This window comes from Turneriella parva DSM 21527 (assembly GCF_000266885.1).
Taxonomy (GTDB): Bacteria; Spirochaetota; Leptospiria; order Turneriellales; family Turneriellaceae; genus Turneriella; species Turneriella parva.
Genome location: NC_018020.1, coordinates 1,942,958 through 2,000,628, shown reverse-complemented (window position 1 = coordinate 2,000,628; position 57,671 = coordinate 1,942,958). Strand labels below are relative to the sequence as shown.

43 protein-coding genes, 1 tRNA gene and 1 pseudogene (2 of these 45 running past the window's edge) are annotated in these 57,671 nt (G+C 53.8%); 14 read left to right on the top strand and 31 right to left on the bottom strand.

Going from position 1 to position 57,671, the window contains the following annotated elements; genetic code table 11:
* Positions 1 to 330, top strand: partial view of a phosphorylase family protein gene (locus tag TURPA_RS09660; protein ID WP_014803116.1) — the 3' portion only. It extends 252 nt beyond the left edge of the window; 330 of the gene's 582 nt are visible here — the last part of the coding sequence; its start codon lies beyond the left edge, outside the window; its stop codon occupies positions 328 to 330.
* A gap of 4 nt (positions 331 to 334) precedes the next feature.
* Here the strand turns inward: TURPA_RS09660 and TURPA_RS09655 are convergent, their stop codons facing one another.
* Positions 335 to 2,278, bottom strand: a complete 1,944-nt coding sequence (locus tag TURPA_RS09655; protein WP_014803115.1) for a CHAT domain-containing protein — start codon at positions 2,276 to 2,278, stop codon at positions 335 to 337.
* Positions 2,279 to 2,286: 8 nt separating this feature from the next.
* A complete protein-coding gene (locus TURPA_RS09650; protein WP_014803114.1) occupies positions 2,287 to 4,224 on the bottom strand; it encodes an AMP-dependent synthetase/ligase in 1,938 nt (645 codons plus the stop codon).
* Between the two features lie 229 nt (positions 4,225 to 4,453).
* On the opposite strand from TURPA_RS09650, the gene TURPA_RS09645 reads away from it, so the two are divergent.
* The 7 genes from TURPA_RS09645 to TURPA_RS09615 all read left to right on the top strand — a co-directional run bounded on the left by TURPA_RS09645 (position 4,454) and on the right by TURPA_RS09615 (position 10,008).
* Entirely contained in the window at positions 4,454 to 5,230 is a 777-nt protein-coding gene (locus TURPA_RS09645; protein ID WP_014803113.1) for a hypothetical protein, read from the top strand.
* 5 nt (positions 5,231 to 5,235) lie between these two features.
* Positions 5,236 to 6,069, top strand: a complete 834-nt coding sequence (locus TURPA_RS09640) for an MBL fold metallo-hydrolase (RefSeq protein WP_014803112.1) — start codon at positions 5,236 to 5,238, stop codon at positions 6,067 to 6,069.
* On the top strand, positions 6,059 to 6,865 hold the full coding sequence (locus TURPA_RS21705; protein ID WP_014803111.1) for a M48 family metallopeptidase: 807 nt from the start codon (positions 6,059 to 6,061) through the stop codon (positions 6,863 to 6,865). Before TURPA_RS09640 ends, TURPA_RS21705 begins: the two co-directional genes overlap by 11 nt.
* Entirely contained in the window at positions 6,862 to 7,632 is a 771-nt protein-coding gene (locus tag TURPA_RS21700; RefSeq protein WP_014803110.1) for a non-canonical purine NTP pyrophosphatase, read from the top strand. Before TURPA_RS21705 ends, TURPA_RS21700 begins: the two co-directional genes overlap by 4 nt.
* Before the next feature lie 21 nt (positions 7,633 to 7,653).
* Positions 7,654 to 7,726 (top strand) — tRNA-Arg (locus TURPA_RS09625).
* A gap of 54 nt (positions 7,727 to 7,780) precedes the next feature.
* Positions 7,781 to 8,884, top strand: coding sequence for a peptide chain release factor 1 (gene prfA, locus TURPA_RS09620; protein WP_157210456.1), 1,104 nt, complete (start codon positions 7,781 to 7,783; stop codon positions 8,882 to 8,884).
* Positions 8,881 to 10,008 (top strand): FtsW/RodA/SpoVE family cell cycle protein, encoded by a 1,128-nt coding sequence (locus TURPA_RS09615; protein WP_014803108.1) that lies wholly within the window; start codon positions 8,881 to 8,883, stop codon positions 10,006 to 10,008. The genes prfA and TURPA_RS09615 overlap by 4 nt, the downstream gene beginning before the upstream one ends.
* Before the next feature lie 32 nt (positions 10,009 to 10,040).
* Here TURPA_RS09615 and TURPA_RS09610 read toward each other — a convergent pair whose 3' ends face one another.
* Both TURPA_RS09610 and TURPA_RS09605 read right to left on the bottom strand, forming a co-directional pair.
* Complete coding sequence (locus tag TURPA_RS09610) at positions 10,041 to 10,274, bottom strand: type II toxin-antitoxin system HicB family antitoxin (protein WP_014803107.1); 234 nt, start codon at positions 10,272 to 10,274, stop codon at positions 10,041 to 10,043.
* Between the two features lie 93 nt (positions 10,275 to 10,367).
* Positions 10,368 to 11,138, bottom strand: coding sequence for an SDR family NAD(P)-dependent oxidoreductase (locus TURPA_RS09605; RefSeq protein WP_014803106.1), 771 nt, complete (start codon positions 11,136 to 11,138; stop codon positions 10,368 to 10,370).
* Between the two features lie 77 nt (positions 11,139 to 11,215).
* Between TURPA_RS09605 and TURPA_RS09600 the strand changes: the two genes are divergently transcribed.
* Complete coding sequence (locus TURPA_RS09600; RefSeq protein WP_014803105.1) at positions 11,216 to 12,307, top strand: acyltransferase; 1,092 nt, start codon at positions 11,216 to 11,218, stop codon at positions 12,305 to 12,307.
* Positions 12,308 to 12,329: 22 nt separating this feature from the next.
* On the opposite strand, the gene TURPA_RS09595 is transcribed toward TURPA_RS09600, so the two are convergent.
* From TURPA_RS09595 to TURPA_RS09575, 5 genes are all read right to left on the bottom strand, one after another.
* Positions 12,330 to 12,680: a Zn-ribbon domain-containing OB-fold protein gene (locus TURPA_RS09595; RefSeq protein WP_014803104.1), complete on the bottom strand. Its 351-nt coding sequence runs from the start codon at positions 12,678 to 12,680 to the stop codon at positions 12,330 to 12,332.
* Positions 12,677 to 13,858, bottom strand: coding sequence for a thiolase C-terminal domain-containing protein (locus TURPA_RS09590; protein ID WP_014803103.1), 1,182 nt, complete (start codon positions 13,856 to 13,858; stop codon positions 12,677 to 12,679). Before TURPA_RS09590 ends, TURPA_RS09595 begins: the two co-directional genes overlap by 4 nt.
* A gap of 115 nt (positions 13,859 to 13,973) precedes the next feature.
* Positions 13,974 to 15,461: a flavin-containing monooxygenase gene (locus TURPA_RS09585; RefSeq protein ID WP_014803102.1), complete on the bottom strand. Its 1,488-nt coding sequence runs from the start codon at positions 15,459 to 15,461 to the stop codon at positions 13,974 to 13,976.
* A gap of 109 nt (positions 15,462 to 15,570) precedes the next feature.
* Positions 15,571 to 17,052 carry a tetratricopeptide repeat protein gene (locus tag TURPA_RS09580; protein ID WP_014803101.1) on the bottom strand — a complete coding sequence of 494 codons (1,482 nt, stop codon included), beginning with the start codon at positions 17,050 to 17,052 and terminating at the stop codon, positions 15,571 to 15,573.
* 33 nt (positions 17,053 to 17,085) lie between these two features.
* Entirely contained in the window at positions 17,086 to 17,412 is a 327-nt protein-coding gene (locus TURPA_RS09575) for a hypothetical protein (RefSeq protein WP_014803100.1), read from the bottom strand.
* 97 nt (positions 17,413 to 17,509) lie between these two features.
* On the opposite strand from TURPA_RS09575, the gene TURPA_RS09570 reads away from it, so the two are divergent.
* Together TURPA_RS09570 and TURPA_RS09565 are read left to right on the top strand one after the other, a co-directional pair.
* A complete protein-coding gene (locus TURPA_RS09570; protein ID WP_014803099.1) occupies positions 17,510 to 18,088 on the top strand; it encodes an RNA polymerase sigma factor in 579 nt (192 codons plus the stop codon).
* Positions 18,081 to 18,986, top strand: coding sequence for a hypothetical protein (locus TURPA_RS09565; RefSeq protein WP_014803098.1), 906 nt, complete (start codon positions 18,081 to 18,083; stop codon positions 18,984 to 18,986). Before TURPA_RS09570 ends, TURPA_RS09565 begins: the two co-directional genes overlap by 8 nt.
* A gap of 66 nt (positions 18,987 to 19,052) precedes the next feature.
* Here TURPA_RS09565 and TURPA_RS09560 read toward each other — a convergent pair whose 3' ends face one another.
* Positions 19,053 to 21,512 carry a sodium-translocating pyrophosphatase gene (locus TURPA_RS09560; protein ID WP_014803097.1) on the bottom strand — a complete coding sequence of 820 codons (2,460 nt, stop codon included), beginning with the start codon at positions 21,510 to 21,512 and terminating at the stop codon, positions 19,053 to 19,055.
* Between the two features lie 159 nt (positions 21,513 to 21,671).
* Positions 21,672 to 22,214: a hypothetical protein gene (locus TURPA_RS09555; RefSeq protein ID WP_157210455.1), complete on the bottom strand. Its 543-nt coding sequence runs from the start codon at positions 22,212 to 22,214 to the stop codon at positions 21,672 to 21,674.
* Between the two features lie 153 nt (positions 22,215 to 22,367).
* Here TURPA_RS09555 and TURPA_RS09550 point away from each other — a divergent pair, with 153 nt between their 5' ends.
* Together TURPA_RS09550 and TURPA_RS09545 are read left to right on the top strand one after the other, a co-directional pair.
* On the top strand, positions 22,368 to 23,594 hold the full coding sequence (locus TURPA_RS09550) for a DUF445 domain-containing protein (RefSeq protein ID WP_014803095.1): 1,227 nt from the start codon (positions 22,368 to 22,370) through the stop codon (positions 23,592 to 23,594).
* A 46-nt stretch (positions 23,595 to 23,640) separates the two neighbouring features.
* On the top strand, positions 23,641 to 28,917 hold the full coding sequence (locus TURPA_RS09545) for a lamin tail domain-containing protein (RefSeq protein ID WP_014803094.1): 5,277 nt from the start codon (positions 23,641 to 23,643) through the stop codon (positions 28,915 to 28,917).
* A gap of 6 nt (positions 28,918 to 28,923) precedes the next feature.
* Here TURPA_RS09545 and TURPA_RS09540 read toward each other — a convergent pair whose 3' ends face one another.
* The 17 genes from TURPA_RS09540 to TURPA_RS09460 all read right to left on the bottom strand — a co-directional run bounded on the left by TURPA_RS09540 (position 28,924) and on the right by TURPA_RS09460 (position 52,606).
* Positions 28,924 to 29,760: an undecaprenyl-diphosphate phosphatase gene (locus tag TURPA_RS09540; RefSeq protein WP_014803093.1), complete on the bottom strand. Its 837-nt coding sequence runs from the start codon at positions 29,758 to 29,760 to the stop codon at positions 28,924 to 28,926.
* A gap of 83 nt (positions 29,761 to 29,843) precedes the next feature.
* On the bottom strand, positions 29,844 to 32,300 hold the full coding sequence (gene lon, locus TURPA_RS09535) for an endopeptidase La (protein WP_014803092.1): 2,457 nt from the start codon (positions 32,298 to 32,300) through the stop codon (positions 29,844 to 29,846).
* Complete coding sequence (clpX, locus tag TURPA_RS09530) at positions 32,300 to 33,667, bottom strand: ATP-dependent Clp protease ATP-binding subunit ClpX (protein WP_014803091.1); 1,368 nt, start codon at positions 33,665 to 33,667, stop codon at positions 32,300 to 32,302. Before clpX ends, lon begins: the two co-directional genes overlap by 1 nt.
* Before the next feature lie 19 nt (positions 33,668 to 33,686).
* A complete protein-coding gene (locus TURPA_RS09525) occupies positions 33,687 to 34,298 on the bottom strand; it encodes an ATP-dependent Clp protease proteolytic subunit (RefSeq protein ID WP_014803090.1) in 612 nt (203 codons plus the stop codon).
* 11 nt (positions 34,299 to 34,309) lie between these two features.
* Positions 34,310 to 35,566 carry a 3-deoxy-D-manno-octulosonic acid transferase gene (locus tag TURPA_RS09520; RefSeq protein WP_014803089.1) on the bottom strand — a complete coding sequence of 419 codons (1,257 nt, stop codon included), beginning with the start codon at positions 35,564 to 35,566 and terminating at the stop codon, positions 34,310 to 34,312.
* A complete protein-coding gene (locus TURPA_RS09515) occupies positions 35,566 to 35,820 on the bottom strand; it encodes an acylphosphatase (protein ID WP_245536837.1) in 255 nt (84 codons plus the stop codon). Before TURPA_RS09515 ends, TURPA_RS09520 begins: the two co-directional genes overlap by 1 nt.
* A 17-nt stretch (positions 35,821 to 35,837) precedes the next feature.
* Positions 35,838 to 36,857, bottom strand: a complete 1,020-nt coding sequence (locus TURPA_RS09510) for a FliG C-terminal domain-containing protein (protein WP_014803087.1) — start codon at positions 36,855 to 36,857, stop codon at positions 35,838 to 35,840.
* A gap of 5 nt (positions 36,858 to 36,862) precedes the next feature.
* Complete coding sequence (locus tag TURPA_RS09505; RefSeq protein WP_014803086.1) at positions 36,863 to 37,189, bottom strand: STAS domain-containing protein; 327 nt, start codon at positions 37,187 to 37,189, stop codon at positions 36,863 to 36,865.
* A 1-nt stretch (position 37,190) separates the two neighbouring features.
* Positions 37,191 to 37,613: an ATP-binding protein gene (locus TURPA_RS09500; protein ID WP_157210454.1), complete on the bottom strand. Its 423-nt coding sequence runs from the start codon at positions 37,611 to 37,613 to the stop codon at positions 37,191 to 37,193.
* An 8-nt stretch (positions 37,614 to 37,621) separates the two neighbouring features.
* A complete protein-coding gene (locus TURPA_RS09495; RefSeq protein WP_014803084.1) occupies positions 37,622 to 39,988 on the bottom strand; it encodes a GAF domain-containing SpoIIE family protein phosphatase in 2,367 nt (788 codons plus the stop codon).
* A 2-nt stretch (positions 39,989 to 39,990) separates the two neighbouring features.
* A complete protein-coding gene (locus TURPA_RS09490) occupies positions 39,991 to 47,508 on the bottom strand; it encodes a TolB-like translocation protein (RefSeq protein WP_014803083.1) in 7,518 nt (2,505 codons plus the stop codon).
* A gap of 18 nt (positions 47,509 to 47,526) precedes the next feature.
* Positions 47,527 to 48,252 carry a hypothetical protein gene (locus TURPA_RS09485; protein WP_014803082.1) on the bottom strand — a complete coding sequence of 242 codons (726 nt, stop codon included), beginning with the start codon at positions 48,250 to 48,252 and terminating at the stop codon, positions 47,527 to 47,529.
* Positions 48,249 to 49,028, bottom strand: coding sequence for a ParA family protein (locus TURPA_RS09480; RefSeq protein WP_014803081.1), 780 nt, complete (start codon positions 49,026 to 49,028; stop codon positions 48,249 to 48,251). Before TURPA_RS09480 ends, TURPA_RS09485 begins: the two co-directional genes overlap by 4 nt.
* 55 nt (positions 49,029 to 49,083) lie before the next feature.
* Complete coding sequence (fsa, locus tag TURPA_RS09475; protein ID WP_014803080.1) at positions 49,084 to 49,731, bottom strand: fructose-6-phosphate aldolase; 648 nt, start codon at positions 49,729 to 49,731, stop codon at positions 49,084 to 49,086.
* 87 nt (positions 49,732 to 49,818) lie between these two features.
* Positions 49,819 to 50,004: a hypothetical protein gene (locus tag TURPA_RS09470; protein WP_041948438.1), complete on the bottom strand. Its 186-nt coding sequence runs from the start codon at positions 50,002 to 50,004 to the stop codon at positions 49,819 to 49,821.
* A gap of 276 nt (positions 50,005 to 50,280) precedes the next feature.
* Positions 50,281 to 50,955 carry a response regulator gene (locus TURPA_RS09465; protein ID WP_014803078.1) on the bottom strand — a complete coding sequence of 225 codons (675 nt, stop codon included), beginning with the start codon at positions 50,953 to 50,955 and terminating at the stop codon, positions 50,281 to 50,283.
* A complete protein-coding gene (locus tag TURPA_RS09460; protein ID WP_014803077.1) occupies positions 50,942 to 52,606 on the bottom strand; it encodes a sensor histidine kinase in 1,665 nt (554 codons plus the stop codon). Before TURPA_RS09460 ends, TURPA_RS09465 begins: the two co-directional genes overlap by 14 nt.
* A 196-nt stretch (positions 52,607 to 52,802) precedes the next feature.
* Between TURPA_RS09460 and TURPA_RS09450 the strand changes: the two are divergent.
* Positions 52,803 to 54,069: pseudogene (locus TURPA_RS09450) on the top strand (IS3 family transposase).
* Here TURPA_RS09450 and TURPA_RS09445 read toward each other — a convergent pair.
* From TURPA_RS09445 to TURPA_RS09435, 3 genes are all read right to left on the bottom strand, one after another.
* The gene (locus TURPA_RS09445) at positions 54,053 to 55,438 is read right to left on the bottom strand and encodes an outer membrane beta-barrel protein (protein WP_014803076.1); all 1,386 of its coding nucleotides are present in this window, start codon (positions 55,436 to 55,438) and stop codon (positions 54,053 to 54,055) included. The pseudogene TURPA_RS09450 and the gene TURPA_RS09445 sit on opposite strands and share 17 nt — an antisense overlap.
* 294 nt (positions 55,439 to 55,732) lie before the next feature.
* A complete protein-coding gene (locus tag TURPA_RS09440) occupies positions 55,733 to 56,002 on the bottom strand; it encodes a CDGSH iron-sulfur domain-containing protein (RefSeq protein WP_014803075.1) in 270 nt (89 codons plus the stop codon).
* A 30-nt stretch (positions 56,003 to 56,032) separates the two neighbouring features.
* A protein-coding gene (locus TURPA_RS09435) for a hybrid sensor histidine kinase/response regulator (protein ID WP_014803074.1) crosses the window boundary here: on the bottom strand, positions 56,033 to 57,671 show its 3' portion. It continues 860 nt past the right edge of the window; the window shows 1,639 of its 2,499 coding nt (coding positions 861–2,499); the start codon falls outside the window, past its right edge — the gene reads right to left on this strand; its stop codon occupies positions 56,033 to 56,035.

The following is a 57,671-nucleotide window of genomic DNA, read 5'->3' as shown; positions in this document are numbered from 1 at the left end:
CCCGAATTTATGGCGCACTGCGGCGAAACCCGGCGTGCACTGCCGCCAATGAATTTACCGGCAGCGACCGTCTTGCAGAATCACGGCCTCAGTCTCAGCGCAGAAAAGTTTGCCCGAGATTTGGGGTATATCCCCACGTCTTACCCGCGCCCGATTGTCGAAAATATGGAGGCCGCCTCGCTCGCGCTATTCTGCCGCGATAACGGTATCGACTTCACTGCCGTGCTCTGTGTAACGAACGTCATCGGCCCCGATGCCCGCGCAGAATGGAAGGCAAACTTTCGTGAGGCAGGCAATAGATTGCGCAGGGCGCTCGAGTCGCTGCCTTGAAGAGTCAGGTTGTCTGGCGACTGCGCGCTTTTTTTGCTATCGCTGCAGATGCCGCGCCTGAGGCCGCGGTTTCGGCCGCCGCCCCTGCCTTGGTAAAGCCAAAACTGTACGAACCATCTTCTTCGGCGCTGATGCGCATAAAAGGCGAAAGGTCGAGAAAAGTTTTTTTCACCGGCGAATAGAAGACACAGCGGCCGACAAGATACGAGGTTTTTTCGAGCAATTCGGTGTACGTCATCGCGTTCGCCTGTGTGGGCAGAATAATGTCGCGATGTGCATGGTGCCGCTCTACACCTTGAAAACTCAGCTGGCGATGGCCTGGCTCGACAATCATATAGAACCCATAGTGGCGCAGAAAATCCAGATCTATCAGTAATGATTCGAGCAGATATTGTACCGTGATAGCATAGGTTTCAAATTCTGCCTCGCGCAACGCGCCCGAGCGATAGCGCTTCTGCAGAGTCGCCACCTTTTCGAGATTGTCTTTGTGAATATAGAGCGTCTCGAGCAAGTTCACCGCCAGGGTCTGCGCCTTAATTGCGCGCACGGCACCTAGGGCAGAAAACATGGCAGCGAGCGTCTTCTCAGCATTCGGAAAAGGAAATGCAATCGGCTTGGGAAAGTTAAAGAGGCGATAGTTCGCCAGCACCAAACCCGACAAAAAGAACAGGCACTGCGTGAAGAGGTAGAAGAGTGATTTGAGCCGCGCTTCGCTGCCCGCTTGCCCCGCCTGCTCTTCGGCGCTGAAAATGCGGTAGAACTTTTCAAAGGCCTCAGCAATCGGGAAAGGATAATGCATGATAACATCTTCGGCGTCGAGCATGTTACGCGTGACGTCGGGCAGCAGCGAATCAGCCCTGAATACCGTCTGCATCGGGTTACCCATGAGCAGGTAAGAAGCCCATGTCAGATCATTAAGAGAAAAGTGTTCACGCGCAAACGAGCGGCTCTGCTGTAACGATTCGCCGAGACTCTTGCCCTGAAAAATATTGTCATAAAACTGCGTCGTAAATTCAAGCGTGGGCTGCCGGTCGGGAAGTTCCCAGTTGGTACCGACGTAGCTGGTTCGCCCGGCGCGAATAAAGGCCGCAGCGAAATGCGCATACCACGAGGCGTCATTCTCCTGTTGGCCCGAGCGCGCGCTGAGGCATGAATTGCAGAAGATCAGCTTGGGCTGAGCGCCGCTCATCTTGAATTCGCGCGCATAGAGTATCTTGCCATCGGCCAATAGCCAGCCATTTTCGTCGGGGTTGCCGCTGTAATGCAAATGCCCGGCAAAATGGATTATGTCTTTGTCGAGTATGGCGTTCAGAATATTCAGCTTCGTGACGGTCTTGCCGCCTATGAGTGTCAGATTAATCTTTTTTGGGCTGACAAATGCGCCCAGGTGCTCGAACAGCATTTCGCCTTCGCGCCGGGCCCAATCAAGGTCTTCGCGCGGGTCGGCAATAATCAGCATATTGATAATTTCACGCGGGTGAAAGTCGCTGAGCGAAATATCCTGCCCTTTGATGGCTTTGCCGACAAAGAATTTTTCCCACAAGAAGGCTGAACCGTCGTGCAGAATTTCGAGCGGCAGTGAAGCGAGCGCTGCGTCGACGTGAAAATAAAGATAACTCTGCTGAGAGTCGCGAATAAACTCTTGCAGCGGTAGCGGAAAGAACTGCTTAAAGAGCGCCTCGCCGATTTCGCGCAGCTTGTGGCTCAGGTTTAGGTGCTGAAAGATTAATGCCTGGCTCTCTTCACTGCCCCGCGGCAGCGAAGAAAGCGAGCGTGAAATATTGGCAATGCGGCCGAGTTCTTCGAGGTATTCGCCGATGAGGTCATCATCGATGATCGACTGCAGCCGCTCGTTTGCCTTTAGCGCCGGGTTACCGACGCCCCCGTCTTGAACAATGTTGAAGACATTGGTATTGCCGACCCGGTCAATGATGATCGAGGTCAGCATGACCTGTGTTATTTCGCGTCGGCGTACATGTCGTCGATGAGCTTCTCGTATTTCTCACTGACGATGTGGCGGCGCACTTTGAGCGTGTTGTTGAGTTCGTCGCCCTGCTCGAATGGTTTTTTCAGCAGCGTGAACACTCCAACCTTTTCAAAGTTCTTGAAGCCGTTTTCTGAGTTGATGTATTTGTTGATCTCGTGACGATACATCGCGTGAACTTTAGGATCTTTAATGAGAGCCGCAAAATCACCCGAAACGCCGTTTTTCTTCGCCCAGTCTGCGAGGTTGTCTGCATTGGGCACAATGAGTGCACCCAATACTTTTTGGTCTTCGCCGAAGGCACGTGAAACGAGCATCACGTGATCGATAAACTCGCTCTCTTTCATTTTTTCTTCGATCGGCGTCGGCTCGACGTTTTCACCGCCCACGAGAACGAGCGTATCTTTTGAGCGGCCGACAATACTGATTTCACCCGAATGGTTGAAGACAACAAGGTCGCCGGTATTGAACCAGCCGTCTGGTGTCAGAACGTCTGCAGTCTTTTTCGGGTTCTTATAATAACCCTGCATCACCTGCGGCCCGCGCACGTGCAGTGTGCCTTTCGCACCGGGAATGCGTGTGACATCGCGGCCTTCGAGGTCGATGAGTTTATATTCGGTATGGGCAATCAGCGGGCCAACTGTTCCAGGAATCAAGCGCTCCATGCGGCGAACAGAAAGCACCGGTGATGTTTCTGTGAGACCATAACCTTCAAGAATACGGACGCCGATGGCGCGAAAGAAATCGTCGATGTAAGACGGCAGAGCTCCACCGCCCGAGAGAGAAGCCTTCAGATTACCGCCGGTTGCCGCGAGCACTTTTTTGAAAACCAGAATATCGCCGAGCTTTTTGGGTATAAACCAGACGATTGCGCCGAAGAGGCCAACGATACGCGCGCCGATCGCCGACACAATGTTGCGCCCGATCGGCAGTTTTTCTTTGCCGGTGAGCATCGACACGAAGTGGTTATATTTGAGCGCGGCTGCCTTGAACTTGTTGAAGATCGGTTCTTTGCCGGCCTTCTTCACATTGCCGATAATTTTGTTGTAAATGCCTTCCCAAATGCGGGGTACCGCGGGCACGTATGTCGGCTTAATCGAGCGCATGTCGTCGCCGATGTGTTTGATGTCGGTGTACGTAATCGATGCACCGATTGCGATGAACATCATTTCGGTGATGCGACCAAACACGTGCCACGGTGGCAGCAGCGTCAAACCGCTGTCGGTCGGGCCAATTTTCAGAACTTCAGGTATCGTGCGCATCTGCGAAGCAAAGTTGCCGTGGCTGAGCATCACACCCTTGGGTTCACCGGTGGTACCCGAAGTGTAGACGAGACATGAAAGATCAGAAGGAGCTACCTTGCCAGCGCGTGATTCAAAATCTGCGAGGGCCTTGCCACCTTTCTTCACGAGCTTTTCGCCTTCGGCCTTGAGCTCGCTGAGTGTCATGACATTCGAACCCTTTGCCGTTTTCTGGTCGTTGAGCACGATATATTTTTTGACCTTGAGTTTAAACTTCTTCAGAGCCGTTTCAATCTTCTTCACCTGGTCGGCGTTATGCACGAAAACGACGTTGCTGCCCGAGTGGTCGAGAATGTATGCAATTTCAGGGCCCGTCGAGTCTGTACCGCGGGGCACGTCTGCGGCACCGTTGAGCTGAATCGCGAGGTTGGCGGTAATCCAATAATGGCTGACGTCAGCGATGAGGCCGATGTGGTCTTTGGGCTTTACGCCGATCGCGGCGAGGCCCGCGGCGACGAGGTTTACCTCTTTCTCGAGCTGCGCATAGGTCAGCGTTTTGAATTCTTCGCTGCCTTCACGAAAGCGTACGGCGATGCGCTGTGCATTCTTCTTAAACGACTGTTGAATCGCTTCTACATAAGTTTTGACGTTGAGCTTGACATATTCCATAAAGGTCCCCTTTCGAATCGGTATAGGCGCGGCCTGCAGAAACTGCCAGAGGCAATAACACGTTACGGGCCGAGTGTACGGTGCAGACCCAACACAAAACTTTTTGGGTCAAGCAAAAAGCCTCTTTGAGTAAGGCCGCGGCGAAAACCCGCGATCGCGTCTTTTCGCCGGATTCAGGTTTTAATTTCGGCTTGCCACGCTGAGGCAGGGCTTGCCAGAGTTATGTCACATGAGCCAGCCTGCCAAAACGATGGGCCTCAAAGCTTCTTTCATCGCACCGCTCATTTGTTGCGCTGTTTTGCTGCTTTCGGCCTGTAGCCCGAAGCCACCGCAAATCACGTACATCGGTCCGCTTGATCGGGTGCAAGAGGGCTTTCTTGATCCGGTGACGTACCAGATTGTCTCATTTGGCCTCGCGCTCGACTTCTCGAAGCCTCTCGACCCCAAGGCGCACTTTTTTCCCCCGGTGATCGACGAGAATTTTGACAATGAAGAGTTCTTGAAGTACAGCGGTGAACAGCAGACCCTCATCAAGGCGCGCAAACCGCACAATGGGTACCCACTGGCAGATATTCTGGCGGCTGAGGCGAATCAACTCAACCCGCAAGAGATAAACCTCTCGCTAATCGATGAAAAAATTCGCGCGCCTATGGAGATCAAGCGCGTACTTTTCGACAATGCCTGCACGAATGCGCGCATCATGGGTCTCTACCGCTGGCTGATCGGTGACGCAGTGCAGATGCGGCTGCTGCACGGCGCCACGATACCCCGCGAAGGCATTCAAAAGACAACGCTCGACCCGCGTTATTACCCGCCGCGCGAGTTTTATGTCGCAGAATCGGCGGCGATTCTGAAAAACCTCGACCAGGCCATGGCAAAGCGTGGTTACCGCTACGAAATTGTGCACGAAGCCTTTTCAAAGCCCGAGCAACTCGAATGTAAAATGGCGATCCACATTCACAAAAAGAATCTGCAGATCGGCCTGCCGTTTCTCGCCCCTCTATAACCGCGGTGATCGATTTTCGCCACAAAGATATTGCCGTCAACGCGATCGGTCGCGGTGGCATTGAAACCTGTTATATTTTGCCCGCGTTTCAGCTCGCCTTTGACACAGGCAGATGCCCCGACGGGCTAATCGACATGCCGCGGGTCTTTCTCACGCACGGTCACCTCGATCATTCTGCGGGTCTGCCTTATTACATCAGCCAGCGCAGCCTCAGGCACCTGCCGCCGCCAGAGATTTATTGCCCCGCCGAGATCGTTGCGCCGCTCCGTGAAATTCTACACCTCTGGCAAAAAATCGAAGGGTTTGAATATCCCGTGGCGCTCAAGGGTCTCTCACCAGGTGATGAGATACCGGTGCGCAAAGATCTTTATGTACGCGCTCTCGCCTCAAGCCACCGGGTGCCCTGCCGCGGTTACGCGCTGGTGCGCAAAACGAGAAAACTCAAAGACGAATACCTCACAGTAAACGGACGTGAGATCAAGCGCATGAAAGACCGCGGTGAAGCAATTTTTGAAGACCGTGATATTCCGATCTTCGCTTTTTCAGGCGACACGACCATCGAGTTTCTGCAAGACAATCAGGCTGCGCGCGAGGCGACCGTGCTTTTCATTGAGTGCACGTATATTGACGACAAGCGCCCGGTGGCGCGCGCACGCGAATGGGGCCACATACATCTCGATGAGATTATCGCGCACGCGCATCTCTTCAAAAACGAAAAGATTGTACTCACCCATTTTTCGAAACGCTATAACCGCCGCTTTATACTGCAGGTTTTGAATAAGAAACTGCAAGACCACGACCTGCTTTCACGCATCTTTGTACTCGCGCATGACGACTGATACCGACAAGACCACGAACCCACTGCACAGCGGCGGCACAGCGCTGTCGGGCGATGCCTTTCACGTCGAAGTCGTCCGCTCGGCGCGTCGCCGCACCACTGCTTCACTGAAGTTCACCCCGCAGGGGGCGTTCGTGCTTTCGGTACCGGCCGACTGTCCCGAAAGTTTTATCCGGCAGTTTATCGAATCGCGCCGCGACTGGATGCAGAAAGCAAGGGCGCGCGAGCGAGCTCTGCACAGGGTGCAGGCGATTACCCCGGGTTCTCAGGCGCAATACGAACATTTTGTACTGCGCATCGAGCAAGACATGCACCTTGTGTACCCCCAATACCGCGTGAACCGCGAAAAGACAGCGCAGGCAGCGACTTTCTGGCTGGCACCGCAGTTTTTCGAAGCCGCCAACAGCATAAAGCTGCACACCCAGCTCGAAAAGTATCTGCTCGCGCAACTCATGCGATTCGGTTCAGCTGATCTCATCGCGCGCGCGCACGAACTGGCAAACCAGCACCAGATCAAGGTCAAAGATGTTTTTGTCCGGGTGCAGAAATCGCGTCTGGGTTATTGCACGCACGACGACCGCATTATGCTCAACGGCAGGCTGCTCTTCGCACCGCAAGACGTGCGCGACTACGTTATCTGCCATGAGCTGGCGCACACCAGGCACCGTAACCACTCGCCCGCATTCTGGCATTACCTCGAAGAACTGTTTCCTGGTGCGCGCAAAATCGACAAGCGCCTGCGCGACACGCGTATCTACAGCCTGCAGGTTCACAACCCCGAAGGTGGCCAACAATGATCGTCTACCTTGCAACCGAAAACCCCGGCAAGGTTCACGAGATGAAGCGGATTTTCGACATCAGAATGCCGGGGGTGCAACTCAAGTGCGTCGCCGATTTGCCTGCAGAAATTCGCAGCAGCTACAAAGCCGATGAGACGGGCAGCACCTATACCGAAAATGCTCTCATTAAGGCCAAAGCCCTCGCGCGATTGGTACAGGGTAATGCAGGGTCGGCCCTGACCCGTCCGTGGGTCTTGGCCGCCGCGAAGGCGCCATCCCCTTCGACGGCGCTCAGGGCAGGCGTGGCGGCGTCGGCCCTAACCCGTCCGTGGGTCTTGGCCGCCGCGAAGGCGCCATCCGTGGCGGCGTCGGCCCTAACCCGTCCATGGGTACTGGCCGAAGATTCGGGATTCGAGGTTGCTGCGCTGGGCAATGCACCCGGCGTCTATTCGGCGCGCTACGCGCTGACAGATAAAGAGCGGTGTGAGAAAATTCTGACATCGCTTGCGGCGATACCTGGCGCAAAACGGGCGGCGCAGTTTGTCGCCTGTGCGGTCGTAATGCAAGACGAAAGCAATCCTATTTATTTTTTTGGCAGGCACAGGGGTCTTGTTGCCGCGTCGCGGCGGGGCGAATTGGGTTTTGGTTATGACCCCATTTTTGTTCCCGAAGGTGAGACGCGCACCTGGGGTGAAGTGCCCGAAGACACTAAACTCATGGTGAGCCATCGGGGTCGTGCGCTCGAGCTGGCGATTCAATATATGATTGCCCGCACCTCTCGTTAATGAGTTTGAGCTTCGATTCCTGCTCCTATAGCTCAGATGGATAGAGCAGCGCCCTCCTAAGGCGAAGACCCCAGTTCGACTCCGGGTGGGAGCAAAGAAATAAATGTTTGTGTTGAGGCGAAGCCTCAACACAAACAAAGAAATACCTATGGCAGAACTAAATGAAAACAACCTGCGCTCGATTGTGGCGACCTTCAAAGCAGTTGAGGAGCGTCTCTCTGACCCGCAGGTTACAGCCGACAACAAACGCCTCACCGAACTGTCACGCGAGCGGGCGCGTTTGGCAAAGACAGCCGAACTTTCTGAGACCTGGTTGGCGTTGAAAACACAGATCGCCGAATGCGACAGCGGCTGGCAGAGTGAAAAAGACGCAGAGATGAAAGCCGAGCTCGGGCGCGAGCTGAAAGCGCTGAAAGAACAGTTCAATAACCTGTCAGAAGAACTGCAGCTTGAACTTATACCCAAAGACGCCGATGCGGGCAAGAACGTCTACCTCGAGATACGCGCCGGCACCGGCGGCGACGAAGCCGGTTTATTTGTGCGCGACCTGTTTCGCATGTACACGCGCTATTTCGACAGCGAAGGCATTCGCTATGAAGTGCAAGAATTCACCGAAACCGGCGTCGGCGGAGTCAAAGAGGCCATTTTGCTGGTGCTCGGCGAGCGGGCATACGACCTTTTGCACCTGGAAGCCGGCACGCACCGGGTGCAGCGTATACCGGCCACCGAAGCCAACGGGCGTATTCACACCTCTGCGGTGACCGTGGCTGTCATACCCGAAGCCGACGAAGATGAGATCAAGATCGACCCGGGCGATCTGCGTATCGACGTGTTTCGTTCTTCGGGCTCGGGCGGCCAGCACGTGAACAAAACAGAATCGGCGGTGCGCATCACGCACTTACCCACCGGCATCGTCGTCGGCTGCCAAGAAGAGAAATCACAGATCAAGAACCGCGCAAAAGCAATGAAGGCGCTGATGTCGAAACTGGTCGAGAAGCAGCGCAGCGAAAGCCAGGAAAAATACGCAACCGAGAAAAAGGCACAGGTCGGCTCGGGTGATCGCAGCGAAAAGATCAGAACGTATAACTACCCGCAGAACAGGGTCACCGATCACCGCATCAACTTCACCGCGCATAATCTCGACCAGATTATGGAAGGTAAACTCGGCGACGTGATCGGTGCACTGCTGCTCGCAGAACGCGAGGCAAAAATGCGCGCCGGAGAAACTGCCGTCGCGGCGGCGGCGACTTGAGACACGAACGGGCCGGGTTCAACGCCGCGCGGCAAAGTACGCAGGTGAACCCTACTGATCTTTTTCTTTTCGGTCTGATCATTGCGCTCGTGGTGTTCGGCCTCAATATTCTGCTTGCTTCGTCATCATTCATGGCGCGCGAGCAGTTCAGCGACCCTTATTTCTTTTTGAAGAAGCAGGCTTTCGCAGCGTTCATCGGTTTTCTCGGCATGGTTGCGATGACGCAGATCGACCTCGAAAATTTTCGCCATTGGGTTTGGCCGATCTATGCCGTGACCCTCGTGCTGCTCGTGTTGGTTTTTGTGCCCGGCATCGGCCGACGGGCGGGCGGCGCTAACCGGTGGATTGTCATTGCAGGCCTTTCTATTCAGCCGTCAGACTTTGCGAAAATTGCACTCATTCTTGTTTTGGCTCGCGTCTACTCGCAGGCAACTGAGGTAGACCTTCGCCTCAGCTTCACGACTCTCGGGTTAATTGTGTTGCCGGCATTTCTCATCGCGATCGAACAAGATCTCGGCACAGCGATTCACCTCGTGCTGGTGGCATTAAGCCTGCTATTCTTCACGCGGTACCCGCTGACGATGCAGTTCGCCGCACTCGGGGCCGCGGTCGCGACAGTCGCGTACGTTATTCTGAAGACCCCTTTTCGACTCAGCCGCATCAAGGCGTTTCTCGACCCATGGGAAGCACGCTACGACGCGGGCTTTCAGCTCGTCGCCTCGATGAAGGCGTTTCTCGCCGGCGGGCTCACCGGGCGAGGCCTCGGCGAAGAACTGGTGCGCCACCATCTGCAAGAGCGCCATACCGACTTCATTCTGGCAATCGTCGCCGAAGACCTGGGCGCGCTCGGCGTCATATTTCTACTCGCGACCTACTTTGTCATCGGCGTATACGGTATTGTGCTGGCCTCTCGGCTGCGCGACACGTTCATGCGGCTCGTGGCCACAGGTATTTTGCTGAGCCTGATTATTCAGGTTACTATCAACAGCGGCGTCACAATGGGGCTCTTGCCGACAAAAGGCATCAACCTGCCACTTGTGTCAAACGGTGGCACCTCGCTGGTTGTCTATCTGGTAATGTGCGGTATGCTTCTCAGCGCACTGAGAAGAGAACAAACCGCTTGATTTCGGGCTTTGCCTGAACCCAAGGCGTTCGTTTAATTCAGAAAAGATTCTGTGCGCGCCTGTGCAGGCTTCTGAAAACTCGAGAGCAGTTCGGTCGCGTCGATTTTGTAACCGAGGTCTTGCGCCGTGTCTGCATAAAAAGCAATGACATGCTTGAGGCGCGCGCGTGCCTGCTCGGCATTCTGGCCATAGGTATACACATCGAGCTCAGGGCATGAAGCCACAAACTCTCCGTCTTTTTCGTATACGCGTATGCTCAGGTCCACCCTATATTCTCGGTGGGGAGCAATGAGTTACATGAGTAAAAAGCACTGTCACAAGAGACATAACATCTCTGGCCAATGGCCAGAGATGTTATGTCAGCGCGTACGCGGCGAGAACCTGCGCGCAAACCAGGCCGAAAGAGTGTGAAAGTGACGCGCCGTGTCGTATATTTCGGGGTACGCAAGCACATCTTGTTTATCAAAGAATGCCTTCACCATTTTTCTGGCGAGAGTCTCACGGTCACCCACCGGCATGACGCGCGCAGCGAAATTTTCTTCGAGATTCGCCCGCGCCCCTGCTGCGAGATTCGTGTCAATTGGCCCCGGATAAACAGTCAGAATATGCACATTCGAACCTTCAACTTCCATACCCGTGATTTCAGAAATTTGTCCGATGCCCGCTTTTGAAGCGCCATACCATGAACAGCCGTGCATCAGCGTTTTGCCTGCCATACTGGCGATATTGATAACTCCCCCTTTGTCGCGTTCGAGCATCGACGGCAGCACCTCTTTCATGAGGCGCGCGGGTGCGAGCAGATTGAGGTTAATCGTCAGCATCGCCTTTTGCCAGCTCATGGTCGCGAAGTCTTCGACGAGCATCACACCGGCATTGTTGATGAGCAGCTCAATCTCGCCCATCTGCTCCCGCGCCCTTTTCACAATGTCCGGAATTGCGTCGAGTTCGGTGAGATCGCAGGCGATGCCGTGGTTATGCACCCCGCGCCGCGTCAGCTTTTCGCAAACGGCCTGCAGTGCCTGTTGGTTCTTGTCAGCAATTGTGAAGCCGGCAGAAGGCACTTTTTCGAAAACCGCGTCAATTGTCGCTTCGCCAATACCCGTTGCGGCGCCGGTAATAAAAACATGCATGTTGTATCGCCTGCGAGCGAAGCTGCGCGGACAAGCGAAATAGTTTACGTTGCCATCGCCAATTCGAAAGTCTGTGCATGCCCCGTTCGCTGACCGATCTTTACAAAATCATTGCCGCAATCGCCGTCGTCGGCATTCACGCGACGAGCCAATCTGAAACGCGTTTCGCTTCGGCGCACGATTTCAATTCACTCGATTTTCTCAGCGTTGTCGTGAACCAGTGGGCGCGCTTCAGCGTACCGCTTTTCATATACTTTTCAGGCTACGGTTTAACCATCTCGCAAAAGCAAAATGAGGATTCAGGTATCTTCAGAACCTGGCTCACATTTCTCAGCCGGCGATTACCCACAATTCTTGTACCCTACCTGTTTTTCTCAGGTCTGGCCCTGGTACTGGAATTCCATAGCTACAATGGCCCGGCAAACGAGCTATGGATTTCCATAGCGACCAAACTGCGCACCGGTGGCGCTGATTACCACCTCTACTTTCTCGTGATTCTCGCACAGTGTTATTTGCTTTTTCCGCTGCTTTCAGGGTTTGCGCGCCAGAAAACGACTGCTTTCACCTTCGCAACGTGGCTCGCTCTGATTCTGGTCTCGGGTCTTCTCTACAAAGGCAGCTCTGAAATTCTGCTCGGCAAACTGGGAGCGGCGCATCCGGGTTGGCATGCTTCGTTCGTGGTCTACTGGCTGCCCTACTTCATGCTGGGTGTGTTGCATGCGATAGAACCACCCCGCCCGGTGCATCGCGTCGCCATCAACATCGCCCTCATTGCCGCGCAGGCAATCGTCTTATTGGAATACATCCATTACTCGTGGCAGGGCACCCCGGTAGATTATTACAACCACTTCTCGCGCCCAAGTGTCATGTTCTATGCGCTGGTTGTCATCTGGTGGTTGCATTCTCTCCGCACCTCTCCCTTGGGGAGAGGTGCGGAGAGAATAGCCCCCCTCACTTTCAGCGTCTACCTGATACACCCACAGGTGCTGCGCCTGGTGACTAACTATCTGCCAGGCCTGCCGACCCTCTTCGGCTGGATGTTCGTGGTAATTACCACATTCGTGCTGGTGTATGGGTTGACTTTATTAACTAACAAAGCCCACGAAAAAGGCCCGGGATTTCTCACCGGGCCTGTGCAGATTTTGCAAAGGTGTCTTGGTCTAAGATGATTCGCGCTTCGCGCGAATCATCTTAGACCCTTTCAAATATGGGCGTCAGTTTGTCTTCGTATGCCTTAAACTGCACCTTGTCGCCGATCTTTGCGGTATTCGCGTCGGGCATCTCGACGATTGCCGTGATCCGCATCTTGTCATCCGTTTCGACGACGGCCATGCAGTAGGGCGCACGCGCCTTGTGCTTGCCCATCGGCACGAACGTGTTCACCGAGTACGTGTAGATCGCCCCCGTGCCTCTTGCCTCATAGTCTTCGAGGTTCATCGAACCGCAGGCAGGGCATGCGGCGATACCTTTCGGGTGCGGCGTACCGCAGTCTTTGCATTTAACGGCTGGTATGGTTCGACCAAGCTCACCACTAGTGTTCATATATCACCTCTTCCCAAAATGTGAACTGTTGAAACCGATGCGGGGCCACCGAGAACGTGCGTCAGTGCAAACTTCGCATCTTTCACCTGGCGTTTGTCAGATTTATCCTGAAGCTGCCAGGTCATCTCAACGATCTGGCCGACACCCGTCGCACCGATCGGATGTCCCTTGGCGGTGAGGCCACCTGATGTGTTGATGGGTAATTTGCCGCCGAGCCGTGAATGGCCTTCTGCCGCAAAAAATCCGCCTTTGCCTTTTTCGGTAAAACCGAGGTCTTCGACGTTCATGATTTCGGTAAAGCTGAAGCAATCGTGGCACTCAGCAACCGAGATGTCAGAGGGTTTGAGGTTCGCCATCTTATAAGCCTCGGCCGCTGCGGCCTTTGTCGCTTCTGATTCGGTGTGCTTTGCGCGAAACGCAACGCTGAACGACGCACCGCCATGGCCCGAGCCCATGACTTTCACCGCATTCTTTTTACCGAGTGCTTTCGCACGGTCTTTGGTCGTGATAATCACCGCAGCCGCGCCGTCGGTAATCAGCGAGACTTCTTGCGCGCTGAAGGGCGATGCAATCATCGGCGACTTCAGAATTTTTTCGAGTGGAATTTCGCGCTGTTTGTAAGCGTAAGGATTCAGAGAACCATGGTACTTGTTCTTTTCTGCAACTTGTGCCAGCTGCAGGCGGGTGGTGCCGAACTCGTGCATGTGGCGGTGTGCGAACATCGCGAACATGGTCGAACCGTTCATGCCCGAACCGGCTTCATACAGATAATCCACACCTGAGAGCGCGGCCTTCATCTGGTCTTCGTAAGGCAATTCTTCGGGGGGAACGTTCATCTTCTCTACGCCCATCACCATCACGGTGTCATAGACGCCTGCACCCACAGCGATCATCGCATTGCGAAAGGCAACTCCGCCCGATGCGCAGGCCGCTTCAAAACGCAGCGTCGCCGCGTGCGGCATACCGATCGAGGTCGCGGCAAGCGCCGCCATGGTATTCTGGTTATTGAGACCGTTGCCGTTATAGTTACCCAGGTAGAGCGCCTGAATCTCTTTGCGGTCGATACCTGCGTCGTGGATAGCCCCGTTACCGGCTTCGGCAATCAGATGGCGAAAGTTCTTTTCTTTAAAACTTCCGTGTTCGGTTTCATGCGCACCGATGATGTAGACTTCTCTCATGTATCCTCCGATATTTATTGTAGCGAACGCTACAATAAATATCGGAGACAACGCGTCGATGATTTTCGACGTATTCCATTTGCCCCGGGTTAAAACCCGGGGCAAATGGAACATCTCACGCCACTTGTTTGCGCTCTATATCGGACTTTTTCACCACGTCAAAATCATCGAGATGAAATGTGCTCGCTTTGATGACGTATTCGCCCGCGAATCCAGGGTAAAGCGTCGTGTTGCGCCCGCTATCGGTGAGGTACCAGCTTTTGCAACCTGCGGTCCAGTTGGTGACCTTCATGCGCTCGTCGATGAAGCGCGTGAATTCTGCCTGTTTCTCGGCCTTAACCTCGATGCTCTGCAGGCCTTCGGTCAGCATACGCGACACCGCCGACGCGATGTAGCGGTACTGCGGCTCGGTGTAGACCAGAACCGACGTGTGACCGGGGCCGGTGTTGGGGCCCATGCAAAAAAACAAATTCGGAAAGCCATGCACATTGATGCCGAGGTATGACTCGGCGCCTGCCGCCCAGTCGTTATTGAGGTTATGGCCGCGGGCGCCGGTCACGGGAAAAGGCACGCCCGCTTTTGGCACTTCAAAGCCGGTTGCGTAAATTAATACATCCGCATCAAACTTCTCTCCGTTCGATTCAACACCGTGAGGATTTATTTTCGTCACGGGAGCGGCAACGAGTTCGACGTTATCCCGCACAAGCGCAGGGTACCAGTCGTTTGAGATGAGCATGCGCTTGCAGCCGAAACGATAGTCGGGAGTCACCTTCGCCCGCAGCGCCGGGTCTTTAATCGTGCGCTCGATATTGAAGCGCGCCAGGCGCTCGAGCGCCGTCGTCATCGGTGTGTTGAAGACAATGCCTGCACCGAACATTTCGGTGATCGCATAGATTGTGTTGCGGCGAATCGACTGCACAAAGGGTAGTGCCCGGTAGATAGTCTTTTCCCATTCGGCGATGTCGTAATCGGGTTTGGGGATAATCCACGAAGGGGTGCGCTGAAACACCGTGAGTTCTTTGACCTCAGGGGCAATTGCCGGCACGAGCTGAATCGCGCTTGCGCCACCGCCGACGACCGCAACTTTCTTGCCCTTAATGTTTACATCTTTTCGCCAGCGCGCGGTGTGCAGAATTTCGCCTTTGAAAGAATCAGAACCTTCGATCTTCGGTATCGATGGGTTCGACAGGGCCCCCATCGCTGACACGACGACGCGCGCGGCGATCGTCTTGCCGCCTTTGCAGGTGACGTTCCAGACGCCGCTGGCTTCGTCGAATTTCATGCCTTCGACGGTAACGCCGAATTCGGCTTTTTCACGCAAACCGTGCTTTGCGACAACGCCCAGCATGTAGGCTTCGATCTCGTCAGAAGTTGCGAACATGCGCGACCAGTTCGGATTAGGCTCGAAAGAGAATGAATAGAGGTGCGAAGGCACGTCGCAGGCCGCGCCGGGATATTTATTATCGCGCCAGGTGCCACCGAAATCTTTGCCCTTGTCGACAATCTTGAAGTTGGTGATGCCTTTGTTTTTGAGGTTGATGGCAGTACCGATGCCGCTGAAACCCGAGCCGATGACGAGTACGTCGAGAACCGTGTCTTTCATAAATCCTCCCTGGCCACGCCTGTTATGAAACGAGAACAGGGCTGAGGCTGCGCGCTAAATATGGGCGCGCATCAGGCCGTCAAGGACAATAATAAACATTTGTTCACCTTCATGCTTCGATGACCGGGGGCGCTGTCAACTTCTGTACAGCAGACCATTTCGCTTCTACCTGCAATTTACTGTACTGTTCAGTGAAGACCGCTTCGTTGTAGGCAATCGTCGCATCGTCGGGAAACATACCACGCGCTGTTGCGAAGATCTGCGCTGCTTCTTCATAGCGGCCCAGCCGGTGCGCATAGATGCCGGCCTCGTTCAAGACCGCTGCGTCGCGCGGATAGTCGGCGAGCAGCGAACTCATCTCTGCCCATGCTTCGTGCAGCATTTCGCCGGAAAAAAGTGCGCGGGCGTAGTAGAGCCTCAGCGCGCGGTCGCGGCGAAACGCGCCGAGAGTTGCGAAGCAGCGTACGGCCTCTCCGTGGCGGCCAAAGAGGCAAAAGAATTTGAAGTACTGGCGCCTTTCGGCCAGCGGCGGCATACGCCCCCCCTGAAACAACCACTCGCGCACGTTTTGCTCGTCGAGCAGCGTCACGATCTCGCGGCGGAGTTCGGGGCTCAGGTCTTCTTTTTCGTAGACTTCCGGGTCAGCAATAAAGAGCAGAGCCTTGCACACCGAGTCTATTTTCTGCGCGCCCAGCCAGTTGCGAAACTGCTCCGCTTTGCCCGACTGCATGAGACGCTGCCAGCGTTTCGTACTCATGTAACGGCTCAGCGTCGAAAGATTCTGGTGAAAGAGCGCATCGGCGAAAAGGGGATTAGTCGGCGACTCACGGTACATGACCCGAGCAGGCGATTTGCGTGAGACTTCAATCTGGTGGTACGGTCGCAGCTCAGCGGGTAATTGTTGCTGCAACTCTAACCATCGCTGTGTCGAAATATGCGGTTCGGTATAGAGACTTATGGATGCCTGAAAAGCCGGGTTCTGTCGTCCCGTCGGCTTCGGCAGGTCTTGAGGTGCGAAAGGGTGTCCGGTGATGTCTTGAAACAGAAAGCGAATCAGAGCCTTTTCTTGATGGGCGAGTTGCGCATGGCTGACAACTTTGAGTACCATCGTCGCATAATGAGGATCACCAACGTGCCACAAGAGCAGCGTCGCGTACGCACCGTGCACACCTACCCCCACGGCAGTATTGCAATAGCGCAGAGTCGCCGCAAGTTCAGTGGCATCGACAAATTCAGCATTCTGCGAACGGTGTATGGTGCCTGCGATGTCAAAACCGAAGGCGGGCAGAATGCGCGCGAGCTTTGCCTCGGGTGAATGGCGTTCGTAAACGCCTTGAGTCCACGGGCTTGGGGTATCACCGACCGAAAGCCGCGCGCGCCTGACACGGGGCTGAGCCACCTCTGGCGGAGTCTGGGTGGTTGCCGGGGCGCTTGCGGCCACCTTCACAGCTTGTTCGGGTCGGGGCCCACGGGCCCGCTTGAGCGCCACGACGAGTATAACGATGGCCGCGACAAAGAGCAGCAGACCGATGCCTGCTGCAACCACCCATGGTTGGTTCTGCTGAACAAATTTGACGACTGCTTCGGGCATGGCTCTACCCTTAGATTATCGGCCTCTCGGAGCCTATTTTTGAGCTGCCGATTGCAGGCATTTTTCATATGCATCATTGCCTGCTTTTTCGATTTCGGCCGTCGCGGCGGAGTTGAATTTGCCGAATTCGACGTTGATGTTCAGGTAGCGCGTCGCACGGGCCATCGCCTCGGTACACTCGCGCGTGTCGCCCTGGGGCTCTTTGCGGCGCTGCTTTTCACAGTCGCAGCGCGCGAGGCCATAGGCTACGGCGTTTGCCTTAGCAGTGGCGAGCTGCTTTTCATTGCGGCACGAAACCAGCAGGGTTATAAATCCTAAGAAAAGGCAAGATAACCCAAGGCCATGCAAATGCTTCAGCATACCAACGGCTTAACCAGCGACGGCGGATGTCAACGCGTTTTGTGGCCGCATTTTGATTTGACAGGGCGCGCCAAAGACCCGCGCTACGCAATAGCCGATGTACCTGCTTAAGCTTGTCACCATTGCTTTCGCTGCGATTGCCTCAGCAGACTTCATGGCGCGTCTCATGCCCTACCGCGACCGCCTGTTTCGGCTTGCCCTCGCGCAGCTGCGTAATACCAGCGACGCCGAAGATGCGGTTCAAGAAGCCCTGATCAAGGCGGGGCGCAATGCGCAGCAATTTCGCAGCGAATCGAGCGAATATACCTGGGTCGTGCGCATTCTCATTAATCACTGCCATGATGTGCAGCGCAAGGTGACGCGACGGCAAAAGCGCGAGGTTTCGGGCGAAATCAGCGAAGCCAAGGGCGCAACGATTGCCGACACGCGGGCCAGCACCGAACAAAATATCGAACTTTCTGAGATGTCGCAGCATCTAATGGATGCGGTGAATGAATTGGGCCAAAACTATAAGCCACTGATTTTGATGCGCTATTTTGAGAGCATGAGCTACGAAGACATTGCTGAAGCGCTGGGCCTGAACACGGGTACAGTCAAGTCGCGAATGAATCAGGCCAAGGCGCTGCTCAGGGCCAAACTCGAAAAGCTCGGTATCGGAGAAGACTACTTTGGCTAAGGCGCGAAAATCAACAGCAAGCGATGCCCGCTTTGAAGAATTTCTGCAAGAACAGTTTAAGCAGCTGCGCGCAGAACTCGACAAATTCGAACCTACACGCAACGGCGTAGACGGTAAACTGCTGCAGCTGCCGCAATCGAAGGCAGCGGGTTCGACTTTCTGGAAAAAAGTGGATTCATGGCGTTATGGCATTGCGGCATCTGTGTTGCTCGCTGTAGCCGTGCCGACCGTGATTCAAATGAATCGTGAGCAGCGTAGCGCAGTCGTTCAGGCCACGAGTCCGATGACTGAAAAAGCAGCTGAAAACAAGCCCGATCGGCCGACAGGCACTGTAATCCCAGAGACGGATCACGTCGAGCGCGAAGAGGCCGACGAGAGCCGGCCATCGGTAGCACGCAAGAAATCCACAGCACCGAAATTGGCAGCCAGCAAGCCTACACCAACGAAAGAAGCAGCAGACCTGCGCGAGCAGAAAGACGCTGCTGGCGGTATGGCAAAACGCGAAATACCTGAAGACGTGATGGCGGCCGCCGAGGCTGCACCGATAGCGAAGGGCCGCGCACTGGCGTCTGTAGGCGAACGAGCGCCTCGAGAAGAAAGCCCGCGCGCAGTGCCGGTTGCACCGGCAGCACCCGCAATGGCCGACAAGGCAGAAGAAAAGAAGTCTGCAAATGTGGCGAGCCGATCGGCACCGATACCCGATGCCCAGTTTAAGTTAAAGCAAGAACGTATAGCCGAAGAAGAAAAAGCCGAAATGGAGAAACTCTGGAAAGAGTTTGAAAAAGACCCGAAGGCGTTTCACCAAGATGCAAAGCGCAGCGCCCGACTCAGAACCCTGCTCGCCCGGCATGACACGAAGGCGCGCGCGCGGCGGCTGAAAACTGAACTAGCGCAATAAAAAAGCCCGCGCGCGCGGGCCCTTAGTGATTCTCTGCCGGCGATTAGACCGCCGGCTGAACAACTCTTATTTTGCGGCTTCTGATTTGATGCGCATTCCGTAGAATGAGCGCCAGACAAAGAAAGTGCTCGCAGCGAAAAACGCAACTGCGAGAATACCGCGAATAGCAGCAGCTGAACCATCGGGGTTTTTCAGCTCAACGGCAAGTTCAACCGCGAGCAGGCCAAAGAGAGTCGTGAACTTAATGATCGGGTTCATTGCCACTGATGAAGTGTCTTTGAACGGGTCGCCGACTGTATCGCCCACAACGCAGGCATCGTGCAGGGGTGTACCCTTCTGCTTCAGCTCGACTTCGACAAGTTTCTTGGCGTTATCCCAAGCGCCACCGGCGTTGGCCATGAAGATTGCCTGGTAAAGACCGAAGATCGCGATCGAGATGAGGTACCCGATGAAGAAGTATTCGTTCAGAAAGGCAAAGCCCAGCGTACTGAAGAATACCCCAAGAAAGATGTTAAACATACCTTTCTGTGCGTACTTTGTGCAAATCTCAACCACCGCTTTGCTGTCTTTTGTCGAAGCTTTTTCGACACCTTCAAGCTTGATGTTGGCTTTAATAAACTCCACAGCACGGTACGCGCCGGTGGATACGGCTTGAATCGAAGCGCCTGTGAACCAATAAATAATCGCACCACCGGTGATGAGACCCAGCAAGAACGGTGCGTGCAGTAGCGAGAGTTTTGCAATTGCGCCCTGGTCGTTGAAGTTATTGGTCAGCATCATGATAATCGAGAAGATCATGGCCGTAGCGCCTACGACAGCCGTACCAATGAGCACGGGCTTCGATGTTGCTTTGAACGTGTTACCGGCGCCATCGTTGGCTTCGAGAAAGTATTTGGCTTTGTCAAAATTGAGGTCGAATCCGTAGTCTTTTTTGATTTCTGCCTTTATGTTGGGCACGTTTTCTATCAATGAGAGCTCATAAACAGATTGAGCGTTGTCAGTTACCGGGCCGTAAGAATCGACGGCAATTGTAACCGGGCCCATGCTGAGAAAGCCGAAAGCCACGAGGCCGAATGCAAAGACTACAACAGCATAGGGGTTCATCAGCTGGCCAAGCCCCTGAAGCGACACGTAATATGACAGCCCCATAAGCGCGACGATCGTGATACCCATCCAATAGGCAGAGAAGTTACCCGCTGTAAGACCGGCGAGCACGTTCAGCGACGCGCCGCCTTCTTTAGAGGCAGTCACCACTTCGCGCACGTGCCCTGACTCAGTCGAGGTAAAAGCTTTTACCACTTCGGGGATTACCGCGCCAGCGAGGGTACCGCATGAAATGATACTTGCCAACTTGTACCAGAGAGTGCCGCCGCCAAGATCAGGAATTATCAGGTATGAAACGAGGTACGTGCAACCAACTGAAATGATTGAAGTCAGCCAGACAAGTGTCGAAAGGGGACGTTCAAAATTGAAGTTCTCTGCTTTCTTGTACTTCATGTTAGAGATCAGCGCGTTAATGTAATATGAGCCCAGAGAAGCGAAAATCATGACAACGCTGATTGAGAAAATCCAAACGAGCAATTGCACCTGAAAATCAGGGAACACAGCAAGCAGAATGAGTGAGATAAGAGCTACAGCGGTGACGCCATAGGTTTCAAAACCATCAGCTGTCGGGCCGACTGAATCGCCCGCATTGTCGCCAGCACAGTCAGCAATTACCCCAGGGTTGCGCGCATCATCTTCTTTGATTTTGAAAACAATTTTCATGAGGTCAGAACCGATGTCGGCAATTTTTGTGAAGATACCGCCTGCGATCCGCAGCGCTGAAGCACCGAGCGATTCGCCGATTGCAAAGCCGATAAAGCACGGGCCAGCAAAGTCAGGGGGAATAAACAGCAGAATACCGAGTAAGAGTAGCAGCTCAACCGAAATCAGCAGAACGCCGATTGACATGCCGGCCCGCAGTGGTATTGCATGCACGTCGAATGGTTTGCCGGTAAGCGAGGCGAATGCAGTGCGCGAGTTAGCAAAAGTATTTATGCGAATACCAAACCACGCGACACCATAGCTGCCCGCAATACCCACGATGGAGCAGGCGAGAATTGCCAGAACCTTTGAAACACCGTAGCCGTGAACAACAGCGCCAGTTGCGTCTTTGCCACCTTGCGCCAGAAAGCCAAAATAGTAGATCATAATCGCCGCGATAAAAATCCACAGAATGCCCAGAAAGCGTCCCTGGGTGAGCATATATGTCTTGCAGGTTTCGTAGATGAGTTCTGAAACTTCTAGCATGACTTTATGTACGGGCAATTTTTTGACTCGGACAAATTCAATGAGACCGAAGACAAGCCCGAGAACGCAGGTTGCAAGGCCTAGTATCAGCAGTGTGCGGCCATCAAGCCCACCTAAGAAGGTCTTGCTAGCCAGGTCGGGAATTTTAAGATCGGCTTCGCTCGCCATAAGTGGCGAAACTGAAACCGCAAGCAGGCTCGTAAAAAGACCAGCTATTGAGCGAAATTTGTACATAGAAATCTCCTGGATTGTTTCATGCTAAAGTGCTAGCAGCCAGCCTGAACGCAAGTTTGACTGGCTTTCCAGATACGTCTTGTATCATGAGCGGTTAGCCTGTTCGCAAAAATCAGGGGGTAAAGGAAAAAATGCCCGGCAGTTGTAAAGTGGTTCTATTCAGGCTGCGCGCGTGTTCCAATGCTGAATTTCGTCCGGGCTAAGGCCTTTTTTGGGCACTTGCGTACAAACTTGCATGTAAATCAGGTCGCCTGCATGATTCAAGTATGTTTTGCATTGGTAGTTAATAAATACCTCTTTGTACGCCCGCTTACGTGCCATTGACCTGCGGGCCCAATAGGCGATGTTGGACGGCGATTGCCTTACCCCCGCGCGCCTAACACGCAACAACACTTCAAGCAATCTGGGGAGATAAAACCGCACGGCAAAATCAACCATTCGTGAGACCGATTCACCCGAATGAATGCCGCGCTCCCAGAGTGCCGAGTAGAGCACGCGGTTAACGTACCACGGACGAATACGGTACGCGGCCGCCTCGACATTGTAGCGTCTGGGGGTTGCTGATTTTTTGCCCTCACCGCGCCAGCGCTTGAGGCATTCTTTGGCAAGACTGGTCAGAATTTCAGACTCCGACAGCGTCAAGCCGTTGCGCCTGAGAATCTTGCGGGCGGCAGTGACGCTGCGGCATGATTTAACGCGCAATGATAAAGACGTATGGTGGTGCTCTAAGGCATCTATTTTTTGCATCCTACTTATTAACTACCAAGAAACGGCCGAATTTTCTCATTCCAATGAGATTTTTTCTGTGAACAAAGATTCACTTTTCGCAATGTCGCCGGTTCGTATTTGCACCCCATGGAATGGCTCGCGAAAAATGCGGAGTTAATCGGCATACTGTTCATGCCGGTGACGTATGGCTTCATTGGTTGGCTGACGAATGTCATGGCGCTGAAGATGATGTTTTACCCGCTGAATTTTGTCGGCCTGAAGCCGCCGTATCTGGGCTGGCAAGGCATTGTGCCGCGCAAGTCGACGGGGCTCGCACTCAAAGTAGTGAACATTCTAAGTGAAAAGCTTATCAAAATCGATGATTTCTTCGCCAAGATTCCCACAGATAAACTCGCCGATTCATACAAACCCTTATTGAAAGAAAACATCCCCAACATGATGCACCGCGTGCTTGAAGCCGTACCTGCTGAACTGAAGGCGAAGGTTTCTGCAAACGAGGGCAAAATTGTCGCGAAGGCGCTCGCCGAATCTGAGCAGCGTCTCGACCAGATTACAGGGCACCTCAAAGAAGACGTCGGCAAAGTCTTCAGCTTCAAGAACATGGTGCTGCGCAACCTTACAGGCGAGAACACGCACCTGCTCGTCGATCTGTTTCAAGAAATAGGCAAGAAGGAGTTCAAATTTATCGGAGCCTCTGGCTGGTATTTTGGCACGCTTTTTGGTCTCGCACAGATGCTGATCTGGTGGCTTTACCCAGGTGCATGGACTTTGCCTGTGCAGGGCATTATCGTGGGTTACGTCACGAACTGGCTCGCGCTCATCATGATCTTCAGACCGATGGTTGAAACGCGCTATTTGTACTTTTTTAAATACCAGGGTCTTTTTCACCGCCGCCAGGTCGAAGTGTCTGATAAGTTCTCGACGATGTTCGCTGAGCACGTTTTGAATGGCAAAAATATTCTCGATGAGGTTCTCTATCGCCGCATCAGCCGAACGGTTGTTGAGACGATGAACGATGACATCGTACAAGAGCTTAAGGCCGACGGTGCAGACGCGGGCGCGATTGCGGCTTTTGAGAAAGCGAGCGACGGCAGCCGCAAAGAAGTTGCGGCAGAGCTTGCGAACCGGCTGTCTGAGGCCTCAGAGACAATGGAAAAACTCATCAACCGCTCGATGAACGTAAAACAGACGATCTACAACCGCATGAAAGATCTGCCGGGCGAAGACTTTGAGTCGCTACTGCGGTCGGCATTTCAAGAAGACGAATGGATCTTGATTATTCTGGGTGCCGTTTTGGGAGCGATTGTAGGCCTCGGGCAAATGTTCTATATGTTGGCATTCGCCGCAGGGTAGAAACAAAAAAACCTTGCTTCTTTGAGTCAGGGCAGCCCGCTGGGTTGTGCAGCGCCTGCGCCGAATTATTTTCGTTTTCTTGATTTCGGTGCTTGTTTCGTGCCGATCGAACCCGTTTGGCGACACCGATAAGACAATCGAAGAGTTCAACCTCTACACGACTGATTTCGCGGCACAGAACGACGGCGGCATGAAAGCCGCGCTCTTAGACGTGATCGGCGGCTCGCGGGTCACGCTCAACTGTGCATTCTCTGCGTTGACGCTGAGTGACGTCACGAGCGCTCTGATTGACCGGGCACGGGGTGGGGTTCAGGTGAAGGTGGCATTCGATGGCGACGTTCGCAGCAACGACCCGGGTTCACTCGCCCTACAAGCCAGCGGGGCGTTCACTATCATTACCGTACCACTCGACGGCACGCAGAGCCAGTTGCTCTACGGCAACACCGGCGCTGGCGTCATGCGCCACAACTATTGCCTCGCTGACGAGCGCTATATCTACCTTTCAACCGCGCCGCCCGACGCGACGCAAATGACCACAACGCCCAATGTGGCGATCAAAGTCGGTACGCCGCAGTTCGGTCTTGCTCGTGATTTCTTGCGCGAGTCGAATATGTTCTCTCAACTGCTCTTTGGCAATGGCAAGGCGAAAACCGACTTCACGACAAAGTTTACCGCGCGCGATCAGGTGATCGGCGCGTTCTGGGGCCCGCAAGAAAGCCCGCTCAACGTGCTGGCTGTAGAACTATCCGAAGCAACGTTGCGTGTGGATTTCTACTCTACTGCCTTCTTAACGACTAATTCGAGCAACGCGAACCTTGACGTGCCCAAAACCCTTGATCGCCTCGAAGAGGCGAAAGGTCTGCCGCTCGGTAAATATTTCTCAAGCCAGGCTCTGTTCGATTCGTCATCGCAGGCTTATACGCTCACCAACCCGGCGCAATACGTAAACAGCAACGTGCGCGTTGGCGCGAACATCTTCGTCGTCGACAGAGGATCAACCTCTGCCAAAGCCTTCATTTACACCGGCGCGCTGCGCTCGCAAGGCAACTCGTCTGACGACAGCGTTCTAATTGAGCTGCGTGGCCGAAAAGTGGCAGATTTGGTGGCATCGTATCTCGATCGCATCGGCGCAGTCTCGGTGGTGGCGAGCAATACCGGCGACACTTCGGTTGCCGGGGCGGTTGTGATCAACGAGATTAACTGGGCGGGTTCATTTTCCAATTCGCAATCGTCTGACGATGACGATGAATTCGTTGAACTTTATAACACAACGACCTCGCCGATCAATATCAGCGGCTGGGGTTTTATCTGCACCACCAACGGCACCTTGGTTAACGGATATTTTGTGATGCCAGCCGGCGCTGTGATTCCCGCAGGCGGTTACTTCACGATTGCACGCAAAAACAGCGGAGCTTTTCCTCAATCGACGTATTTCACATCGTTCGGCAGCTCGGGAATCACGAACTCCTCAGTTCAATGCAAAATCACCAACGGCCCTGCGACACCCGGTTCGACCCCGGCTGACTATGCCTCGCTTCCCGGCACGGTTATCGATACGGCTGGTGACGCTGCGACCCCATTCAGCGGGTCTGGCAACATCATGGGCACCAACGACAGCACGGGAAAAATTCGCCGCAGCATGGAGAGAAAGTTTCCGATCGCGGCGGGAAATGTGCTGACAAGTTGGCAATCCAACTTCAACGCGCTGGCCCAAAACACGCAGATCGACTCGCAGTTCAACCAGCGCACATTCGGTACGCCTGGGGCAGCCACTTCGGTACCTGTGCCGTCAGTCGCACTCAACCGTAATCTCTATTTCACAACCTCAGCGACCCACCCGAATGGAATTGCGAAAATCACTGCTGTGAACACTGCGGCGAATACAAACATCTCGACGCTGCAAGACATTACCGTGATTGCCAGTTCAACCAGCGACGCCACTGGCATCACGCTGACGCTCAGAGAAACGGGCACGAATACGGGAATCTTCAGCTCGAACACCTTCGGCACGAATCTCAATTTCACTGCCGCAGCAAGCACAGGCAACCAACTGCAGGTCGCATCGGGCGATACTGTAACGATTACACTCACTCAATCGGGCAGCACATACACGGCAACGGCCAGGTGGTACACGCAGAACCTGGTGATCAATGAAATAGGCTCGAACTGCGGGGGTGTAACGGCGAACGACTATGTCGAGGTGCTGAATCCCAATTCTATTCCGGTGAGTCTCGAAGGTATGACGCTCTACCGCGATGCCGGCAGCTCGGGAACGGCTTGTACAATCGGAGCTGGCAACTATACCTCGAACATCGCGCTCACGGGCACCTTGGCTGCGAATTCTTATCTGTTGGCCGGTGGCAGCACCTATACTTCAGGTGGCGCATGCCCTGCGCTCGATTTTGTCGCGTCGGGGGCTGTGACGATCGATGCATCAGATTGTTTCGCTCTCGTCATGAGCGGCGCGGGGCCGGCGACATCGACAGACGACGAGGTCGTTGATTTTGTGGGCTATGGCAATGCGTCAAACCCGCGCGAAGGTGGTGCAGTCGCGCCCGACAACGCCGGTGGCAATAATGAGTGTATCTCACGCAACCCCAATGGCACTGACACCAACGTCAACAGCGCCGATTTTGTAACACAGGCAACTGTACCGTGCTCGCCCCGCGGTGCAAACGGCAGCCTGAATGTCGTGAGCGCCGCCACGGGTAACGGCACCGCGCTTGAAGTCACGTTTAACGGCGCGCCGAATACGGTGCAGGCGCAGACCGTTAGCAACTATTGCGTTGCGCTCGCAGGCAGCGGCAGTTGTTCATCGTCTCTGCTGACCATCAGCGCAGCCGTGCTGACCGGCAACACCGTCAGGCTGACGACGAGCGCGCAGAATGTCTCAACGGCTTACACGGTTTACGTGACGGGTGTGACACTGGCGGCAACAGGTGGGGGATTGCTCACGAACACAGCTAACTTTACCGGGGCTGCGGCAATACCCAACCTCAAGATAAACGAAATCGGCGTCTCATCGGCGAGCAACGATTTCGTTGAAATCTACAACCCTACGGGCTCGGCAATCAGTTTAACCGGCTTATACCTTCAGCGCGACGCGGGTTGCACTGTTAGCACGGGCGAGGTAACAGAAATTCTTGCACTTTCGGGCACGGTGCCCGCAGGTGGCTATTTCGTCGTGGCACGGTCAGGTCATTCACTCCCCAATGTTAACTCTGCGACGCTGGGTAATATTGATTCTGGCTATTGCGTTGTTTTGACCACCAACAATACGCCGATCACTTCAGCCACATCGACCAATGTCATCGACTGGGTCACCATCGCCGGTAGCGGCGAAGCAGAAGGTGGCGTTCGCGCGCCAGACACGGATGCCAATGGTGCCATATCGCGTATGCCAAACGGCACCGACACAAACTCGAATTCATCGGATTTTCAGCTGATAAGTGCAACACCGGGCGGGCTAAACGGTTCGCTCAATGTTGTTTCGGCCGCGGCCACGACAAATTCAACGACATTGACCGTAACGTTTGACGGGGCGCCGAATCTGGCACAGGCACAGACCCCTACAAACTATTGTATCGCCCTTACAGCCGACGGCAATTGCAGCACGCCTGATCTAAGCGTCAGTGCAGCCGTACTTGCAGGCTCGGTCGTGACGCTTACGACCTCAGCCCAGACCGCTTCAACTGCATATACAGTTTATGTCACGGGGGTAACGCTCAACGCCACTTCGGCGCCGCTTGCAACAAACACGGCGAATTTCACGGGTTATTCTGCACCGCCGAATGTCACCATCAACGAAGTTGTTGCTGTGGTCGCAGCCGGGGCAGCCGGCGACGCGAACGGTGACGGCAGCAGAAGCAGCGGCGATGATGAATTTATCGAGATTATAAATAACGAAGCAAGTTCTGTCGACATCAGCAATTGGACAATCAAAACTGGTACGACTTCGCCCGGTACCTTACGCTATACGTTTCCCGCGTCGACATCACTTGCTGCGGGCGCGAGAGCCGTTGTCTTCGGCGGCGGCACAGCCACCGGAAGTTTTGGCGGCGCGGCCACCTTCACGGCATCCAGCCTTTCATTGACCGATACTCCCCCAACGTATTACGTGACTCTCGAAACATCGATGGGTACGCAGGTCAATCAGCTCTATTACGGCACGACACCCGGTGTCACTTTTCTCGCGGGTGGAGCTTCAAAGGTAAGAAGCCCCGAGGGCACAGGCAGCTTCGTCGATCACACAACCGCCTCGGGCAACGCTGGTATTCTCTGGTCGCCCGGCGTAGCTGCCACGGCCGCGATACCCAAAATACTGGTGAGCGGCACAAACGCGGGCACGCCGGCCAGCGGGGCGACGAATGTTCCTATTTCAACGAACGTGAGTCTGCAATTTAATATGGCCATGAATACAGGATCAGACTTCACCAACGCCATATTAAAGCTCTATGCCAATAGCGATTGCACCAGCAGTGAAATTGCTTTGGGTGGCATAACCGCCAGCGGCACATCGATCGCCCTTTTTAATAACTCGGCTCTGAGCTATTCCACTACCTACTGCGTCACCGCGTCAACGGGCCTCAGGTCGGCCGGTTTGACTGCGTTGGCATCGGGTGTCTCGTTTACCTTCACAACAGCTGCTCCCGCGAGCACACCGGCGACTACAGTGGTAATCAGCGAAGTCGGTGGTTGCAGGTTCTCCAGCACATCGGGTGCAGATTGCAACGCCAACGCGGCCCGAAACAACGATGAATACGTTGAACTTTATAACCCCACCGGTGCGGCAATCGACATCAGTGGTTGGTTCGTTCAGCGCCGTGCGGCTGCAGGTGGGACATCATGTTGGGCGACTCTGCCTGCTGCCACCAGCATCTCCGCGCGGGGTTATTTTCTCATTGCGGGTCCCGGATACCTAGCCTCAAACTATGGCGGCCTTACGCCCGACTATTCTAGTCCCACCGGGACTTCTCTTACAGGTACGAGCGAGAGTGTCGTACTCATTTCTAGCTCTGGCTCATGTACCGGGTCGTCGAATGTCGTAGATACTCTGAGTTATGGTACGATCACAGATACGGCCACCTTTCTGCAGCTACCGTCATATTCAACAAGCCCAGCCCAGGGGCAGAGTTATGAACGCAAGGCCTGCTATAACTCAACAAACGACACGAACGTCACAACCGGCATGCTGGCGACCGGCGGGCATGAAACCCAGGGCAACAGCGAAAAAGCAGGCACCAGCGCGGGAGACTGGATTCTCAGAACGACGATGAACCCGCAGAACGCGGCGTCGGCGACCGAAACAAAAACCTGCCCTTGAAGTGGCCTAAAAGCTCCGCCCCCAGAAATAAATCAGAAAAATAACCCCGGCAATTATGCGGTAAACCCCAAACACGAAAAAGCCACGTTTCGAAATAAATCCGACAAAAAAACGCACCGCCAGCAGGGCGAAAGCAAACGCTACAACTGCGCCGATAGCCAACAGGTCGAGGTGCGCTGCGTTGAGCGTTTCGCGCTGTTTGAAAAGATCGTAGGCGGTCGCGACGACCATGGTCGGCACCGCGAGCAAGAAAGAAAATTCGACGGCGCGCACACGGTTGAGGCCCATCACGAGGCCACCGCCGATTGTCGCCGCCGCGCGCGAGACGCCAGGCACAAGCGACAGCGTTTGAAAGATGCCGATGACGAATGCAGTCTTGGGTGTGATACCGACATCACCTGTGGTGTGACCCGTTTCGGGTCTCCGATTTTGGTGCTTAGTCGAACCATGGTCGTGAGCCGGTTGCAGTGCATGGCGTCGTGCGATAAGGCGATCGAAGAACAGCAGCACGACGCCACCGGCGATGAGCGCGACAGAGACCGAAACCGGGTTAAAGAGCAGAGCCTTGATGTATTTGTAAACTGCGAGGCCGGCTATGCCTGTCGGTATGAATGCGACGGCGAGAATGAAATAGAGTCGCGGTTCTTTTAGAAACCGGCGCACGTAGAGCGCGAACACCGCCGCGATGGCGCCGAGCTGAATCGCGATTTCAAAAGTTTTGACGAAGTCGCCTTTGATCTCCATCAGCGCGCTCGCGAGAATCATGTGGCCTGTCGAAGAGACAGGCAAAAATTCGGTAAGGCCTTCGATGATGCCGAGAGTTGCGGCCTGCCAAGGTGTCATCGGGGTGACTTCGGTCGGTCGTTCAGAGGGTCAAGCACAGGCGGCTTTCGCTGCCGTCGCAAATGGGCGCGGGTGAACCCGGTTTACATGGGCTGCGTCGTCGTGGGGCCGGTGGCTATCGGTGCTGCTGCGGCGCCGGTAAGGTGTGTCGCGTAGAAAGCCAGCCCCGATTTTTCCTGAAAGATGCTGCTGCCCTGCACGAGCGCGAGCACAATCACCTCGCGCACGTGAGAAACAAATGAGAACTGCATCTGCTGGCGAATGCTCGCGGGAATCTCTTCGAAGTCTTTCTGGTTATCTTTCGGGCAAATCACATGCGTGATGCCGCCGCGAAAGGCCGCGAGCACCTTTTCTTTGAGTCCGCCAATCGGCAGCACGTTGCCGCGCAACGTTACCTCACCGGTCATCGCGATGTGGCTTAGAACTCCGCGCTGCGTGAGCGCTGAAATGATCGCTGTCACAAGCGTAATGCCCGCTGAAGGCCCGTCTTTGGGTATCGCACCTTCGGGAACGTGAATAAAGATGTCGTTCTTCTCGAAAAAGTCGGGACTGAGGCCCAGAAAATGCGCCTGCGACCGCACAAAACCGAGCGCAGTGCTCGCCGATTCTTTCATCACGTCGCCGAGATTTCCCGTGAGACTCAGGTTGCCTTTGCCGTGCGCGAAAGCAACTTCGATATTGAGGATATCCCCCCCTGCTGAAGTCCAGGCGAGACCGCTGACTTTGCCCACAGGGTTTTCTGATTCTTTGCGCGTGTAGAGATATTTCGCGGGGCCGAGATACTGGATTATTTTTTGTTTGTCGAGCGCGAAGGTCGCAGTATCGTTCTTCTTCTCAACGACTTCGCGCGCAATCTTGCGGCCGATCTGTGCGAGTTCGCGCTCAAATTGCCTCACGCCAGCTTCTTTGGTGTAGTGGCGAATGATGTATGCGAGCGATTTGTTCGTGTATTCGAGCTCGACACCCTTGATGCCGTTTTCATCAATCTGGCGCGGTATCAGGTACTTGTTCGCGATCTGAATTTTTTCCATCTCGGTATAACCCGAAAGTTGAATAATTTCAAGGCGATCGAGCAGCGGCTCGGGTATCGAGTGCGTGACGTTTGCGGTTGCGACAAAAAGCGCCTTCGACAGATCGAACGGCAGGTCGAGATAGTGGTCGGTAAATTCTTTGTTTTGCTCAGGGTCTAGCACTTCAAGCAGCGCCGCCGCCGGATTGCCGCGAAAGTCAGACGAGATCTTGTCGATTTCATCGAGCAAAATGACGGGATTATTGACTTTAGCTTTCTTGAGAGCTGCGATAATACGCCCCGGCATCGAGCCGATGTAGGTTCGGCGGTGGCCGCGAATTTCAGCTTCGTCGCGAACCCCACCTAATGCAATGCGTACGAATTTGCGGCCAAGGCTGTCGGCGAGCGAACGCGCAAGACTCGTTTTGCCCACACCCGGCGGGCCCGACAGGCAAAGAATCGGGCCGCGCGGTTCGGGCGAAAGCTGGCGCACGGCGATGAATTCAAGAATGCGGTCTTTGATCTTTTCGAGCCCATAATGGCTCTCTTCGAGAATCTTTTCTGCCTGCGCGATGTCGGCATTGTCGGTCGTCGCTTCGCTGAAAGGCAGGTCGAGCAGCCAGTCGAGATAATTGCGAATCACACCCGATTCGGCCGACATCGGCGGCATCTTCTCGAGCTTGCGAATTTCAGACTCGGCCTTTTGCCTGATGTCGTCGGGCCAGGTCTTGGCCTTCGCGCGCTTGCGCAGCGTTTCAAATTCGTCGGGCTCGGTTTCACCCATTTCGTCGCGAATCGCCTTGATCTGTTCTTGCAGATAATACTGGCGCTGCATCTTATCGAGCTGCGCGCGCACTTTGTCGTGTATCTGTCCCTCGAGCCGCGAGAGTTCGAGTTGGTTTTCCATCGCCGCTTTGACTTTTTCAGCTCTTTCCCACAGGCTGTCGGTGCCGAGAATATCTTGCAGTTCGACGAACGGTATGCGCAGGCTTTCAGCCACCGCGAAGATCAGGCGCTCGGGCTGGTTCTTCGCCCTGAGTTCGCGCCACGCTTCGACCGAAAGAAAAGTCTGCTGTTCATTCAGCCGTTCAAACGCGTCAATCAGCTTAATGACGGATTTCTCATATAAATGCTGTTCTTTTTCACCTTCGGGCTCAGCCGACCTGGCGAAAACGGCGACCGCGTACGGGCAGGTTTCATCGCTGCTGTCGACATCGACGAGCTTGACCCGCGACAGGCCTTCGATTAATACCTTATAGGTATTGTCGGGCATCTTGAGCAATTGCAGAATTTCACCGGCAACCGCTGTCTCGTAAAGATCGCTGAGGCCAGGTATTGTGATTTCGGCGTTTCGCTGCGTCGCCAGCAGAATGCGGCGGTCTGAGTCCATCGCGCGGCGCGTGGCTTCCATCGATTTTTCGCGCCCGACGAAGATCGAGGTGACGCTGCCGGGAAATATCACCATATCGCGCAGCGGCAGCAGCGGATAACGAATCGCTTCGGCAGAATTCGTTGTGGTCTCTTGGCCCATTAAGCCATTTTCTCCGGCGGAATTTCGTAACTCTCGGCGGCGTTCTCTGCCGCTTTGCCTTTGCGGCTGCGCTCTTTATCGGTTTCAGCACGCGTGATAATGCGCGCCTTCTCTCCCGATTCGATCATCTCGCGTGTGATAATGACTTCATCGACACCGATCATCGTTGGTATTTCAAACATGAGGTCCATCATCGCGTCTTCGACGATCGCGCGCAGACCCCGCGCGCCGGTTTCGCGCGTGAGCGCTTTAGCCGCGATCGCCTGTATGGCGGCGTCTTCGAATGTCAGCTTAATGCCTTCGAGCTCAAATATTTTTTTGTACTGCTTAATGAGCGCATTACGCGGTTCGGTGAGTATCTTTACCATCGAGGCTTCGTCAAGGTTGTCGAGCGAGCGAATGATAGGCAAACGGCCAATAAATTCAGGAATCAATCCGTATTTCATCAGGTCATCGGGTGTTACCTGGCGCAGGTATTCGCCCGACTGGTCTTTGCGCTTGGGAGCCTGAAAATCGAAACCGAGCGTCGACTTCTCAACGCGGCGCGAAACGACCCTGTCAAGGCCTTCAAACGCGCCACCGCAGATAAACAGAATATTGCGGGTATCCATCTGGATAAAATCCTGATGGGGGTGCTTGCGACCGCCTACCGGGGGTACGCTCGCGACCGTGCCTTCGATGATTTTGAGCAGCGCCTGCTGCACGCCTTCGCCCGAAACGTCACGGGTAATCGACGGGTTATCTGATTTGCGTGCGATCTTGTCGATTTCGTCGATGTATATGATACCCGTCTGCGCCTTTTCGACATTTGCGTCTGAGTTCTGGTAGAGACGCAGCAAAATGTTCTCAACGTCTTCACCGACATAACCGGCTTCGGTGAGTGCAGTCGCATCGACCAGAGCGCAGGGCACCTGCAGAATGCGCGCGAGCGTCTGCGCAAGAAATGTTTTACCCGAACCCGTGGGGCCGATCAGCAGAATATTCGATTTGTCAATTTCGACATTGGCGGTTTCACCGGCAGCGTGCTTGCGCAAGAACTTACCGCCATTTTTCGAGTTAACGTCTTTCTCGTACTGCAGCCGCTTGTAATGATTGTAGACAGCTACCGAAAGCGCACGTTTTGCCGCGTCTTGCCCAATAACGTACTCATCGAGGGTCTTCTTGATTTCTGCAGGTTTGGGCAACTTCTGTACGGTTGCCGGCGCCGCCTGCTTTTCAAGATCATCGGCCAAGATACCGTTACACAGCTGCACGCATTCGTCGCAGATATGCACACCGGGGCCTGCTATCAGGCGGTTTACTTTTGCCTGTTCTTTACCGCAAAATGAGCAATGGTTGCCCGAATCATAACTACGACGCTCAGCCATCTTATCTCTTTATTATCGTTTAACTCGCGATTTCTTTCGAGGTATTTTCGGGGCGAGCCGAAATGACATAGTCGATGAGACCCCATTTGACCGCTTCGGCGGCATCCATATAGAGGTCGCGTTCTGTCTCTTGTTCGATTTTCTCGAGCGTCTGCCCCGTGTGCTGCTGGTAAAGGCCGTTCAGGGTGTCACGAATACGCAACACCTCGCGCGCCTGAATTTCAATATCAGAGGCCTGGCCTGATGCACCGCCCATTGGCTGGTGCAGCAAAATACGTGAGTGTGGCAGCGCAGAACGCTTGCCTTTTGCCCCTGCCGCGAGTATCAGCGCCGCGATATTCGAGGCCTGCCCGGTGCATACCGTGCGCACTTCGGGGCGAATCAGCTGAATGGTGTCATAGATGGCGAGGCCCGCCGAAACGTAGCCGCCCGGTGAGTTGATATAAAGATAGATGTCTTTCTCTGGGTCTTCAGATTCGAGAAAAAGCAGCTGTGCAATGATCACGTTTGCATAGGCGTCGTCGAGCTGAAAGCCCAGAAAAATGATTCTGTCTTTGAGCAGGCGCGAGTATATATCGTAGTGGCGCTCGCCACGGTTCGTCTGTTCGATCACAATTGGTGCGTATGCCATAATTCCCCTTCTTACTGTTTGTACAGGTCGTCCATCACAGTATGCAAAATTCGCCTGCTCACGCCCACTCTTTGTCTGAAGTAGGCTTTCAGCTGCTTCGAGGTTGCGGCGCGGGTTTTGCACAGGTTTTCCACAGCAGCATAAAAGGCCGGAGCCTCGGGTGCCTCGAGGCTGGTCAAGAGCCCGAGGCCCTGCAGCTCAATCGCTTCGGCCGAATTGGCGAGATGCGGCCCGGTAACAATCGGCGCTCCCGCAATCGCCGCTTCGATCACGGAATGCACTGACCCCTCAAACCCGCCCCCGACATAAGCGACTGTCGCCAGATCGTAGAGGTAAGGCAAAACGCCGAGCGCATCGACTATCAGCACATCAAATTGCGCGCGTTTTGCGTCGCTCCATTTCGCTGTAGTGAGACCTGAATCGAGACACTGCTGTTCAATCGCAGCAATACGTTGCGGCTGAACATGGTGAGGAGCTATAACCGCGGCGAACTTCTTATTACCAGTTTGATTCACAGCACGCACGAATTGCAGAATCAGTTTTTCCGAGGTTGCGTAACTCGACCCCCCGACGATCACATGCCTATTGCCGAGCTGCCGCCTGAGCGCCTGCACCGCTTTCGCGTGCTTCGCGCCTTCTTTCAGCCGATACGAAATCGCATCAAAGCGAGTGTCTCCGGCGACCGTCACGTTGTGCGGCGAAATTTTTTTGAGGCGCGCTGCGTGATCGCCGTTGATCGCAAAGATCGCGCGCATGGGTCGGTAGATGCCTGCCAAAAAAACGCGCAACGGAAAGCGATGCCTTGAAGATTTTTCTGGCAGCGTTGCACTGATCACATAGACAGGCACGCCTGCGGCGAAACAGGCCTTCACCTGGTTGGGCCACGCGTCGTATTTACCGATCACGAGCGCATCGGGTTTCATGGCGACCACCAAACTCTGCATGCGGCGACGAAAATCAAAAGGTAACGCGAAAAAAGCATCGGGTACCGGGTCATTCTTGCGGGCGCGCCATGCGCTGTCAGAGAAAAAGCTGAATGAAAAAAAGAAATCCTTATGTACTTTTCGCATCTCAATCGCGAGCGCCCTGACCTGTTCAAATTCGCCGGCAGACGATGCGTGAAACCAGATATGGCGTTTGCCGCGCGCTGCTGAAAAGTCAGGCAGTTTTTTTCTCAGATCAAAATTTTTGCCGAGGCGCTTATGCCAGCGCGAGACTAACCACAACAGCGGGTATGCCGTATAAAGAAGCAGGTTGTAGAACCACATCAGCGCCGAATCTCGAATGCTTTGTTTTCCGATGGGTTCACAGGCAGATCTTGAATCGCGACCTGTTGCACCCTCGCGAGCGCAGGCCCTTTTTGCAGTTTCGCTTCGTAGGCCTGCAGCGTCACTTCATCGGCCTGTGCCTCGGCCTCAACTTCGCCGGTCGGCAGGTTGCGAACCCAGCCGGCAATTTTCATGAGCCGTGCCGTGTCGCAGGCAAACTGCCGGTAGCCGACGCCCTGAACGCGGCCAGAGATGAGGTAGCGTCTGCGCTTCAGTGCAATCCGTTCCCGGCGAAACGTATCTCGTGCCGCGCCGCCAATTGCAGTGCACGGCCCAGAATCTCGCGGCGTGCTTTATCGATGCTGTCGAGCCTCGTCGTTTTGATATCTGCCATGGCTTCGGCGATGAGGCCCGCACGCTTGACCGGCAATTTGCTCAGCATCGCCTTGCGCTGGCCCTGATCGATCGCCTTCAACGCCCGGGCCCACAGCTTCTCATCGGGCATTGAACTGAAAAGGTGACGAAAATCTTTCGCGCTGAGCTGCGTCAGGTCTTCAAAGGTATAACGACTCTTTTCGAGAGTTTTGCCGAGCGCCGCGTCTGCAGTGCTGACTTCGCGGGTAATGCGGTCGGCGTCTTCAACACCCAATAGCTTCAGAATTTCGTTCACATGCTTCACACCGTCGAGGCGAGGCTCTTCGGCCTGCGGCAGGCTCTGCAGGCGTTCACCGATTTTTTTGCCGAGCGCGACAAGCGCCTCGCTGCTGATCTGCCGTTCTGTAGCCATTGCGCGCACAACCTCGCCGCGACGCAAATCTGGCATGAGACTCAACACCTTTGAAGCCTGCTTATGCGCCAGCTGCAGCAACACCACCGCGGCCACCGATGCGCTCTCTGGTTCGAGCACATCGGCGAGCGACCTCGCCGGGTATTCGGCAAGGCTTGCATAGAGCTCACGCACCTGCTTCACTTCGCGCACGTGCCGCAGTCGCGCAATTTTGCGCTCGTCTTGTTCGGGCAGAAAATCTTCGGCTTGCCATTCTGGCTCGGCAGCTGTGACGGCCGCCTCTTCTTTCTTGAACCCTGGTGTCAGCAGCTCAAGCAGCCGCGTTTTCTGTTTAAAATCGAGCCCGGCGAACAGTTGCGCGCGGGCCGAATCAGGCATGCTCTCGTAGATTCGCATGAAATCCTCACGCGATAGCCCGCGCCCCTGCACCAACGGCGGAGCAGAATTATGTCTCATCTTGTCGCCCTTGAAAAGATTGGCAAGAGACGAAAGAAAGAACTTCATATCGCTTATTTCAGCGCGTCTTCTTCGGTGGGGTAGATGTCGAACATGTCCATCAGTTCGACGACTTCAAAGATTTTTTTCACAGCAACGTTCATGTTGCAGAGTTTCATTTTGCGGTTTTTACCGCGCAGGTGGCGCATGAGGGCAACAAGCACACGCAGGCCGCTCGAAGACATGTATTCGATACCTTCAAGATTCAGAATAAAATCTGCTTCGGTATTTTTTTCACTCAGCGCCATGAGATCTTTTTCGATTTCACCGCTGATGTGAACGTCGAGCCTGCCCTTGAGGTATGCGACGATGTAGTTGCCAACTTCTTTTGTTCTGAGCATTCTAGCCTGATACCTCTTTTACTAACCTTGTAATGTTCAGGCGTCGCCGTGCGCTGTAAACTATTTTATCGACAAGCCGCCGTATCATATAGACGCCATAGCCACCCCGGCGCTCGCCTGCAAGATTCTTGCGAAAATCAGGCAATGCAGCAGTGCGTGGGTCAAATTTCGCCCCAGAATCAAAGAAAGTCGCAGTTACGCGGTTTTGGCGGCAATTCAAAGCCAGAATAAAATGAGGATCTCCATTGGTCATGCCGCTTTTCCCCGTAAAGCCGTGCTCAACGATGTTCGTCGCTGCCTCGTCGCAGGCGAGCACCAGATCGTCCCGCGAAACACCCTGCACGCCGTTGGCCTCAAGTGTCGAGCGCACAAAATCATGTACCTGCGGTATCGCCGCCTTTTCAGCCCGAAACTCTTTGCGCACACGACACATCACTTCAAGACCTTGATCACCATAAGAGTGAAGTCGTCGTATTGCGCTTCAGAACCCGCAAAATTTTTCACTTCGCGAAAAATCTTTTTCACCAATTGATCAGACGAAAGCAGCATATTGTCGCTGATCAGCCGGCAGAAACGCTCAAACCCGAATTCTTCTTTGCGCTCGTTGATTGCTTCGACAACGCCATCGGTATAAAGAATCAGCAAATCGCCTTCGTTTAAGAAGGCACGCCCTTCGCCGAAGACGCCGTGCGTTGCAGAATCGACAACACCGAGCGGACGACCACGGGTGCCAAGCTTCTCGAAGCGCCGGGTATCGTGGCGAAAAATCAGCTGCTCGTTATGGCCTGCAGAGGCAAAATGCAGTTCGTGTTCGGGTGCATTGAAGAGCGCATAGAACAACGTGACAAACATTCCCGACTGGCTGTCTTGATAGATGAGGTCGTTCGCCTTGTAGAGTACATCGGCTGGCGAGCGCACCTCGCGGCCATAGGTGCGAATAATCGAGCTCGTGACCGCCATAAAGAGGGCCGCAGGCAGACTCTTGCCACTGACATCGGCTACAGAAAAAACGAACTGGTCACCGTCGAAAGCGAGATAGTCATAGAAGTCGCCGCCCATGAGCTTCGCCGGTTCAGAAATAACCCCGAGGTCGAACCAGGCTGATTTCTGAAAATGGCTCGGCAGAATCGATTTTTGAATACTCGAAGTGATTTCGAGTTCTTTTTCATAAGAACGCTTCTGCAGCATTTCATTGAGCAGGCGAAAATTCTGAATGCTTCGCGTGATCTGGCTCGCGATGGTCGCCACGAGCCTCAGGTCGTCGTCGGTAAATTCGCTACCGGTTGGCGACTGGCGGTCTGAGATATTCAGTACTCCGTAAATCTCCTGGCCATGCATCAGGGGCTGAATAATACACCCACCGGTGTGGTAACGTTCGACATCTCTGAAGGTAGCGTATGGCGATTTTTCCAGTGAGTTTGTGTAGATGAGCTTTCGCTCTTTGTATGCCTTGCCCGCAAGCGACCTGTCGAGAGCAATAAAGGTGCGCTCGAATGGCGAAAGTTCGAGACCGTGATGCGATACAATTTCGAGAGCGTCGTGGTCGGCGGCATATATCATGATCGAAACGCGGTCGGCCAGCATTTCGTCGGCGATAATGCGCACGATTGAATCAAACAGGTCTTTTTCGTTCAGCGTCGACATCAGCACTTTGCCGATTTCGTGCAGACTCGAAAGCTCATGCACCTTCTTCTTCAGTTCGCGGTTAATATCTTTGAGCGAGTCAATCAACTCGCGATTGTGTATCGCGAGAGCAGCCTGTTCAGAAAACGTGTTAAAGAGTTCGAGATCTTTCTCCGTAAATTCGCTACGCCCGACCGAATTGATAACTTCGATGACGCCGATGATGCGGTTACGTACCATGAGGGGTGTGGCGATCAGGTTTTTGGTGACAAAATTGATCTTTTCGTCTGCCTGTTTGTAGACGCGTTCATCGTTCTGCGCGTCGTTGACGACCAGCGGCTTGCAGGTTTCGGCGACGATGCCTGCAATGCCCACCCCGATGGGTATTCTGATTTCTTTGAGATCGCGCTCCTTTTCGCCCGATATGATGTTGAAGAAAAGTTCGTTGGTCTTGCGGTCGATCAGCATCAGAGAAGATGCTTCGGCTTTCAAGACGATTTTCGCCGAATCCATAATCGATTCGAGCAGACTATTGAGGTCGAGCGTCGAGTTGATCATCTTCGACACTTTGATCATTTCTGAGAGTAAAAAGTTATTCTCGATGTTGCGCCTGTAGAGGTAAAGATTCTCGAAAATCGTAACCAGATTGCTGCTGAATTTAACGAGAAGCGTGGTGTTGTCGGGCGACGCAATACAATTGGCCAGCATGCGCGCAAAGGTGCGCGCAAACGTCGCTGCCAGGCTCACATCTTCTTCGTTGAAGGCCTCTTCACCAAGTTTAGTCACCCACAGCAAACCGCCAAGAGCACCTTTACCTTCGGTTATCAGCGGCGAGGCAATGTAAGATGTTTCAGCCTCACCTATGGAAACCTGTGCCTGGTTGAAGATTTTCTGGCGCGATTCAATGGCAATGGTCTCGCACTCGACGAGACTTTTCTGCATAATATTCTTCTCGAGAGCCGTCAGCGCGCGGGATGACATGCGATAGGTTTTCACACCATCGCCGGTTCGCAGAGTGAGAAAACAGGTTTCTGCATGCATCAAGCCGCATGCAGCTTTGAGAATATAAAGGGCCGCCTTATTCAGTTCAGGCGTCGTTTCAACGAAAAGGCGATCGCCGCTTTTGCGCAATAAGTGCTTACCCGCACCGGCCTCTGGAGTTGGCGTCAGCTGCATTTCTAGTTCCGGTACAGAAAATACAGCGGTCTTGTCGAGGCTTGCTTGCCTTTTTGAGATTTCAGGGCTGATTCATATGCCGCCTCGACGCCCTGGCCCCTGTCAGCCATATTTTCGACCATCGTTAGCGCAAAGATGGCGAAATTATTATACGATTCGCCGTTGGCGCAAACGAGGTGATAGCCATCGGGTTTAAGTTGGCCAAATGCATCGAGAGCAACCGGCTGTGTATAGATATGCAGGTCGCCGGGAGCTCCGTCGAAGGGAGGCTTGATCTGCACGGTGATACGGCTCTTGCCTTTATTCTTACCTCCCCAACGTGCCTGCAGCGCCGAATGCAGCGTCGCGGGCGCCGGTGCGGCGATTTTTACAGCGGGCTTCTCGGTGGCGGGCGCCTTCAGGTCAGCGCGGGCATCGACAAGTATCGCCTCGCGCGGTGGGTTAATCTTGCGCTGCAAGAACAGATTCCGTTGCGGTAGATGCACCAGGTACCGCCTGCCCGACTTGAGTTTCGCCACGGTCTTTTCATCGAATGAATCTATCTTATCGATTCGAATTTCAGAACCTACCTGATGCCACAAATAATATTCGTCGGTAAACAGCTCTGTATAACCGAAAGCTCCGTCTGGTAGCTTTTCTGTACCTGTCACTCCATGGTGCGCCAACAGCAGTTTTAGCGCCTCGGCATTCTTCTTCTTCACGATCGCCGACTTGATAAGCAACGCGCAGTTGTCGTTTTTGCAGTCGGCCTCTGCAGACAGATTTACGTTTTCTTTCGCATAAAAGGCCAGATCGGCTTCAACGCGGCGGTCTGCTTCGAATGAAGAATCTTGCACGTTTGCATTTTTGGCGAGAGCGCCTGAAACGCTCAGGTTATATAAATGCAGAAGGTTTTCTGCCGAAACAACTCCCGAAGTACGCGTCTCGAGCGGCGTCAGCGACTCGGCCACGTCAGATTTGCCTGCCCGGAGCTTTTCGAGCAGACTCAGAATTCTGTAAAACCTTGCCGCCTGCAGATTAGCCGCTTTGGGTAGCGCCTTCTCACCGTATTCAGCAAGCAGCTGCGTTATCGCTTCACTGTCTTCATTGTTCAGTTTGCGCATCGCCAGCACCCTGAGCAGCGCATACGCCAGCAGGTGCTCTGAATTGTTCAGCTTCTGCGCGACGAGCACACGCCGCGCGTAGAACACAGCGTCAGCAGCGTAACCACTTTGCAAGAGCGAAAGTGCATGGTTAAAGTCGAGATCTTCGGGCCTGACATTGATGCGCGTGTCGGGCGCTGCGCCAGCAAAGAAAGCGCGTATGCGCGCACGGTCAGCCTGTTCACCCGCGTCTGCCCGGGAATTGTTGAGGCATGAATTCAGAATCAGCCTGAACTCGAGCGCATCGGTAGCTGCGAGGCAGATTTCATTTCTAAGCTCTGCATCTTTTAGAGATGCGGATATAGTGCGCAACGAATCTTCGTTGGGTCTTGCAGTACGGGGTTGCCACGGCAGCACCCGGGTCAGCGGCTCAAGATTGCCCGTATTGAAAGCGGTCAGCTGCGAGACGCCGCGAAATTCAGGTGCATTTTTCAGCACGCTCGCGGTGGTTTCGCCATCGGCCCCCAGAAAACGAATGAGCTCACTTTCCATGCCTGCCCGCATCAGAATACGGGCATATGCCCTGCGGTCGCTGAGCGGTGATTTCGCGTTGATGCGCACCTGCGCGATATGCTTATTCGCTGCGTCGTATTCATGCTGAATCAGCAGAAGCTCGGCGGCCGTCAGGCGCAGGTCGATGTCGTCAGGTCGCAGAGAAAGTGCGTCTTCGGCGTAACTGATTGCTTCTTCGTATTCGCGCAGCGCACGGGCTGCGCCGATTTTCTTCACGTATAATCGCTTTTGCTCAAGCGACGCGATGTCGCGCTCGCGCTCGTCTGAAGCTTCAATATTGCCGGTGACCAAAGTACCGCGGGCAGTTTCGCCTTTTGCCAGAAAGGTCTCAATCACCGGCTGAGCCTGTTTGCGCGAGGTGCGCGTGTGTAAGACTCTGCCCGCACCCATTGCCGAAAAGTAAAGGTCTGCAGCCGTTGCGTACAAGAATTCATCAGCGACTGAAAGTTTATCCCGCGATTGCATCGAAGCAATGGCAAAATTGGGGTTTCCCTTAAGCGCAAAGAGGCCGGCTGGATTCAGCAAGGCATTGTCGATGACGATTGTCTTGCGTGCCAGCTCTGCTTCATAATCGACGACATTCTTATGGATTGTATATTTTTCAACTTCTGCGCTCGTATAAACCCGTTTTTGTGCAAGGCTGACCTTGTAGTCGACTTCGTTGCCGCCGCCTAGACTAAAGAACGAAGCGTTTCGGTTTATCTGCAGCAGGTTGCGTCGCGCAGGGTCGGTATTGCGGCGAAAATTGACTGCCGAAATGATCGTTGTTTGCAGCGAAAGAGATGCCAGTTTCTCGCTTTTGAGCGCGGCATTCAAGATTTGAGGCGATAAGATGAGCACACGCGGCTTGCGTGCAGCGACGAATTTCTCGAGTTCTTCTGTCAAATCGGCATCTTTTTCAGGTATCGTCTGTTCATAGCGCACAGAAGATCCTTTCTTGGTTGCGTCAGATTTTGCGTACAGAAAGATAAGGTCTTCGCGCGGCTTCATCACATACACGAGCCCCTGGGCTGCCAGCACCTGCATTTCTGGCTGAGAAAAACCTGATGAAAAAAATGTCTCGTAACGATAGTCGAGCCGGTCTCGTTGCAGCAAGATGCTGCGCAATCGTGCTGCATCCGCATCGAGTTTTGCCAGTTGCTTTTCGGGAATCTGCACCGCCTGGCGGGCGAGCCGCGCCGCTTTGATCTGCGCTGAAAGCATCGTGCGTTTCTGCTCGATAATCAGCAGTTCATTGAAGCGCTCGTCTTTCGCGCCCAGAAATCTCAGGTCGTCAAAATAGAGCGGCAGAGCAAGCGCCTGCCGTTTGGCGTCTTCGAGTTGCAGGGCTTCTGCAAAGTTTTTCTGTAGCAGCGCCCGCTCGATCAGAATACTGACCAGCCTGTCAAACAGGTCAGTATTCGGGCGCAAGAATCCGGGATTTTCCCTGAAATACGTTACGAGCTGGCGGTAGGGGGCAAGATTGACTTTATCGGCCAGCCCCGCTTCTTCTTGCACCCGAAAGGCCCGGTAGAGCGCAATGGCGTATTCGAGCTGTGCTCTGAATTCCTGGCTGCGTTCTTGAATTTCTTTGAACTCGACTGCCGATTCATTGAAGAGCGACATGTCTTGCAGAATTTTCGCGCGGTTCATGGCGAGCTTCATGCGCAGCGAATTGTTCTTCAGATCAGGTTCGAAATCAGGCAGAACCTCTTCAAAGGCTTCGCGCGAATAGCCGCGAAAGTATTTGAGTGCAGCTGTGTGGCGATTATAAGATTCTTGTTTGCGCGCCAAAAAGGCATCGAACGTCTCTTCGCGATCGACGAGTCTCTCGGCAAAATCGCTCATGTCTGAATCATGCGCAGCATACAAACCTTTGAAGAACAGCAGCGGCTGCAGGTCTGACGCAACAGCCTCTTTAATCTTCTTGATATCGGCTTCGGTCAGGTCTGGGCGATTGGGGTCGTCTTTTTCTTTAACCACCTTGCGGGCAGCTTTAATGCGCTCTGCCGCAACCGCGTTTTCATACTCTTCAATTTCGCGAATGTACGACCTGACTGTTTTAACTTTTTCGGCAACTGGCTGCTCGCGCGTTTCTATGCGTCTGAGCTTGCAGAGTTCGATATTCTTTCTGAAGGTCAGCGCAGCGGCGCTATTGCCATTCTTTTCGGCCTGTTTGAGCGCAGCGCCATAGAGTTGCTCTGCGGTATCCCAGCTGCGCAATGAAAACTCGAGCTCTGCACGGCGACTGACTGCCGAGCTCAGCGTTTCAGCACCGTGCTTGGTATTGTCTTTTTCAGCATATTCAACCAATTTGGCCAGCGAGTTCGAGGCTTCTTGCAGCAGCCCTTTGCTGCGGTATATTTCTGCCCTGATCGAGTAGAGCAATTGGTAGCGGTTCACAGTTGGCAGCTCGAACGCCAGATGGTTCTCGCCAATATAGACGCTGTCGTACGGCAGCTTGTAGATGAAACCGACCAGCCAGGTCCACGGCTCGTAGACCCAAAACCACTTGATACGAATTTTGAATTTCGGTATGGCGATTTCTTTTTCTTTGCCGAGCGCAGCCTCTGCACTCTGGGTTGCCTGCAATGAAGCGGTCAGATCACCTTGCGCAAGGTGCAGGCGCGCGAGCTCAAGATGCGACATCGAAACCGGTGATTCTGCGCCGACGGCTGCCCGCTCAGCGATTATCGTCTGGTGGTACTGAATCGCGGCGCCAATATTCTGCGAATATTCGGCATTGAGGGCAAAAGTCTTGTAGGCAGTCTCTCGGCGGCCCTGGTTAAGCCTCTGGGCTTCGGCCGCAATGCCCGAAAGCGGGTACCGGGAATTCAGATTGTTTTCGACGTACCTCAGGTAACGCGAAGCCGACTCGTACTTGCCGGTAAAATAGAGCGTTCGACCCAGGTGATAAAAGAACATCATCTCCTGTTCGGGGTTCTCAAACTGATAATCAGGATTTCCCTTTTTATTCAGTATGGCCGTGTAATGCTCTTCGGCCTGACTGTAGTTGTTCAGCAAGAAGTAATTATTGGCAATATTGAGGTGAAAACTATTGCGAATGCGCGGCGAACCGCTGCCGGCGAAAAGCGAAAGCGTCTTCTGGTATAATCGAATATTTTTTTCGAACAGATAATCGGGAAAGTAGGCGCGGTAGAGTGATTCAAAAACCTCACGATCGCGCTTGCCCGACCCGATGTCGAGCACCAGCTCACGCTTTTCGTCGATGAACTGGTACATCCAACCGAGCATGATGTAGGCGTCGGCGAAACGTGCATTCGTGAAGAAACACCAGTTCATGTCAATTTCCGCTTTGCGAAAGTATTCAAATACCTGTTTTTTCTCTGACCGGCCGAGGCCGTCGCGCTCCGCATCGAGATGAAGCTGAATACCAAGCTGCGAACGCAAGAACCCGCGGCCAAAGATGAATTCGGTGACCAGATAGCGCCGGGCGGTATCAATACGCGAATCGTAAAACTTCAGTACATCTTCGAGCAGGTCTTCGTCGTCCCGCGCAACACGCAGCGCAATCTGGTCGAGATTCAACGCGAAGTCGAGCAGCTCGCCGCGCGCGAGTTCTTTGGTCATGCGGTTCGCGTGCGCCGAAAGGTAGAGATCAAGTAGTGCTTCATATTCACTCACTGCCGCCCGGTATTCACCAGCAGCGCGGTGCTGTTCGGCCCGTTCTTTATAATATATTGAAATCTTTTCAACAATGTCGCGCACGTTTTCGGGCGGTTCTTCATCGCGGTACGCAGTAATTGCTTCAGAATATGTTTTTACAGAGGCATCAAGACCTGCGCGCACACCCGCGTTTTCAGCTGTCACGACAGAAGCATAGAAATGGTAGAGCGAACCTGCAGGCACGAGTTGACGCGCTCGGTTTGCAGCGGCATCAGATTCATCGTAAAGTTCGTTTGCGGCATCGTCGCGCGCGGTTGACAGTGCGAAGAGCGCATGCAATTTCTTATGATTCTTCTCGGGAAACGCCAGCAGATATTGCTTCTGCGCCTTCTCGTTGCCGAGCGTGTACTGGCGGTCGAAGAAGGTCAGCAAAAAACGCTCGCTTTCGCGGCGTATGTGCGGCCTTACCGCGGGCGGCGCGGTTTTGGCGGGTAGTTCATATTTCTCGAGCAACTTCAGGTCTGGGGTTTCTGCCACAAGATAGACGAGTTCTGGCGCAGGCAGCGTCGACGAGTCGAGCTTGCCCGTTTCTAGAAGCAGCTCGTCGAGCGCCAGGTATGCCGGGTTTTCGCGCATGACCTTGCGCAATGTTTCGCGGGCCTGCGGTGTCTTGCCCTGGCGCAGATAAAAGAGAGTCTGCTCGTGCCGAATAAAAGATAATACTGCAAGATACTCGACATTGTCATCCTGGTCGCGGTAAAACTGCCAGATCTTCTTGTTGCGCAAGATCTCTTCGAAATAGACTTCGGGCTGTGCGAGCGAGGCCAAAGGCTCGAGAGCCAGCACTCCTTTTAGATCAGCGTAATCGGGACTCATGACCGCAAGGTCGTTCAGCAAACGATAGATCGCAACCTCTCCGGGTTCAGACGTTGCGATATATTCGCGCAAATCTTTTGCGGCAGTGGGGTCACATTGCGTGCGGCGCATGCTGCTGATTGCATCGTAAACCACGACATCCGGCGAATTTTCATACGCGGCGGGCAGTTGCTGCAAACCCATACAGGTGCGCGCTTTGTTCTTGCTACGCTTTGCTACGTCAGCGAGATATTTTTGCTGCTGCCTGACATCGGGTTTCGCCGGTATTGCCCCCGTGAGCGGCATAAACCCGACATTGACATCCTCGCCTTTAAGCTGCGCGAGAATCACGCTGCCGCCCACGAAGCCGCTCACGCGCGAATCGAACACGTGATCGCTCGGCGACGTCAGCGGAATAAAATCGTCGCTGTCGAGCGGAGAATCTTCATCGGGATAAATCTTGATAATCTGCCCCGCATCTTTGCGATCAACCTGCCCGTCACCGTTGGTATCTGCGGCAATGCGCGTGAGAACAAAACCTTGTCCGTCGGGCAAATAGGTCGGGTAAAAATCAAGTGTTTGCCCTGAAGTGATGCGGCGTGTTTTGCCTGTCGCGAGCTCGAGCTCGTAAACTGCGCCGAATGAGTTTTCGTCTTCATAAGAGATGTAGACAATTTTGGTACCGTCGGGTGAAAACGCCGGCATCACGCCGCCTTTGGTAGTGACCTGCCGTTTCTGCTCGGGATTATCCACAGGCATTACCCAGATATTTTGAATCGCACCGGCGCCGGCGCCAAGGTCGTCTGCCTCTTTTGCCACAAGGTCAGAACTGTACGCGATGAAATTTCCATCGGCCGACCATACTGGGTTTGCGTCGCGCGCGCGAATGCGGTTCTTTTCGCTGTTTGTCAGGTTAACCGCGCGTGCGGCAAACCATTCGTCATCGGGCTGGCGACGTTCGCGAAAAAGTTCAATCAGCTTTTTAGGATTTACCTTGAGCAAGATTATATCGCCGTCGGGGTCAAGCTCGTCGTCAACATACACGAGATATTTGCCGTTAGGGCTTATCGAAGGTTCGCGCTGGTTCGTGACTGTCGAGACTACGGGAATCGAAAATACATCTTCAAGGTCTCTGAGGTATATGTCATAATTGCCCGAGGTATTCGAAGCAAAGTAAAGGTAACGCTGGTCTGCAGTGATGCTGCCGCTGTACGATTCGCCGCGCTCGATCGTAATCGGTATAATACCACCGTTACCCCGCTTATATTTATCCTGATATAAATTTTCGTAGCTGAACTTAGCATCGTCGCGCACGGGTGTCGAACCACAGTGCGCCGAAAGCACGATGGCTGCAAAACCAACAACGAGCCTTGTGGCGAACGCCTTTGCTGAAACAGCCGACATTACCCCGCGAGCAACCATCTATTGAATGCGAAACTCTTGCGTTGCAACTATTTCACCGTTTGGGGCCAGCACGTGAATGCGAAACCTGCCGGCATGGTCGAAATTCTCTTTTTGAAACTGCGCGGTGAAATAGCGCCAACTTGCCTTAACGCTACCTTCAATTTGCGAGACCGTTTCTTCTTTCATCATGTTGCTCGAATCGGCATAGACTTCGGTCAGGCGGGTAATAATTTTATCTTGCCCCAGACGCCCGCCGCTCGAAAACAACAGGTAAATAGTCTTATTTTTCGGAAACACGAGATTGACCGTGTTAAGGTTGCGCGCGGTGCTCTCTTCAAGCGCCGTATTCGCCAGGTAGATGGTGGGGCGATTACCAGGCGAAAAAATGGCCCAATAGAGCAGCGTTGCGATGAGGACGCCCAAAACGCCGAACACCACGAATTTTCGCCAACGGGGCGGTTCTTCGTCGTCTGCGAAAGCGGCCGGCTGGCTCGGCCCCGCAGTGAGTCTTTTCAGTCGGCTTTCCATAGCTGCCATAGTTTTTTTTTCTTCTTTTTGCTCCGGCAAGCCCTTTTTATCTTCTTTCTTGTCGTCGCGCTCTGTCTGGTTTGCCGCCGCATCTTCGGCCGCCCTCGCGTTTTTCATGTCGCTGACGAAATCGCCGAGCTCTGAGGCCTCTTCAGCCTTTTGGCTGAGGTTGTCGGCAATCGCCTTTCTGAAAATGTCTTTGCGGTTCTTTTTCACGCGGCAGCACCTGCGAAGATCGCTTCTAATTCGGCGGCGAGCTGCTCATACGCTGCCGCTACCTTATTTTGCGGGGCATATTCGAAGATATCTTTGCGCAGCAGGTGCGCCTCTTCAACAGCAACCGACCGGGGTATTGTGGATTTCAAAATCGGCAGAATTTTTTCAACTTCAGGAATCATCGCCTGTGAAAGTGTCGTGCGGCCATCGTGCAGTGTAAGGCAGCCGCCCGCAATCTTGATATGGGCATTGTACCGCTTGTTGACCGTCGTCACTGCATCGCGAATGTTCTGAATACCGTCGATAGAGAACTTTGAAATCTGCAACGGCACCAGCAAAAAGTCAGCAGCGACCATTGCATTGATTGTGAGCACCGACAACGATGGCGGGCAGTCGAGAAGAATATAGTCGAATTCGTGCCTCAGCGACTGCAGCGCGTCGTTCAATCTGAAAAACCCGTCAAGAGCGCCGGTCAGCTGCGATTCGACTTCAACCAGGTGCAAATTCGAGGGAATCACAAAAAGATTTGCGAGCGCCGTCGTGTGCAGCACTGAACTCGTCGGCTTGTCTTTCTGAAAGAGCGCATAGACGGAATCTGCAGGTTGAATTTCATGGGTGCCGAGCAAGATCGAGGTTGCGTTTCGCTGTGAATCAAGATCAATGAGCAGAATTTTCTTGCCCGAATGCCGCCGGGCAAACGAATGCGCGAGCGCAAGTGCAGTGGTCGTCTTTGCCACCCCGCCTTTCTGGTTCGTTATAGAAAGTACTACCGCCATGGAACACTATTCACCGCGCGTTGGCTTGCTGAGCAAGCCAACGCGCGGCTCGTTATTAATCCCAATTAAATTTTTTCGCGTCGGCGAGAAACTTTTCAAGACCGCTGTCAGTCAGCGGATGTTTGACGAGCTGCCCGAACACGCTGAACGGAATCGTCGCGACATGGGCACCGATGAGCGCCGCCTGCTTCAGGTGAATGGGGTGGCGAATGCTCGCAACCAGAATCTTCGTCGCAAAATCATAGTTATCATAAACTGTCTTGATTTCGTCGATGAGTTCCATGCCATCTTGGCTGATGTCGTCGAGGCGGCCCACGAAGGGCGAGATGTAGGTCGCGCCGGCCTTTGCGGCGAGCAACGCCTGGTTCGTCGAAAAGCAGAGCGTCACATTTGTCTTAATGCCTTCGGCTGAAAATACTTTCACGGCTTTGAGGCCCTCGGCGATCAGAGGCACCTTCACGACCACGTTCTTGGCGAGTTTCGCGAGTTCACGGCCTTCTTTGAGAATAGCATCTTTTTCGGTCGCGACAACCTCTGCCGAAACGGGCCCGTCAACTATGGCGCAAATTTCTTTGACAACTGCCTTGAAGGGTTTGCCTGTCTTCGCTATCAGCGAAGGGTTAGTCGTGACACCGTCGAGAATGCCCAGTTCGTGGGCGGCTTTGATTTCGGCAACGTCGGCCGTATCGATGAAAAATTCCATGGGTATGACTACCCGAATCGTTGACCTCGTCAAGAATTTGCCAGAAGTGAAAGGCCAGGGCCTTTCACTTCTGGCGATGCACTGTTGTTACTTGGCGCACTTATACGCTGTGCCGGTCGCTGCGTATGAGCGGCCGAGCTTCTGGTGGTTCTGTGAAGTCAGCTCAATGTAGACCTTTTGGGCCCCCATTTTTTCCGCTTCGTCGATTACACCCTGCCATGCGACATCGCGTGAGTGGCGGTTGAACATGTCGCCCACCTGAATACGTGCCATTTGCTCACAGCCAGCGGGCTTATCTGCGGTCGTCAAGACCTCGACTGCGCCCAGCGCCGTTGAAGCGGCCAGAGCCAGTGATATTACAATTTTTGATGGTTTCAAGTTATCCTCCTTTGACCACGGATGGTCTTGGAGTCGGCCCGCATGGACGCGGTTTCATGCCGACTCCGTTATTCTCTCTAACGGGTAATAACGGCAATTCTGGCCAAAGCGGCTTCGGGGTGAGCGCGCAGTTAACTCAGTATTACTACGGAGTTTAATCCAAGAAACCTGTCAGGACTCTATTTCATCGACCGACACGATGCCCTGCTTCACGGCGAAAGCAACCAACTCTTGCACATTCTGCAGGTCGAGTTTACGCATCAGGTTTGAGCGGTGCGATTCGACGGTGCGCACACTGATGTCGAGTTCGTCGCCGATATCGCGGTTTGACTTGCCGAGCGCCGCAAGGCGCAGAATTTCGCGCTCGCGGCGGGTGAGAATTTCAGAGGCGAGGTCGCCCTTGTCGCTCTTTTCTTTCGCCAGACTCTCGGTAATGCGGGGCGAATAGCTTTTGCCCCCCTTGAGCACGGTCTGAATCGCAAATTGCAGCTGGTCGTAGATATCTTCTTTCAAAACGAAACCGTCGACGCCGAGCGCCATCGCCTTTTCGAATATCTGCGCATCTTTATGCATCGATAGAATGAGGATTTTTATTTCAGGGCGTAGTTTGCGTATTTCGCGAATTGCATCGAGGCCGTTCAGCTTCGGCATCGAGAGGTCGCAGATAATCAGGTCAGCCTCACGCTGTTTCACAGTGTCGACGAGTTTCTGCCCGTTATCACATTCTGCTATAATATTGTACCTGCCATCTTCTTCGAGCAAACGCCGCAGCCCCTGCAAAATAATCGGGTGGTCGTCCGCTGTAATAATGCGAAAAATTTCGCCGCTCTTTTCAGTCGATGGCAAGTCGCACCTCTGTTCCGTTACCGGGCCGCGAGGTCACGGTCAAGCGCCCGGGAATAATTGCTGCCCGCTCTTGCAAAATCTGCATGCCCTGCCCCTGCTTTACGCTGTTGGCGTCGAAACCGCGACCGTCGTCACGCACGACAAGGCACATGGCACCTGCTTCTTTTTTAAACTGCACCCAGATATTCTTGGCCTGCGAATGTTTGACCGCGTTTTGAATCGCCTCTTGCGCAATGCGGTAAATCTGCATAGTGGCAGTTTCTGAAAAACGGTAATCACCGTCATCTATTTCAGCATTTACCGCTGCCCATGGCATTTGCTCACCTTTTTCGACATGACCCTGCCGCCCTTCAGACCTTGCGTCATAAAATGTGACCAGCTTTCTAAGCGCCTGCGCAATATCAAGATGCCTCAACGCGAACGGCGACAGCAGATTTGAGATATTGCGTGTCTGGTTGATCACATCGTTGAAGTTCTGCAGCACCTGCTGCTTGAGGTCTGCGTTCGCATCGGATGCCTGGCAGAGCTGCTGCACCTGTAGCTTCATGCCCACGAGCGTCGAACCCAGGCCGTCGTGCAGGTCGCGCGAAATTTCTTCGCGCTCCAGATCTTGAATTTCGAGAAGACGGCGAGAGAGATCGCGTATCGTAAATTCAGCCTGCTTTTCACGCGACAGGTCTTGTATCGTCAGCGTGCACCATTCACCCTCACCGTACTCCTGCTTGCTTGCGGATATCCTCACAGGAACAGTCGTGCCATCTCTGCGAAGGCCCTCTGCTTCGTTCAGGTTGAGGCCACCGGGCTCTGTGCTGCGCATGAATTCAGTAATTTTCTTGTTGGCCTTCGCTTCGGGCGGCAGCAACACACTCACGTGACGGCCCTGCAGCTCTTTCGGCGACCAAAGAAACATTGCATTGCAGGCCGGGTTAGCGAGGCGAATGCTGCCCGCGCTGTCGAGAATCACCAATGCGTCGTGCGCCGTCTCGACAATCGTTGCATTCAAGAGTTCTTTTTCGCGAATGCGCGCAATAATCGGGTTTGTCAGTCGGATAATCGCCCACGCGGCAACGATCAGCAAAATTGCTGCAAAGAGCGCAGATGTTGCACCCGATATAAGGTAGGGTTTTTGCAACCCCCAAAGATCGACGTCGACTACCATGCCAATCTTTAGGGGCTCAATATAGGTATACGCGGCAAGTATGCCCTCGCCGTGCAGGCCGACAAAAAATCCGGTTCCCGACTCACCCGACGCGGCGCGGCGCACATGTTCGGGCAAAAAATTCTCATGCGGAATTATAACGTTCTGGTTCTTGTTGCGCCCGAAGTAGCGCAAAAAAATCTCTGTACCTCGCTCGGTATTGCGCACAAACTGAATCTCTTGCGCGGTTTCAAAATCGACGCGATCGGCAAACGCGTCAAATAGCTGGCTCAGCGTTGCGGCGGTCGCTTTGTCTTGCTGTTTGAAAGTACCGCGGTCAAATCTCGCAACCGCCTCAATCAGCGAGGCAAGACTGCGCACCTGCGCATAGAGCAGCTGCTTTTTTTCATGCAGCCCGGCTTCGTATTGCCGGTAGGTGGAAAAACCACCGATGAGCGACGCCACAATTACCAGAATCGAAACGACGTACCGCAGGCGCTGGCTTTCAGACACAGGTTTGGCTATCTGACCGAGATTGAGGGTAAACCGAATTTACCGCCTACGCTTCGCGTATGCGGTAAATTCGACAAAAAAAAGGGCCTTGCGGCCCTTTTGGTGAACTTGCCGGCGATGCCGGTAGTTTCACATTGTAGCGACCCCCTAAATCACCGGACACCTTATCCTGCTCCTAAGACATAGGAGTAGTGATATGAATAATGATAGTACTAAGGCTAAGGTAGAGTTAGTCACAACCGTCCAGCGGCGGCGCAGATGGTCGGTCGCGGAGAAACTGGAGATTCTGGTAGAGGCCGAACAGCCCGGTATGAGCATGTCGTATGTGGCCCGAAAACATGGAATCGCAGCGACGCAGATTTTCAAATGGAAAAAGCTGAAAGAGGCTGGCGCTCTGACGGCTGTTGGCAGCGAAGAGGAAGTATTGCCCGTATCGCAGGTCAGGCAGCTCCAAGAGCGCATCCGTCGGCTGGAGAGCATTTTGGGTCGTAAGACGGAAGAAGTTGAAATCCTCAAGGAAGCCGTGCGTATTGGACGCGAAAAAAAACTGATCTCGCACAAGCCATTGCGCGGCATCGAGGGTTTCGAGTGAATCAGGTAGCGGATGTATTGCGCGTATCTCGATCCAACCTCTATGAAAGCTTGAAATCCTCACGACGCGGAAATAAAACCGACCAGACGGTAGATGAACGAGTACTGCCGGAAATCCGACGCATCTGTGATGAAAGACCGACTTACGGGTATAGACGCGTGACAGCAATGCTCAACAAAACCCTTGAAAAACAAGGCTTTTCACGCGTGAATAAGAAGCGCGTCTACCGATTGATGAAGGTGCACCAGTTGCTGCTGCAAAAAGTTGCAAGCCGTCGCACCCTTGTGCATGATGGCAGAATCATCACGGCGAAAAGTGACGTGCGCTGGTGCATGGATATATTTGGCGTGCTTACCTGGGATGGCACTCACGTCTGGGTGGCGTTTGTTCTGGATTGCCACGATCGGCAAGTCATCAATCACTTTAGCAGCACCGTCGGCATCGACGGTCTGAACATTCGCGACATGCTGCTCGGTGCAGTCGAAGAGCGCTTTGGCAAGGCTGAATGCCCACACACCATTCAACTGCTCAGTGATAATGGCCCACAATTCACGAGCCGTGAAACGGTTCATTTTGCATCTTCCATCGGCTTTCAAGTCTGCACGACGCCTGCCTATAGCCCTGAAAGCAACGGTATGGCCGAAGCATTTGTGAAAACATTCAAGCGCGATTACGTTTACATAAATCGCCTTGAATCCGCGTGGAAAGTAATGCCGCAGATTTCAGACTGGATGCATGACTACAACCATCATGCGCCCCATAAAGGCTTGAAGATGCGTTCGCCGGTTGAATACAGGAACCTAATGGCAGCAGGTTAAGCTGTCCGGTTTTCGGGGGTCACTGCACACATCTGCTTAGTAAACGCCTGTGAAAGCGATCAGAGCAGTGATGTTATCCTTCTTTTTCTCGCCAGCGAGGCCGAATACTTCGAGGTTCGCTTCGTCATATTTCACTTCTGGGCGAATTAAGAAATGACCGCCGTACATGGAAAATGTTCCAGTAAGTGTATGACCCATGACCTTCGCGCCGCTGGTGTTTACAGCGCCTGAGCCTAAACCAGTATTGGAAGTGTACCCGAAAAGACCGCGGCTACGCTGTCTGTCGTCAAGATAGTCAAAGCGGTAGCTTAGTGTAAACCCATCGACCGGGGTGACGCTCAGATAACCTGCTGCACCGCCCCATGTTTGGGCCGCTGTATCAGTATTTATCTTGTTCTGCCCGTAAACGAAGTTGGCGCCTACCTTGATCATCTTGGTGACTTGGTACTGCACAACAAGGTCTCCGACGTGGCGCATACCACCAACGTTTGTGTAACCTACAGTAGTTGATGGAAACGTAGTGCTATCGCTGGTGCGGGTCTCATTGCCGCCAGCGTAGTTCAAGAAGATCGATAGCGCTGAAGTAGGCTTGAGTGAAATCTGGCCGATCACAGTCTTGTCTTTGTTGTTATCTGCCTGAAGGTCCCAGCCGTTCACAACACCTGCCATTACACCAACTTTGCCGTCGAGCAGGGAATAGTCGAGTTTTGCGCCAGTGTGGTAGAATGGCCCAAACCCAAATAGGTAACCGAGCATGTAGTTGGCGTTCTGGTATGACTCAACGACTTCGTAGCCGATGTGCGTACCGAACTGACCGACAGTCAACTTCAGGTCTTTTACGAGCGTTGCAGCAACGTAAGCCTGCTTGATCGCGGTTGAGGTTGTCGACGAAGCCGAACCAGTCGTGTTTCCACGGAGGTTGTTGAAGTTCGTCAACTCGGCGTTGGGTCCATGAATCAGGTCAGCTACAACTTGAAAGTCTTCGTTGCCCGCTTCAAACTTTGTCTGAATCAGACCGAGTGAAAACTGATTACCCGGTGTTTCGAAGATACGTCCGTTTGTTGCTCCGCCCGCACCGATATCTGCGCCGTCAAAACCATTTGGATGGTTGGTCGCGCGAAAATCATTCTGGCCGCGTGTATGGTGCGCATAATACGCATCAACATAACCCCCGAGCTTCAGAGTGATCTCTTTGCCGTCAGCTGGACCTTTCACTTTTTTAACGAAAAAGCCTTCCATAGGTGCTGGGGCTTCTTCGGCTGCCGCTGCAGGGGCTGCTGTTACCGCCGGTGCCGCGGGGGCTGCCGGTGCTGCTACCGCGGGCGCTGCTGGCTTCGCGGGTGCTTTTTTCTTTGCCTGTGCGCTGAGCGACAGGTTGAAGATAGCTAAAGTTGCCAAAATGGCTGAAATTTTCAATTTCATTGTTAACTCCTTTTAGTTAGAGAATTTGGTTCTCTTAACGGCCTCTTAGCAAAGTCTGTGCCAAAGTATAGAGAGGGAGGTACCGAAAAATGGGAAAAACAACCTATGGAATCACCGCTTTAGTTTTGAGATGTCGGCAGGCTCGTGGGCGCGGAAGATCCTACTACCAAAAAAGGTAGAGATTACGGCGGCCAATATCGAATACTGGCAGCCGTCTTGCCCTCAATATTAAGGAGTGAACGCGATAGAAATCAGCAAGCTCGGTCGCACGTACCGAGTGCTTTTCGGAGCTGTCTACAGGTTCTCGTGCGAATCGTCGCAATAGGGCGGGGTCTTGGTCTGCTTGCAGAGGCAAAATTTTACCTTTTCGGCCTTTTCAGATTTCACTCTCACGGGTTTGTATTTGCCCTGCGTCATGGCATCGACCAACGAATAGTTTACCTCTTGATGCGTGCCGTCGCAAAACGGCTGCGTCTTCGAGTGGCCGCAGGCGCACCAGAAATAGTTTTTCCCAGGTTCGAGTTCAACCTCGACGAACGTATTGCCTGCGGGTTTACCTTTCATGCCGCGAACTTACTGCCGTGGAGCAGCGTGTCAAGCGTTGCCGCTGCGGCCTTTTGACCACTTGACTAAAGCCGCCTGCAGATTCTGCGGGCTGAAGGGTTTCGTGAGAAAGTCGTCGATACCCGCTGCGAAACATTTATGGCGATTTTCTGCCGACGAATCGGCGGTCAGCGCGACGATGGCGACACGGTCGCCATCGGTAAGGGCCCGAATGCGTTCGGTTGCCTCGATGCCCGACATTTCGGGCATTTGCACATCCATAAAGATGAGATCGAATATCTTGTTCTCGGCGAGAGCCACCGCCTCTCTGCCATTTTCGGCCAGGCTGATCTCGTACCCCAGCGAGCGCAGCGTTTCGGTGATCACGACCTGGTTGACGGCATCGTCTTCAACGGCGAGAATGCGCAGCGGGTACCGGGCAGCGAATTCTGCCCCCGCAGCAGAGTCTGTCGGTGCGTCATTTTCTTTGGCCACCGCAGCACCAGGCACCTGCGCTTCGAAACTGAAAGAAAAACAACTGCCTTTGCCTTCGACGCTGGTAAGCCGCATCTTGCCGCCGAGCGCTTCGACGATACGCGAGCTGATCACGAGCCCAAGGCCGGTACCGCCATAGCGGCGCGAGATCGATTGATCTGCCTGCGAATAGGGTTTGAAAAGTTTTTTCTGGTCTTGCTCTGAAATGCCGATTCCCGTGTCTTCGACGGATATCTCAATTTCATAAGTTTCGCCTCTGTGCGCGAGCAGACCGCAGATCACGACGACAGAACCGCTCGGTGTGAACTTGACCGCGTTACTAATGAGGTTGATGATGACCTGTTTAAGTCGTCCCTGATCAGTGACTATGCGCTGCGGTAGTTCGGGCGGTAAAGGCGCGAGGGTGAGATCAAGCGATTTGTCTTTGATCAGGGTTCGGCCGAGCAATACAACCTCTTCGAGCGTTTCAGCGAGTGCAAATTCGGTTTTGTTGAGTCCCAGCTTGCCGGCGTCGATGAGCGAAAAATCGAGAATGTCGTTGATGACCGACATGAGGTTCGCGCTGCTGTCTTTGACAATATTCAGGTATTTGGTCTGTTCGGCGGTGAGGTTCATGTTGCCCAGAATATTCGAGACTCCGATAATGCCGTTGAGAGGAGTTCGCAGTTCATGGGTCATCATCGCGAAGAACGCCGCCTTCGCCTCGTTCGCTTCTTCTGCCACCTTAATCGCCTGCCGCAGCTCGGCGGTGCGCATATCAACCTGTACCTCGAGATTTTCTTTTAAGTTTTCTGTTTGTGAAAATGCTGCCGCCAAACGGCTCGAAAGCGCCACGGCATGCGTCAAAACCAGAGCAAAAACGCCGTATGGCGCGAGATAACCGAAGCCGATCAACAGTTGGTTGTATATGATGTCGTTGATGGTAACAGCTGCCAGCACGCCAAAACCGATGAAGATGGCGACGCTGCCAGGCCGGCGGCGACTGACGGCCCGCAATGCAACGATAAACGCATAGAGCAGACTGACGATGATTACAATTTGCGACGGCAATAGCGTGTGCGTAAAAATAGCCGGCGGCGAAAATACCACGGGCAGTGCTGTCAGCACAATACCCGTGAGCAGAATCTTGCGCATGAGGCGCGATGTCTCATCGACAAAAAGTTTCTCGAGGTACATGATGCCCGCGAAATTCGCT

Bases quoted from the DNA above. Each gene is read 5' to 3' on its own strand.
- TURPA_RS09655 (WP_014803115.1), bottom strand. From the start codon at position 2,278: ATGCTGACCTCGATCATCATTGACCGGGTCGGCAATACCAATGTCTTC.
- TURPA_RS09650 (WP_014803114.1), bottom strand. From the start codon at position 4,224: ATGGAATATGTCAAGCTCAACGTCAAAACTTATGTAGAAGCGATTCAA.
- TURPA_RS09645 (WP_014803113.1), top strand. From the start codon at position 4,454: ATGAGCCAGCCTGCCAAAACGATGGGCCTCAAAGCTTCTTTCATCGCA.
- TURPA_RS21705 (WP_014803111.1), top strand. From the start codon at position 6,059: ATGACGACTGATACCGACAAGACCACGAACCCACTGCACAGCGGCGGC.
- TURPA_RS21700 (WP_014803110.1), top strand. From the start codon at position 6,862: ATGATCGTCTACCTTGCAACCGAAAACCCCGGCAAGGTTCACGAGATG.
- prfA (WP_157210456.1), top strand. From the start codon at position 7,781: ATGGCAGAACTAAATGAAAACAACCTGCGCTCGATTGTGGCGACCTTC.
- TURPA_RS09605 (WP_014803106.1), bottom strand. From the start codon at position 11,138: ATGCATGTTTTTATTACCGGCGCCGCAACGGGTATTGGCGAAGCGACA.
- TURPA_RS09600 (WP_014803105.1), top strand. From the start codon at position 11,216: ATGCCCCGTTCGCTGACCGATCTTTACAAAATCATTGCCGCAATCGCC.
- TURPA_RS09595 (WP_014803104.1), bottom strand. From the start codon at position 12,680: ATGAACACTAGTGGTGAGCTTGGTCGAACCATACCAGCCGTTAAATGC.
- TURPA_RS09590 (WP_014803103.1), bottom strand. From the start codon at position 13,858: ATGAGAGAAGTCTACATCATCGGTGCGCATGAAACCGAACACGGAAGT.
- TURPA_RS09585 (WP_014803102.1), bottom strand. From the start codon at position 15,461: ATGAAAGACACGGTTCTCGACGTACTCGTCATCGGCTCGGGTTTCAGC.
- TURPA_RS09580 (WP_014803101.1), bottom strand. From the start codon at position 17,052: ATGCCCGAAGCAGTCGTCAAATTTGTTCAGCAGAACCAACCATGGGTG.
- TURPA_RS09575 (WP_014803100.1), bottom strand. From the start codon at position 17,412: ATGCTGAAGCATTTGCATGGCCTTGGGTTATCTTGCCTTTTCTTAGGA.
- TURPA_RS09570 (WP_014803099.1), top strand. From the start codon at position 17,510: ATGTACCTGCTTAAGCTTGTCACCATTGCTTTCGCTGCGATTGCCTCA.
- TURPA_RS09560 (WP_014803097.1), bottom strand. From the start codon at position 21,512: ATGTACAAATTTCGCTCAATAGCTGGTCTTTTTACGAGCCTGCTTGCG.
- TURPA_RS09550 (WP_014803095.1), top strand. From the start codon at position 22,368: ATGGAATGGCTCGCGAAAAATGCGGAGTTAATCGGCATACTGTTCATG.
- TURPA_RS09540 (WP_014803093.1), bottom strand. From the start codon at position 29,760: ATGACACCTTGGCAGGCCGCAACTCTCGGCATCATCGAAGGCCTTACC.
- lon (WP_014803092.1), bottom strand. From the start codon at position 32,300: ATGGGCCAAGAGACCACAACGAATTCTGCCGAAGCGATTCGTTATCCG.
- clpX (WP_014803091.1), bottom strand. From the start codon at position 33,667: ATGGCTGAGCGTCGTAGTTATGATTCGGGCAACCATTGCTCATTTTGC.
- TURPA_RS09525 (WP_014803090.1), bottom strand. From the start codon at position 34,298: ATGGCATACGCACCAATTGTGATCGAACAGACGAACCGTGGCGAGCGC.
- TURPA_RS09520 (WP_014803089.1), bottom strand. From the start codon at position 35,566: ATGTGGTTCTACAACCTGCTTCTTTATACGGCATACCCGCTGTTGTGG.
- TURPA_RS09510 (WP_014803087.1), bottom strand. From the start codon at position 36,857: ATGAAGTTCTTTCTTTCGTCTCTTGCCAATCTTTTCAAGGGCGACAAG.
- TURPA_RS09505 (WP_014803086.1), bottom strand. From the start codon at position 37,189: ATGCTCAGAACAAAAGAAGTTGGCAACTACATCGTCGCATACCTCAAG.
- TURPA_RS09495 (WP_014803084.1), bottom strand. From the start codon at position 39,988: ATGCAGCTGACGCCAACTCCAGAGGCCGGTGCGGGTAAGCACTTATTG.
- TURPA_RS09490 (WP_014803083.1), bottom strand. From the start codon at position 47,508: ATGTCGGCTGTTTCAGCAAAGGCGTTCGCCACAAGGCTCGTTGTTGGT.
- TURPA_RS09480 (WP_014803081.1), bottom strand. From the start codon at position 49,028: ATGGCGGTAGTACTTTCTATAACGAACCAGAAAGGCGGGGTGGCAAAG.
- fsa (WP_014803080.1), bottom strand. From the start codon at position 49,731: ATGGAATTTTTCATCGATACGGCCGACGTTGCCGAAATCAAAGCCGCC.
- TURPA_RS09470 (WP_041948438.1), bottom strand. From the start codon at position 50,004: ATGGCACGTATTCAGGTGGGCGACATGTTCAACCGCCACTCACGCGAT.
- TURPA_RS09445 (WP_014803076.1), bottom strand. From the start codon at position 55,438: ATGAAATTGAAAATTTCAGCCATTTTGGCAACTTTAGCTATCTTCAAC.
- TURPA_RS09440 (WP_014803075.1), bottom strand. From the start codon at position 56,002: ATGAAAGGTAAACCCGCAGGCAATACGTTCGTCGAGGTTGAACTCGAA.